The organism is Bacteroides sp. GM023 (assembly GCF_014750685.1).
Lineage (GTDB): Bacteria > Bacteroidota > Bacteroidia > Bacteroidales > Bacteroidaceae > Bacteroides.
The window spans coordinates 692,058-732,980 of the sequence record NZ_JAAXGE010000005.1; the positions used below are offsets into that span (position 1 = coordinate 692,058).

At 42.3% G+C, this 40,923-nt stretch carries 32 protein-coding genes; 17 read left to right on the forward strand and 15 right to left on the reverse strand.

Going from position 1 to position 40,923, the window contains the following annotated elements; all coding sequences use genetic code 11:
- Positions 1-76: 76 nt before the first annotated feature.
- Entirely contained in the window at positions 77-559 is a 483-nt protein-coding gene (locus tag HC965_RS13715; RefSeq protein WP_191031978.1) for an HU family DNA-binding protein, read from the reverse strand.
- Positions 560-776: 217 nt separating this feature from the next.
- On the opposite strand from HC965_RS13715, the gene HC965_RS13720 reads away from it, so the two are divergent.
- The gene (locus HC965_RS13720; RefSeq protein WP_191031979.1) at positions 777-1,040 is read left to right on the forward strand and encodes a DUF4248 domain-containing protein; all 264 of its coding nucleotides are present in this window, start codon (positions 777-779) and stop codon (positions 1,038-1,040) included.
- Between the two features lie 216 nt (positions 1,041-1,256).
- Here HC965_RS13720 and dnaB read toward each other — a convergent pair whose 3' ends face one another.
- Both dnaB and HC965_RS13730 read right to left on the reverse strand, forming a co-directional pair.
- Positions 1,257-2,636, reverse strand: a complete 1,380-nt coding sequence (dnaB, locus tag HC965_RS13725) for a replicative DNA helicase (protein ID WP_191031980.1) — start codon at positions 2,634-2,636, stop codon at positions 1,257-1,259.
- Between the two features lie 8 nt (positions 2,637-2,644).
- Positions 2,645-3,262, reverse strand: a complete 618-nt coding sequence (locus tag HC965_RS13730; protein ID WP_191031981.1) for a hypothetical protein — start codon at positions 3,260-3,262, stop codon at positions 2,645-2,647.
- 452 nt (positions 3,263-3,714) lie between these two features.
- Between HC965_RS13730 and HC965_RS13735 the strand changes: the two genes are divergently transcribed.
- The 13 genes from HC965_RS13735 (at position 3,715) to HC965_RS13795 (ending at position 19,082) form a co-directional block, all read left to right on the forward strand.
- Positions 3,715-4,137 (forward strand): hypothetical protein, encoded by a 423-nt coding sequence (locus tag HC965_RS13735; RefSeq protein WP_191032023.1) that lies wholly within the window; start codon positions 3,715-3,717, stop codon positions 4,135-4,137.
- A 96-nt stretch (positions 4,138-4,233) separates the two neighbouring features.
- On the forward strand, positions 4,234-4,641 hold the full coding sequence (locus tag HC965_RS13740; protein ID WP_191031982.1) for a hypothetical protein: 408 nt from the start codon (positions 4,234-4,236) through the stop codon (positions 4,639-4,641).
- A 3-nt stretch (positions 4,642-4,644) separates the two neighbouring features.
- Positions 4,645-5,949: a DUF3440 domain-containing protein gene (locus HC965_RS13745; RefSeq protein ID WP_191031983.1), complete on the forward strand. Its 1,305-nt coding sequence runs from the start codon at positions 4,645-4,647 to the stop codon at positions 5,947-5,949.
- A complete protein-coding gene (locus HC965_RS13750) occupies positions 5,946-6,488 on the forward strand; it encodes a ParB/RepB/Spo0J family partition protein (RefSeq protein ID WP_191031984.1) in 543 nt (180 codons plus the stop codon). The genes HC965_RS13745 and HC965_RS13750 overlap by 4 nt, the downstream gene beginning before the upstream one ends.
- Before the next feature lie 463 nt (positions 6,489-6,951).
- A complete protein-coding gene (locus HC965_RS13755) occupies positions 6,952-7,614 on the forward strand; it encodes a hypothetical protein (protein WP_191031985.1) in 663 nt (220 codons plus the stop codon).
- Positions 7,607-7,909, forward strand: a complete 303-nt coding sequence (locus HC965_RS26860; protein ID WP_366936663.1) for a hypothetical protein — start codon at positions 7,607-7,609, stop codon at positions 7,907-7,909. Before HC965_RS13755 ends, HC965_RS26860 begins: the two co-directional genes overlap by 8 nt.
- A 22-nt stretch (positions 7,910-7,931) precedes the next feature.
- Positions 7,932-8,504, forward strand: coding sequence for a DUF3575 domain-containing protein (locus tag HC965_RS13765; RefSeq protein ID WP_191031987.1), 573 nt, complete (start codon positions 7,932-7,934; stop codon positions 8,502-8,504).
- A gap of 7 nt (positions 8,505-8,511) precedes the next feature.
- Positions 8,512-10,023 carry a DUF3868 domain-containing protein gene (locus HC965_RS13770; RefSeq protein WP_191031988.1) on the forward strand — a complete coding sequence of 504 codons (1,512 nt, stop codon included), beginning with the start codon at positions 8,512-8,514 and terminating at the stop codon, positions 10,021-10,023.
- A gap of 53 nt (positions 10,024-10,076) precedes the next feature.
- Positions 10,077-11,771, forward strand: coding sequence for an Mfa1 family fimbria major subunit (locus tag HC965_RS13775; protein WP_191031989.1), 1,695 nt, complete (start codon positions 10,077-10,079; stop codon positions 11,769-11,771).
- A 276-nt stretch (positions 11,772-12,047) separates the two neighbouring features.
- Complete coding sequence (locus HC965_RS13780; RefSeq protein ID WP_191031990.1) at positions 12,048-13,046, forward strand: FimB/Mfa2 family fimbrial subunit; 999 nt, start codon at positions 12,048-12,050, stop codon at positions 13,044-13,046.
- 2 nt (positions 13,047-13,048) lie between these two features.
- The gene (locus HC965_RS13785) at positions 13,049-14,161 is read left to right on the forward strand and encodes a hypothetical protein (RefSeq protein WP_191031991.1); all 1,113 of its coding nucleotides are present in this window, start codon (positions 13,049-13,051) and stop codon (positions 14,159-14,161) included.
- Positions 14,162-14,202: 41 nt separating this feature from the next.
- The gene (locus HC965_RS13790) at positions 14,203-15,810 is read left to right on the forward strand and encodes a fimbrillin family protein (protein ID WP_191031992.1); all 1,608 of its coding nucleotides are present in this window, start codon (positions 14,203-14,205) and stop codon (positions 15,808-15,810) included.
- A gap of 44 nt (positions 15,811-15,854) precedes the next feature.
- Positions 15,855-19,082 (forward strand): hypothetical protein, encoded by a 3,228-nt coding sequence (locus tag HC965_RS13795; protein WP_191031993.1) that lies wholly within the window; start codon positions 15,855-15,857, stop codon positions 19,080-19,082.
- Between the two features lie 115 nt (positions 19,083-19,197).
- Here HC965_RS13795 and HC965_RS13800 read toward each other — a convergent pair whose 3' ends face one another.
- Both HC965_RS13800 and HC965_RS13805 read right to left on the reverse strand, forming a co-directional pair.
- Positions 19,198-20,157, reverse strand: a complete 960-nt coding sequence (locus HC965_RS13800; protein WP_191031994.1) for a hypothetical protein — start codon at positions 20,155-20,157, stop codon at positions 19,198-19,200.
- A gap of 236 nt (positions 20,158-20,393) precedes the next feature.
- Positions 20,394-21,353 carry a hypothetical protein gene (locus HC965_RS13805; RefSeq protein WP_191031995.1) on the reverse strand — a complete coding sequence of 320 codons (960 nt, stop codon included), beginning with the start codon at positions 21,351-21,353 and terminating at the stop codon, positions 20,394-20,396.
- Positions 21,354-21,554: 201 nt separating this feature from the next.
- Here HC965_RS13805 and HC965_RS13810 point away from each other — a divergent pair, with 201 nt between their 5' ends.
- Positions 21,555-22,484, forward strand: coding sequence for a UDP-glucuronic acid decarboxylase family protein (locus HC965_RS13810; protein WP_191031996.1), 930 nt, complete (start codon positions 21,555-21,557; stop codon positions 22,482-22,484).
- A gap of 30 nt (positions 22,485-22,514) precedes the next feature.
- Positions 22,515-23,648 (forward strand): hybrid sensor histidine kinase/response regulator, encoded by a 1,134-nt coding sequence (locus HC965_RS13815; RefSeq protein WP_191031997.1) that lies wholly within the window; start codon positions 22,515-22,517, stop codon positions 23,646-23,648.
- A gap of 178 nt (positions 23,649-23,826) precedes the next feature.
- On the opposite strand, the gene HC965_RS13820 is transcribed toward HC965_RS13815, so the two are convergent.
- Genes HC965_RS13820 through HC965_RS13840 form a run of 5 tightly spaced genes read right to left on the reverse strand, consistent with a single transcriptional unit; the run spans position 23,827 to position 31,978 of the window.
- Entirely contained in the window at positions 23,827-26,706 is a 2,880-nt protein-coding gene (locus HC965_RS13820) for a PD-(D/E)XK nuclease family protein (protein WP_191031998.1), read from the reverse strand.
- Positions 26,707-26,737: 31 nt separating this feature from the next.
- Complete coding sequence (locus HC965_RS13825) at positions 26,738-27,559, reverse strand: energy transducer TonB (protein WP_191031999.1); 822 nt, start codon at positions 27,557-27,559, stop codon at positions 26,738-26,740.
- A 2-nt stretch (positions 27,560-27,561) separates the two neighbouring features.
- Positions 27,562-28,182, reverse strand: a complete 621-nt coding sequence (locus HC965_RS13830) for a radical SAM protein (protein WP_191032000.1) — start codon at positions 28,180-28,182, stop codon at positions 27,562-27,564.
- Positions 28,179-31,349 (reverse strand): exodeoxyribonuclease V subunit beta, encoded by a 3,171-nt coding sequence (locus HC965_RS13835; RefSeq protein ID WP_191032001.1) that lies wholly within the window; start codon positions 31,347-31,349, stop codon positions 28,179-28,181. The genes HC965_RS13830 and HC965_RS13835 overlap by 4 nt, the downstream gene beginning before the upstream one ends.
- A 17-nt stretch (positions 31,350-31,366) precedes the next feature.
- Complete coding sequence (locus HC965_RS13840; RefSeq protein ID WP_191032002.1) at positions 31,367-31,978, reverse strand: RNA polymerase sigma-70 factor; 612 nt, start codon at positions 31,976-31,978, stop codon at positions 31,367-31,369.
- Between the two features lie 160 nt (positions 31,979-32,138).
- Here HC965_RS13840 and HC965_RS13845 point away from each other — a divergent pair, with 160 nt between their 5' ends.
- A complete protein-coding gene (locus HC965_RS13845; RefSeq protein ID WP_191032003.1) occupies positions 32,139-33,134 on the forward strand; it encodes a FecR family protein in 996 nt (331 codons plus the stop codon).
- Positions 33,135-33,211: 77 nt separating this feature from the next.
- Here the strand turns inward: HC965_RS13845 and HC965_RS13850 are convergent, their stop codons facing one another.
- The 5 genes from HC965_RS13850 to HC965_RS13870 are packed head-to-tail and all read right to left on the reverse strand — an operon-like array spanning position 33,212 to position 40,865.
- Positions 33,212-34,123, reverse strand: coding sequence for a DUF4999 domain-containing protein (locus tag HC965_RS13850; protein ID WP_191032004.1), 912 nt, complete (start codon positions 34,121-34,123; stop codon positions 33,212-33,214).
- A gap of 23 nt (positions 34,124-34,146) precedes the next feature.
- A complete protein-coding gene (locus HC965_RS13855; protein ID WP_191032005.1) occupies positions 34,147-35,346 on the reverse strand; it encodes a DUF1735 and LamG domain-containing protein in 1,200 nt (399 codons plus the stop codon).
- A gap of 9 nt (positions 35,347-35,355) precedes the next feature.
- Entirely contained in the window at positions 35,356-36,489 is a 1,134-nt protein-coding gene (locus HC965_RS13860) for a glycoside hydrolase family 18 (protein WP_191032006.1), read from the reverse strand.
- 28 nt (positions 36,490-36,517) lie between these two features.
- On the reverse strand, positions 36,518-38,068 hold the full coding sequence (locus tag HC965_RS13865; protein WP_191032007.1) for a SusD/RagB family nutrient-binding outer membrane lipoprotein: 1,551 nt from the start codon (positions 38,066-38,068) through the stop codon (positions 36,518-36,520).
- A 16-nt stretch (positions 38,069-38,084) separates the two neighbouring features.
- Entirely contained in the window at positions 38,085-40,865 is a 2,781-nt protein-coding gene (locus HC965_RS13870) for a SusC/RagA family TonB-linked outer membrane protein (RefSeq protein WP_191032024.1), read from the reverse strand.
- Positions 40,866-40,923: the final 58 nt, after the last annotated feature.

Sequence of the window (40,923 nt, forward strand, 5' to 3'; positions counted from 1 at the left end):
CTTTGTACTTTTAAATTTTAATAATTGTAATGATGAATGATAAATAAAAATAGACTTAATACCTTGTTGCAATCAATTATGCAGCCGGATCCGGTGTTTCTCCGCCGTTTCCATCATCCGGGTTCGGGTCGGGAGTATGAGTATCATCATCGCTGCCTTCCTCTTTTCCCGGTTTAATCAAGGTATACTTCATCGCCTTACACATATCCATGAGCATACTTCCCGGACGAAAACGGACACGCGATATCTTGATACAGGTGGCTGCCTTAAACTTATCTGCCGTTTCGGTCGCATTGCCGGTGGCAATCGTTACACGGAAGCTTCCCATATCACCCAAAAGAACAATATTGCCCAGCGATAACTGATTCTTCATTTCCAACAAAAACTCGGTAATACAGCCTTTCAACTCACCGATGGAATACGAAGAACGCTCTGAGATTCGACTGATTATCTCGTCCGTATCTACCCTGCGATTACTACGAGCCATCGCATAAAACTTAGCCGGTTCCTGTGGCTTCAACGGATTCTTGCGCTCCACCACTACATACTTCTGTGCCATAATTCTTTCTTTTAAAAATGAATACTTAATACTTGAAACTTAATACTTAAAACCATATTCCTGTAATCGATTACACTGCAAAGATACCACATCATAATAGGCGAATGAACGTCATTGAACGATGCTGAACGATGGTTATTATTTTTGACTATACACTTGCCTGAATACAGAAAAAAGGCTACCTTTATACCATTAATAATAGAATAATCCGGATAAAATGGAAGAAGTTAGATTTTGTGTGAGATGCTATGATAAGATAGAGTTAGCAAAGATGTATTTTCCCCAATTGAGTGACCCTGTATCCGTAGCAAAACTTCGCCGCTGGATGCGTAACTGCATGCCTTTGATGGAGGAACTGATGGAGGGAGATTTTCATCCGAAACTGAAAATGTTCAGCGCACGGGAAGTTCGATTGATTGTACGCTACTTGGGAGAGCCGGACGGCTATGTTCTTCTGCATGAACATACCTCCGTAAGATGATTGTACCATTAAATTAAAATGACCGCATCTTTAAGTTGAAACGACTGTACTTTTAAGTTGAAGCGACCGCTCCTTTGAATAGAAAAGAGCGGTCGCTTTACTGTAAAGATACGGTCGATTGTATAAAAAAGACCGCTCAACTGCTTCCAATCGAGCGGTCGATTAGAAGTAATCAAGCAGTCAATAGAAACCAATCGACCGGTCAATAGAAACCTATCAAGCCGTCGTATTCTTTTTCATCCATTCTATTCCGGGCACGTAGTCTTCCAGTTTCGTCATGCTCGGGTCATGTCTGAAATAAAGTTCGCCGGTTGAACCGTTACGATGCTTGGCAATACCTATTACTCCTAATCCTTCGGTGGGGTAGGTGCTCTTGCGGTCTGTGGCACGTCCGGACAGGGCAGGACGTGAAAGCATCAGTACCAAGTCCGCATCCTGTTCGATAGCTCCACTCTCACGCAGGTCGCTCAGGCTGGGGCGGTTGTCAGGATGCCCCTCCACGTTACGGTTCAACTGGCTGAGCAATATCACAGGAATATTCAACTCTTTAGCCAACATTTTAGCTTTGCGGCTGGCCTGAGCTACTTCCTGCTCGCGGTTGCGGTTGTTCTGGTCACTTTTCATATCACACAGTTGCAAGTAGTCGATGATGATACCGTCACATTGACCTTTGCTTCGTAGCAGTTTCGCGGAAGAACGGACGTAGTCCATGCTTACTGACGGATTATCGTCGATGTGGATGGGCAGGCGGGACAGTTCTATGGATGCAGCATGTATCTGCTGTTGTTCATCAGGAGTAAGTTGTCCGCTGCGAAGGTGGTCGGGGTTCACCCCGCTGGTGGCAGCCAGTAACCAACGGTCACCCAAACGCTCACCCTGCATTTCAAGACTGTACACAGCGATATGATACCCGGCAGAAGCGGCGGCACGAGCCAGATGCAGGGCGAATGCCGTTTTACCTACCGCGGGACGGGCGGCGATGACTATTTCGTCAGCAGGTTGCCAGCCACACGTCATGAGGTCAAGATCGGCAAATCCGGTGGGTAGCCCCGTGATACCGTTCTTGTTGGAGGCGATGCGGACTTCTATCAGTTTGACGGTATCCTCCATAAGCTGCAACATGGAACGAAGATGTTCCGAATTTCCACATTCTTTCTCCAACCGGTCGAGCAGCGTATGGGCGTCTGCCAATGTATCGTCGATGTCCGTTGTTTCGTCGGCTGCCAGTGCCAGGAGTTTGTGAAATCCCAAAATGGCTTCACGGCGGATATACTTCTGTTTAAGAATCCGGGCATGAAATTCCAAATGGGCACTGGACACTACACGGCTGCTGATGCGTACCAATGTATAAAGCCCGCCTATGAACTCAAGCTTGCCACGCCGGGCAAGTTCCTCTTTTACGGTCATGATGTCTATTGCCTGTCCGGCACGGTACATGCTTTGCAAGGCGGAATAAATCTCGTTGTTCGTTTCAGTGTAAAACGCTTCCGGTCGCAATATGTCGGCAACCAGTGTGATGGCTTTGCTTTCCAGCAGGCAGGCGCCGAGCACGATTTCCTCGAGCTCAGCATCCTGCGGGTTGATTATTTCATTCATTTCTTTTTCTAATAATCATATTCGTTCATAAACGCTTTGTCAGACAGGTACGTACTTGCTTGCATGCAGTATTTCGTATCCGGCAGGTTATCATAATACTCCTCAATATTCTTCAGGCTGAGACTTCGTTCGTGGGCGGACAGCTTCTTCCACTCCCGACGTGCCCGCCCGATATTGATTTTTGGCTTTTGGGTTACTTCATGATATTTTTCCCAAAATACCTCGAAAGTAATCCCGCCCGCTCCTTCGCGGGCGTCCTCACGGCGTTTCTGCCCTACCAACATATCGTAGTCGGGGATACGTATGTGAGTAATGTATGGATTGACCACTCTCTCGATAATACCTTCTTCGTACATCTTGTTAAAGAAATACCGGGTGCGGCTGCGTTTCCAACCGAACAATTTAGCCCAGTGATCCATAGAGATTACCGATTCACCGCGGCAACATTTGAACGTGTGATGGTTGACACAACACTCTGTCGTGCTGTAATTGACGTGTGTTAATACCAGGATAAAGGCATCGAAACTTCCCGTTGCGCCTTTAGTCGCTTTCATCTGCTCCTCGAATAATACTTTAGGGAAGAGGAGATATCCCTTTTTTAGCATTCCTGCTGCTAATTTACTCATGATTTTTTAAAATTTATAAATAGAATATGAAAGCATTCCGGCTGTTTGGCATGTACATTTTTCGAACCTCCTGCGCCGACCACTTTCGTCCTTTCTCAAACGTCCTGTTACAAGGGGGAAATGGCATTTGCCATGATGCGTTTTGGCCACCCCTTAGTCCATTAATATATATAATAAAAAAAGAATGTATTAAAATACATTATATCATTTCCTCCATTCATGGTTCACGATGTTTAATTCTCCGCAAAAATATAGCTTGTTTCACAGGCCGGAAAAACAGACTTTTTGATACTGGTAATTTAAAAGTGTTATAAGTCTGAATATTTTTAATTAAAAATCTAATTATTTAAACAATCTTCTCTATATTTGCATCCGGTAAAAGATTTCATATGGCGATTTGATCGACTGCCTGACAGGAATACCGAAGTATTTATGTATAACTAAAATTTGGAATATTGGAAGAAAAAGAGGTGTTGAAGGAACATTTACAACGTAAACGCGAACAACATATTCATCAGAAAGAGAAATTAGAACAGATGAAGTGTACAATACAAAACACAGAAGAGGAAATAGAACAATTGGAATATGCCCTTAGTGAGATGGAGCATATGGAGAATACGGAGCGTGCGCCGCGGATTGTTCCCAATGACAAGGTGAAGGAGGCTTTTGCATATTTCTGCCGGGTGTTTGATTATCTACAGCATCGTTTGAGGCTGTCTTTTCACTATAGGCTGGTATGTGAAATTCTGTTCTCCCGTTATAAGTTCCGGAGTCGGTCACATATTCCCGGACGGGAGTATCTCAGTTTTGCCACTGTGCTGACCTACTTTAAACGTGAAAGAGTAATGGTGAATGCAGGACATTTAGAATATTAAATATAAAGATAATAACATGAAAAACAAATGTTTTAGGAATAGAAATGACTGATTTGATATTTTTTCCTTATTTTTGTATGTCCATTTTTGAATGATATGATACAGATAATACAATTAAAAGGAAAAGACAAACACTTGTATCGGCTTTTGGCACCGATGGTTATGGATCCTGAAGTAATACGCGCCAACAATAATTACCCTTTCAAGACAAGCGAGGAGTATGTGTGGTTCATTGCGATAAAAGATAAGGAAGTGATGGGCTTCGTTCCGGTAGAACAAAAAAGCCGGAAGAAAGCTGTAATCAATAATTATTATGTAAAGTCGGAAGGAACTGAACGGGAGGAAATTCTCTCACAGCTATTGCCGGCTATCATTGCGGAATTTGATTCCGGGAGCTGGTTACTAAATTCGGTCACACTGATACAAGACAAAGAAACGTTTGAGAAGTTTGAATTTATATCCATGGATAAGAAGTGGACGCGGTATGTTAAAATGTATAAATGATTTATGGGGAAAAAGAAAATAGCAGGAACGAAGAATGTATATGAACTGGCACAAGAGCGACTGAAAGTTATATTTAACGAGTTTGATAATATCTATGTATCTTTTTCCGGTGGTAAGGATAGCGGGGTACTGTTGAGTATGTGTATCGACTATATCCGGAAGAACAATTTAAAGATACGTCTCGGCGTCTTTCATATGGACTACGAGATTCAGTATAAGATGACCATTGATTATGTAGACCGGATACTGGAAGCCAATAAGGATATTCTGGATGTATACCGGGTGTGTATCCCGTTTCGCGTAGCTACATGTACGTCTATGTACCAATCATTCTGGCGTCCCTGGGAAGATAGTAAGAAGAATATATGGGTGCGCTCCATGCCCAAAAAGGCAATGACCAAAGACGACTTTCCTTTTTATAACACAACGATGTGGGATTATGAATTTCAGATGCGTTTTGCGCAATGGATACATAATAAGAATGACGCAGTGCGCACTTGCTGTCTGATCGGAATCCGTACACAGGAAAGTTTCAACCGGTGGCGGTGTATCTATATGAGCCGCAAATTCCAGATGTATCATAAGTACAAGTGGACGTCGAAGGTAGGAAATGACATTTATAATGCCTATCCCATCTACGACTGGAAGACGACGGACGTATGGACTGCCAACGGGAAATTCCAATGGGATTATAATACGTTGTATGATCTTTACTATCGCGCCGGAGTGAATCTGGAACGGCAGCGTGTGGCAAGTCCTTTTATCAATGAGGCACAGGAGAGTCTCCAGCTCTACCGGGTGCTCGACCCCAATACATGGGGCAAGATGATAGGACGGGTGAATGGTGTCAATTTTACCGGAATGTACGGCGGTACTCATGCCATGGGGTGGCAATCGGTGAAACTTCCCGAAGGATATACGTGGCGTGAGTTTATGTACTTCCTGCTGTCCAGCCTACCGGAACGGGCACGGAAGAATTATCTCCGCAAACTGTCGGTAAGCGTAAACTTCTGGCGGACGAAAGGTGGCTGCCTGAGTGACTCTACTATCAAAAAACTGATTGATGCCAAGGTGCCGATTATCGTGATGGATAACAGCAATTATAAAACGCTGAAGAAGCCGGTGCGCATGGAATATCAGGATGATATTGATATACCGGAGTTCAGGGAGATACCTACCTATAAGCGGATGTGTATCTGTATCATCAAGAACGATCATGCCTGCAAGTATATGGGATTCTCGCCGACAAAGGAAGAGATGAGTAAAAGAAGTCAAATTATGGAACAATATAGAATCATAGTGTCATGAGTGTAGATAAAAGCCCTGTTTACGAGGTAAAGGCGGTACCTATAGAGAAAGTATTTGCAAACGACTATAATCCGAATGTCGTTGCGCCGCCCGAAATGAAATTGCTTGAACTGTCTATCTGGGAAGATGGCTTTACGATGCCATGTGTGTGTTATTATGATAAGGATGCCGACCGCTATATTCTGGTGGATGGTTATCACCGATATACGGTGCTGAAAACGTCGAAGCGCATCTATAACCGTGAAAACGGACTGCTTCCGATTGTGGTGATAGACAAGGATTTGTCCAATCGTATGAGTTCAACGATACGGCACAATCGCGCCCGTGGGATGCACAACATCGAATTGATGTGCAATATTGTTGCGGAACTCGACAAAGCAGGTATGTCCGACCAGTGGATTATGAAAAATATTGGTATGGATCGCGATGAACTGCTGCGCCTGAAACAGATTTCAGGGCTGGCGGATCTCTTTGCTAACCGGGAATTCAGTATTCCTGATGAAGTGGCGCCCACAGAAACAGAGCGCAAAGTGTTATAAACTGATAGCTATATATATACAGTATTCAGACATTTAACCATTTAGGCACAGAATATACAAGTTTTTGATGTATTTCTTGTAGAAATTAATCTTTTATCTTGTCATTTCTGTGCCTAAATTGTGTCTAAATGACACGAAAATCTATTAGTATATTCATTATCTGAAGTTTCGGTGCACGAAACTGGAAAAAAATAATTTGTGCGAATATCGCAAATATATTTCTATTTCACCATTCTTGTTGTGTATTTCACAACCTTCCCATCCGTAAATCGCATTAATAGTCCTTTTTAAAGAATCTGATTATCAGTATCAGAAATGAATACAATTCTGTATCTCCTTTAATATTCCGAAATTTGCAATATGAGATTTGGACAAAAATAATGTCCCCAGAGAGAAAAGAGAAAAAGAGAAAAGAAATAAGGAGAAAAGTACGAAAAGTACAAGAGTGGTGTTTAGAAAGGTAATGAGAGAAATTAAGAGAAATATAACCAATTTTTTCTATTTGATTCTTCTGCTGATTGTGACCGGTTGCGAGCACGATGTAAGTGTTACAGCCCAACAAAATGAGGAAGAGCCATCTAACGAAAAAGAAAAGGTAAAAATCGAAATTTTTACCCGGGCTAACTCTTACTCTCTACCATCGACAAGAGCTGCGGAAGATGAGGTCGGTAGAACTCCATGGGTACTAGTCTTTAAAGGACAGGGAGCCGGAGCTACATTTATAGAAGCAGCACAGGCTTTCGAGATGGTAAGTAAAAGATATGTGTTGTTGACAGAGCAGACCGATGGCAGCAAGTACCAGTTGCTGATTCTTGCCAATCCGACAGATAAATTCTATTACGGAGATAATTCTACAGAGTGTGATTTTAATGAGTCCGGCTTTCTGTCCAAATTAACTCCTGGAGTGACAACTTACGGGGATGCCTGTGCCAGATTGTTCACCCAACCTTTAAGCAGCCTTCCGCTCAATATTCTACCTTATAGTGGTGCCCAAGAGACTATTCCGATGAGTTACTTAAAAGAATGCGTATATAACATTAAAACTTGGAAATTTGGAGAAAAAAGTTCATATCAGACAACGAAGTGCCATTCCCACAGGAGGGAGTACACTAAAATTTATGCCTGATGCTAATACAGATCCGTCAGGAAACGAAGTAAGCTATTTCTGTCTTACGGGACAGGTGGAAGAAGGCGATGACAGTCCAAAAGACTGGATTCGATTATATTCCTCAGCAATGCCCGATACGCATACAGGAGAAGAGCGGGTAATCGTTGAAGACGGAAAAATATATATAAAGGTGTTGCCTAATGCGACATCGAAAAAAAGAAATGGTATTGTGCATCTGACTACTGTTGCTTCGCCTAACGGTGTTAGCGTGAACGCAGTGCAGCGCATAAAATTAGATATTACTCAAGAGTAGTAAAACAGTAAATGTGATATAAATGAAGAAAGTTACTATACTCATATTATTCATGCTTGGATGTATCATCTCCGAGAGTAAGGCTCAGAAAGTTGCGCTTAAAAGCAATCTGCTGTATGATGCTACTACTACCATGAATCTGGGGTTGGAATTTGGATTAGCGCGTAAGTGGACACTGGATGTTCCGGTCAACTATAATCCTTGGAAACCTTCTGACGGAAAGAGATTGCGTCATTGGGGGATACAGCCCGAAGTTCGCTATTGGTTTTGTGAGCGTTTCCGCCGTACGTTTATCGGACTGCACGGACATTATGCGGATTTCAATGTAGGCGGATGGCCCGACTGGTCTTTTATCAGTGATAATATGCAGAACACGCGTTATCAGGGACACTTGTACGGCGGCGGTTTTTCCGTGGGACATTCATGGATCTTGAAAAAGCGTTGGAGTATAGAAGCTTCGGTCGGAGTGGGATATGCACACATTGTATATGAAAAATATCCTTGTGCCACCTGTGGTACGAAACTAAAGGATACTAGTAAAAACTACTTCGGGCCTACCAAGGCAAGTGTGTCACTTATTTATGTAATTAAATAAAATGAGTATGATAAAAAGAAATATAGGTTTCATCGTATGTATATGGGTGGCTTGCGTCCTGAATATAAGTAGTGCTGTGGCTCAGTCACGCTCTTATGAAGGCAGCATAACCGTGAAGCCGGTACAACTGGAGCAGAAAGGAAATTTTCTTCATATCGATATAGACTTTTATTTGAATAATGTGAAAGTTAAGTCGGCTCGTGGAGTGGACTTTATTCCCCGCCTGGCAGCTCCCGGACGTAATCAGAATCTTCCGAAGGTATCTATCAAAGGACGTGATGAATATCTGGCTTATGAGCGTGAAGTTGCGGTGATGAGCGCCAAAGAGAAGAGGTCTTATGAAAAGCCTTATGTGGTAGAAAAAGGAAATAAACTGAGAAATGATACGATTCATTATAGATATGTACTGCGTTATGAGTCTTGGATGGCAGATGCACGTCTGGATGTTCAGCGTGACGAGTGCGGCTGTGGCGAAACGGCATTGATGGAGGTAGAAGAGTTTGATAAGGTGACGTTGGAGCGTATTCTGGTACCGTATGTGGTGATGCCACAAATGGCTTATCTACAACCGAAGGCTGAAGAAATCAAACAACGGGATATACAGGCGGAATGTTTCCTTGATTTCGTAGTGAATAAGGTGGATATACGTCCCGATTACATGAATAATCCCCAGGAATTGGCTAAGATTCGTAAGATGATTGATGAATTGAAGTCTGATCCAAGCGTAAAGGTGAATCGACTGGATATCATCGGTTATGCTTCACCAGAGGGAACATTAGCAACGAATAAGCGCCTGTCAGAAGGTCGTGCTATGGCACTTCGGGAATATCTGGCATCCAAATATGATTTCTCGAGAAACCAATACTCTATCATCTTTGGTGGTGAAAATTGGGAAGGTTTGGAGAAAGCGCTCGAAACAATCGAGATGGAGTATAAGAACGAGGTGCTGGACATCATCAGGAATATACCTATTGAAAAAGGAAGAGAAACTAAGTTGATGCAACTACGTGGGGGAGAACCTTACCGATACTTGCTGAAATATATTTTCCCAAGTCTCCGTGTGGCTATCTGCAAAGTGAATTATGAGATTAAGAATTTTAATGTAGATGAAGCAAAGGAGATAATAAAGAGTCGTCCGCAGAATCTGAGTTTGAATGAAATGTTCCTGGTAGCTAATACCTACCAAGCAGGTTCACAAGAGTTCATTGATATTTTCGAAACGGCTGTACGAATGTATCCTCAGGATGAGGTTGCGAATATAAATGCTGCCACTGCTGCCTTATCACGTAAGGATTTGACTTCAGCAGAGCGCTATCTGGGCATGGTACACTCGAAAAAAGATGTACCGGAATATAATAATGCTATGGGAATATTAATGTTAATGAAAGGAGATTATGAATTGTCGAAGAAGTATTTGAAGATTGCAGAGCAGTCAGGTCTGGATGCGGCTAGGAGCAATCTGGAAGAATTAGCCAGGAAGAAGGCTAATGCTGCTGAAATGAGAAAGGATGGTAAGTAAGGCTTACTGATTAAGTGGGAAATTATATATATTAATTCTAATTTTTTTGTATTATGCTAAAGATTAAATCAATTTTAGTATCGCTGTTGGCCATTGTGGCATTGGCAAGTTGTTCAAATGAGAATGATGAAAACCCCGGGGTTGATGGGGGGGTAGGTTATGATGTAGCCTACATATCAATCAGTGTGACTAATCCAAAAGTACCAGGTTCACGTGCTTCTGGCGAACAGGAGGCTTTGCCGGCGGAAAGTGCGGTTAAAGAGCTTTATGTGATTACGTTCAATGCGGGTAAGGTGGTGACTAAGGATGCAGATGCAACTAAGTATGCTACGGTATTGGGAACAGGTTCTTTCGGGACAAATAGTGGAATTACGACTCCGAATACTCCGATTAAGGTGGGTACGGATACTAAGTATCTGCTTGTTGTTGCTAATCCGGGTGCTCAATTAAAGGGACGTCTGGATGCTATTGCAGCAGGTGCAACATATGCCACCATCAATGCAATGATTACAGTTCCTACAGATAACGCGAAGCTCAACAATGCTTATCTGGTAGATGAGGTTGTGCACTCCAATGGTTGTGCAATGATTAATGTCGGATTCTACGATGAATCCAATTTAGAATGGGAAGATGAATGTCTGCTCGATGTAGCGGACAAGATTATTTTGGCCAAAGACTATAAAACAGACGCGCAAGCTCAGAATGCGGCGAAAAGTAATCCGGCTACTCTTGAGATAGAACGCCTTGCTGCAAAGTTGGAGGTTATGATTGACGGTTCATTGGCAGTCGGACCCTTTGAAGATGGAACAAACGCAAGCCTTGGACAGTTTGATTTTGGAAATTGGGCAATAGACTATTACAACTCTCTGTTGTTTCCTTTTGCAAAAAAGACTACCACAGCGTCGTCTCATACTACCGGATTCTATAAAAGTAACTTCTATACAGTCGACCCGAACTTTACGACTGCGGGTGGAACCGAATATCTTGCAGGCATTGTTAAGAATAAACTTAATACTGATCGCGAACCTCTAGTAGAATGGGCTGCTAAAAGTACGACTGCGGGTGAGAATTACAAATATTGTATCGAGAATACGATGGCCGAAGGATATCAGAAGTTCGGTGCGGCTACACGTCTGGTGCTTAAGGGCAAGTATGCACCTTGGAAGGATGATGCTGATTTTACTTTAGGAGATGACTGGTATCGTCTTCCTAACGGAACTAGCTCTGTAAACTTTAAGAATTTTGACCAGTTACTAGCTGCTTATACAACTTCTAAAGCTAAAGAAACAAACTCAGAAGCTATGACCGCTCAGGAGAAACTCTTGGTTTCGGCATGCGAACTGTTCTATAACCAGATAAAATCTGAGCTTACCACCAATGACCCGGGTGATTTTGCTTCTCTTACGCAGGCTATTATTGACGCCAACAATATTAAGAATGGCGGTGAACTGTGCAAAGAAGAAGGTTGCATCTATTGGTATCCAAAGAGTCTCAACTATTACTACTATGAGATTCGTCATGACAATGCAGCCGACTCTCACATGGAGTATGGAAAATATGGTGTAGTACGTAATAACTATTACACGCTTAATCTGACAAAGGTGAATGGTAACGGTACACCGTGGTATCCTGGTGGTGGTCCCGAAGACCCGGATGAAGAAGAAGATATCGATAAGTTGGGTGCTTATCTCCACTTTGAGATTAAAGTTGCTCCGTGGATATACTGGACTACAAATTTCGAAATTTAAATAAACTCTTTATTTTCAAAGAAAGCAGGGCAGTGCGGACTGCCTGCCCTGTACCTTTTTTAATAGATATTCCGTGCGGAACAGACCGCCGAAAAAAGTAAAAACAAGCCGGTGACAGGCTTTCCAAAAACAGCACTGAAATATACAGGCGCATCCGAGATACAATGAAATGCAATGCGCACCCCAAAAAGAGGAAATAACCGGAGGTCACTAAATCGAGATCTCTGACAATATAAAACGGCAAACCGATATGGTTGCCCCATAAAAGAAAAAGATATGTTCGGAAAAACTAAATCGCTGTTCCTTATCGTTGCTTCGATGCTGTGTATGGTTTCGTGTGACAGTATACGTGAAGACCTGCCACGGTGCGAGCTTTGGTTGGAATTTGTATTCGACTATAATATGGAATATGCGGATGCATTTAATCCTCAGGTTAAATCGGTGGATGTACTTGTGTTCGACAGCGATGATAAATTGCTCTTCATCAAAAGTGCCGAGGTTGCTGCACTGGTTGGTGGAAACCGGATGTCGTTGACCGACGAGCTCGATTTCGGAAATTATAAAGTACTGACCGTCGGAAGTCTGTCTGACAGATTCCGGCTCTCGGATAATGCTGGTAATGAACTGGCGCCGGGAACAACAACCCTCCAACAGGTCATTGTATCCCTGAAGCGGGAGACGGATGTTGTTAATTTCGAATTTCAGCATCTTTACTTCGGAGAAGTTGTGGAAGTGGATCACTTGTCGTTCAATACCAACCATAAAATTTATCCGGTGAACCTGATACGCGACACCAATCGGTTTAATCTTGCGTTAATGGGATATGAGGGAAATAAAGTGGATGATACACAATATACATTTGAAATTCAGGCGCCGGAAAATGCGGTTTATTCTTGGGAAAACGAACCCGCAGGACAAGGTCCTGTTACTTATATGCCTTACTATACAGGTCCGGGTGAAGTATCCGACGTAGTTATGTCCGCACGTCTGAACACGATGCGTTTGCTCAACAGGAACGGATGGGATTATAAGTTTATAATAAGGGATGCGAATACTGAAGATGAAGTCTGGAGCTACAATCTGATGACACTATTGAGTATTGCCCGACCGGTTGCCCGTTACGACGGAACAGAGCTTCCCTTTCAAGAGTATCTTGACAGGCAGAGTGAATGGAACCTGATATTTACAGTTGTTGAAAAACCCGGAGGAGGATTCCTTCAGATTGGTATTGTCGTGGGGACCTGGATTTATTGGCTCCACGGGATGGAAGTTTAAGAATGAGAAAGAAGCTATTATATATCATTTGTCTGGCATCCGCCATCCTTTTGTTCTCATGTAGTAGAGAAGCTGATGTGGCTTATGAGTTGCCTGCCCATACTACCCGGGCACAACTTAGCATCGACTTGGTGAACAACGGGGATGTGGAACAACAGGAGGAGATAAACTCCATGAGGTTTATCGTATTCGGTAGCACGCCCGGTGGCGTGAGACTGGATGTGAATGAACACATCCTGTTGAGTACTCCGGAGACAGCTACTGATATAGATGCGCAACTTCTCAAAGTGACTTCCAGCAATGATATCCTGGTCGTAGTAATTGCCAACGAACCGCAGAGTCTCACAAGCAAACTTGACGGTATAGCCAATCTTTTGACGTTGCAAGAGATGATTTACGATATTTCCGACATACTGAATAGTGACGGGCAGATCATCTCGACGACCGGAATGCCAATGACCGGAGTGATTCGGGATATATCCATAGCACCTGATGAAACCAAGAAAGTGCAAATGGTTATCGAACGTGCCGTAGCCCGGGTAGATATCTTTCTTGAAGCTATAGATGGTGGGGCGGTGACCGGATATACAGCCGGAAGCACCAGTGTCACCTTGCACAATTTCTCCCACGATAGCTATTTCGTGATGGGAAACGTGGGCAACGGCACACGTGATAATACTGACTCTTCAAAAAACTACGGAAAAGTGAAGGAAGACGTATCAGACAGCGATTTGTTAACGTGTAAATGGGAGGCTACGACTACAGAAACCTGGGTGTATTCATCGGCTTCCGGAGCTGAAAACCGGAAGTTGCTTTGCTCGTTCTACACTGCCGAACGCATATTCAAGTCGGATTATTCCGATCGACTGTCTATCAGTATGGCTAATGTCCCGAAAGGTCCTTCAGACGTCACCGGAATAACCGGGAAAGTAATTGAAACCGTAACGAAGGTTGATGGTACAGGCAGTTCGACGGCGCAACCTTTTACGGAGATCCGGCGGAACAACGTGTATCAGATAACGGCACGCGTAGGAAAAATAGGTATTCAGATACTGACGATAAGCGTGGAAGATTGGGGTGAAAGGCAAGACATTGATCTGGATATGGACTTGTAATATCTTTCGCTGATTGTTTTTAATTTCGGAAAAGAAGTAAGATGATAAAGACTATAAATAATATCAAGATGATTATGACAATGGCTGTCCTTTCGGCTGTCCTCTTTTCGTGTGTAAGAGAAGAGATGACTTGCGATAAGGAATTAATTGTTGTGCAACGTATCGGAGAAGGCGGTTATGTCTACACTCGTGGTGCAGTAATCTCTTCGAATACCGATTTGAAAGAAGAGACTTTCGGTCTTTACAGCTCATTGACTCCCAATGCTTCCGTTCCCCAACCATACTTCAATGCAAGCGCCACGGTTAACGCCGATCTGACAGCCACAATCTCACCGTTGCAATATTGGCCCGGATTGCTGAATGCGAGCATGAAGTTTTTCTCTTGGTATCCATATAGCGATGCGAATGCGCCTACTGCGAGTTTCACTGATCCCGGAGAAATGGTGCTGAATTATACGGCGAATGCATCCGCCGCCAATCATGTCGATGTACTGGCGGCTATATCGGGTCCTGTATGGGTCGAAGATGTGAATGTACACTTCTACCACACATTGACCAAGGTTACCTTTACATTCAAGAAAGTAGCTCCTGTACCGGATGAGGTGACTATCGAGAAAATAGAATTCCAGAATGTGGGAAAAAGCGGTAAACTTGCCATGGCTGAAATTCCAACCGCCACGACGAAAAACGGTAAACCGAAGTTTGTCTGGAGCGATGTCGCCACCGGAAAGGTCGCTTCTACTCCCACCGGTAACAAAACGGTGACCGAAGATGCCACTTTGATGGGTGATACATTCCTCATGCTGCCGACCGATGCTTTCTCCGCAACTGCCAAAATCGTTGTTACCACCAATTTTGGCGACCGGGAATTCCTGTTCAGTGATATTATCGCCAAGAACCCGCACTCTTGGGAGTCGGGCGAATACATCAACTACAATCTTACGATATCCAACGAAACCTATCAGCTTTCAGCCACCCCGCTTGAATGGACGGAAAGCCCGGTGAATGTGATTTTCGACAAACAGTATTATCTCAAATTATCGCAGACCAAGGTACAGACGGCTGGTGATGGTGTCACTGTCAATATAGAAGCGAAAACGAATTATGATGCCAATCCGGATACGGGTTATCTGCCGGGTGCGTCATTAAACAAAAGTACTATGGATACGTGGCCAACGGTTAATATGACCCAGACATCCCTTTCGGGAGGTGTATATACGTATAATATCCAGGTTGTGATGCCTGAATTTAATTCAGGAAATGGAACTAAGCGGGAAACAGGCTTTTATATCAATGCCGGTAATCTGCGACATCATGTATTATTGAGTCAGTGGGGGGAAAACGGCGAGTGGTTGACCTCGAACGTAGAATTGGACAGCAACGATAATGGAACAGGGAATATGCGACGTCGCAAGATTGTCTTTACTTCGGGCAATCCGGGAACGTGGGAGTGGAAGATAACCCAGATACAGGATCCGGATAGAATTCTGCTTAACTGTGAGACAATGGTCGAAACAAGTGGCGTGAGCGGTGATGCGGTTTATTTCTACTTCAGAGCCGATGCCGTGTCAGGTGATACGGCTACACTCACACTAACCAATACGAATGGGGATAATCTGCCAATAACGGTGACATTGACCGCACCATAATGGCGAATATGCAATATCAAAGTTTAAGGAAAGGAAATAGAAATATGCAATATAGGATTTCAATAATAAGAAAGTGCTATCTTTTGTCTGTTCTGTTGGTGACGGTATGGCTTACCGGATGCGTACAGGAAGAATTGGTGCCGACACCTTCTCCGGCAGGAAACGGTATCCGGTTTACATTAACGGTTCCCGATGTAAATCTTCCGTCCGTATCTTCGCGTACGATGACCGGAACGGGAACAGCAAAGAAAGAAGACGAAATAGAAACGGTGGATATTCTTGTTTTTGATGCGTCAAAAACACCGGCGGTATTTCTGGAATGGGCCAGTGCTACAGGAGTCACGCAGGATTTGGCTGACAATTCCACTGTGAACTTCTCTGCTGTGCTTGCTCCCACTACCGCATCTACCTGCATCATGATCGTGGCGAATAAGGAACTTGATGATATTGTGTCGGGCTTCACGAAGGGAGTGACCACCAAGGTTCAGGCAATGGAAGCGATGCTCCACACCCAGACTAGTAAATGGTTGGCAGACGGCTCGACGACTGGTGGGTATATGAGGATTCCGATGTATGGGGAGAAGGTAATAACCAAAATCGCTCCTTCGATGAATCCGATAACTGGCATAAATATGAAACGTATGCTGGCGCGTATCGATATTCATAATAACAGTGTCACTTCGAACTTCACGGTCGAAGAGGTTTACCTGGCCAATTACAATACCACCGGATACATTGCTCCGTCATGGGGCACGAACGGACAGGTTACTGAACCGGCTCCGGATAATCCGGTTCTCCCCGCAGGTAGCGGTAAAATGACGGAGGAAGGGGATGCAATCCTTTATTCCGTAAATGGCAACACACCCTACGATGGGGAGATTTATACATTTGAATCCTTGGCGGCAGAGGATGCCGGTGGTGTGGGACAAGACGGAGAAGCGAGCCGTAAGAATGCTACTTGCCTGATTGTGAAAGGAAAGATCGGTACTGGTGAATCGACATTTTACCGGGTGGATTTTACCAAAACCGGAAATATAGGAGAACAGGTGGAATATTTGCCTTTGAAGCGAAACCATAAATACATCATTACCATTACTAAGGCGTTGGGAAGCGGCTATGCAAGTTTTAGTGAGGCATTGGCATCTTATACAGTCATGTCCAACCTGAAATTCCGGCTGATACACTATGACCGTGATAAGGTCAAAGATGTAGTTTACAATGGTCAATATATGCTCGGAGTGGGTGAATCGGAGGTCGCTGTTACTCAATACCAAAATAATAGTTATGCCATAGACGTTTTTACAGACAATCCCGGAGGATGGAAGGCTACCGTTACTGCAGGGAGCGACTGGCTCAAGTTTGAAGGTGGATCCGATGAGGTATCAGGCGTTGCGAACGAGGATACCCAACTCAAACTGAAGATTCCTTATTTTAATAATGGAAATATAGGTGTTGAACGTAAGGCTACTGTTACGTTGACGGCAGGGCGCTTGACTCACAATATTGAAGTGACACAGTACACGATAGATCCGGGAATTATCAAATTTGTCGATGCATACGGAAATGTGTTGGAGAGAGGTCTTTTTTTCCCGATTAGAAATCCTGATGGAGACGAACTCCCTCTCGAGCCGCAGACGGTGTATGTCATGTTTTCCGTAGATAAGATAGAAGGTAAGCTTTATGGCACTGACGGTCTCAATATCATCCAATATAATGCCGGCGGTTTGATTCCACAATTAGATAGGACGAATGCGATACCGTTCAGTGAAAGGGTGCAGGCGTTTACCATACAGCCTAATCCGCGAAGAGTGGGCGATGGTACTGTTGAAGATGGTACAGGCTGGTGGTGGCGTTGGGACTTCCTGTTGTTCAACTTATACGATCAGGAGGGATACCTCACTCAAGTACAATTCCCCATCAACCAAGGGGAGCTGGAGTTTTCATTCCGATATATTCCCACTACAGTCAATAGTCGTACTTATAAAGTCAATCTGGGTGCGGAACAATACTTGCAATTGTTTGTCAATAACAATTGGGAAATTATGAATGTTGAGGAATTGAATATAACGAACGATGATGGCACCGGGCTGATTCGGACAGATTCGGATAATGATGTAATTATAGGCAGAAAGAATGCGGACGACAAGATGTATCTTGAGTCTGTCATAGGTTATGATGACGGCAAGGGAAATGATGTGGTTGGGCACGGATACGATTTCAGACTAAAACTTCACCCCGGCAAGTGGAAAGAGGGAAAAAGCGGAACGATAAGAATCACGTTCAGAAATGTAATGCATACCGTGGAGGATGCCGAATTCCCATTTTATCGTACGATTGACCTTCAGATGGTGTCCGAAACCAAATCTTACACAACTGTCGGGGAACCTCTTTTCTATCTTTATCCGCTTCGGTTTGATAATAGGATATATTATGTCGACCAAGGCGAATACAAGCAAAGTGTGGGACGGTTGGAGAATGTAGCCGATGCGGAGAATATCTGTAGGAATATAGGCGATGGCTGGCGTCTGCCTACTGCAAGTGAACTATTGATGTCATTTGTCTATGAAAAAGCTTTGGGTGGCAATGCGGAGGATTATAATAATCATGACAGTCAGAATATATATGGATGGTATCAAAACTGGAGCGGTAACTACTGGTCTTCATCATACTATGCGGCTAAAGGTTCTGCTACACGTTTTGAGATGGAAATGTCGGTAGGTTATCTGGCTTCCAAATCTGTTAGCGATAAGAATTATTTCCGTTGCGTAAGGAATAATGCAAATAACGGAAAGAAGTACCCTTATCTGACGGTAGAATCCTCGGGGGTCACTATTGTCTCTCGCGATGCCAGTGGAGGAACGGATCCTTCGGTATTATTTGCTTCAGGTGAAACACCGGATACAAGTAACGCAATGAATAAGGTTGCTCCTAAGTTTCAGATTGAAAATTCCAGTAGTACTGGTAAAACTTGGGGGGAAGCAAAAGCGGCATGCGAAAGCAAAGGGAATGGCTGGCGTCTGCCTACCCAGCGTGAGATGTTTTTGGTACTTAGTATGGGAGGGGCAGTTACCAACATCGAAAACCAAGGTTTCGGTAGTTCAACTACTTGGACAGGGAGCGGATTCGAGAAGATTAGCACTGTGCATTGGACATTGACTTCAGACGATAGCAACTATTGGCTGGTCGGACATAATAATGGTGAATTCGGCGCATGGCTTCAGGGAGAATCCACAACTTGGGCTTGGTACCGTTGTGTGCGCACAATAGAATAAAAGCTAAAAATAGCTGTATCAGAATGTTGTTTGTCTTCATTCTGATACAGCTTGTCTTTTACACCTCCCTTCTTTTATATCCTAAGATCTACAAAGTTTAGTATGTTTTCCTTTTTTATAGAGTATCAATAATCTCCTGTTGCTTCTGCAAGAAAGCGATGCGCTGTGCTTCTCCACTTTCCGAAATCAGGATAGAGTGCCGTTTCAATGACTGAATCCAGTTGCGTTGCATCTGACAGATATGGGGACTTTGCGAATCCATTGAATTAATAGAATATACCCGCAGCAAACTGACCTGGTAATTCTGCTTCTCAATATAACTGTAAGTAGCTTCAAAACTGATATTGGACAAGTAGAAAGAAACTTTTTTATTCTCGCTAAATTCCCCCTTAATGGATAAATGCTCTATCACAGCAAGCAGCTGAAGAAGCTCTTCCTTCAAGTGCACCACATCATCCTCGGTTATCAGTCTCAGACTCGCAAAATACTTGATCTCTTTTACAAGAGAATAAAAGATATTGGTGTCCCATATAAAAAATGTCTTTCCGCATTGCTTCATGTTTTCGCTCAATTTCTTGTGCGCATTGACTATCCGCTCATCCACATGCATTTCGGCCAGGGAGTGCGGCGTCTTTATTTCTCCGTTCTGATAAATCCATCGGCAAAGACGGAATTTCGACAGATATTCGTATGAAGAATATAGCGTGAAAGGCAGCAGGTTGGAAGCAGTATATACTTCGGTAGTACTGTCGTTTTTCACAAAATCGAATATGTTCAGATATCGTTTGATTATTTCGTAATAACTCTCTAACGCACTGGGAGCATGTAGCAAGTTCAGGTCGAAAGTGACTTTATTAGATATATGACTGCCGACAATCTGATCGATCGAGATACCCAATTTCTGAGAAAGCAGCGCTACCTCATCTATTGTAAAAGATACCTCACCCCTCAGTCTGCGATAAACAGCTTCCTTTCCCATGCACAAAATGTCAGCCAAAGTATTGGCCAGATTCATATCCTGAGGAATTCGCTCCCTCATAGTAGATATTAATTCGTTTAGAATACCATTTTTCATTGTCTGTTCCTTTAATTTTAATGTTAATAATCTCTGTGATACATTCTATGCAAAATTACGTCTTGTGCTTGAAAGATTTGTGTGGTAAAACAGAGATGAGTGTAGAGCCGTTTTTCTGATTGGGAATCAAGGTGGTGAGATGGGAACAAGGAATGAAAAAAAGTAGATAAGAATCTTATCTACTTTCATTTATTGTAACTGCGATTTTTTTTCAGTTCTGTAATACGAAAATAAAATTAAAGAGTATCTATAATTTCTCGCTGTTGCTTGAAGAATTGGATACGCTGCATTTCGCCACTTTCCGAGATTAAAGTAGAAAACTTTTTTAGCGACTGAATCCACTCTTTCAGACTGTGGAAAATCTCATTATCCATCGTCGTAAGCGAGTTTATGGAATAGACACGTATCAGGCTAAGTCGCAGATTATTGGTTTCTACATAACTGTATGTAGCCTCAAAGTTAATGTGGGACACATAGATGCGTACCTGGTTCCCTTCTTTCGTCTTACCACTAATAGCCAGTTCTTCCAACTCATCCGCCAATAAGAATAACTCTTTTCTGATTTCTTCTTTCGTTTCATCCGAAATAAGATGGATGCTGGAGAAATATTGGATATCATTGATGAGATGCTGGAAAATCATACTGTCCCAAATATAGTCTATGGAGTGGATATGACGTGTCATTCCTACATAGTCTTTTTGGATGTTGACCAGTTTGGCGGGCATCTCCAGTTCTTCAAAACTCTTGCAGTCGATGTTCTTATTCTGGTACATCCATTTGAATAAGCGGAATTTAGCCAGAAGTTCATGCTTCATATAAAGTGTCTGGGGAATAATGTTAGAGGAAGTTCCCATGGCTGAATTCGGATCGTCCTGCATGGAGTTGACTAACGTAACATATTTATCCAGGATTTCATAGTAACTCTCGAACGGATCATCATAATCTACAATGTTTATATTGAACATCGCGTTGGATTTAAAACTGATTCCTACAATTTGGTCGAGTGATATGCCCAGTTTTCTTGATACAAGGGCTGATTCCTGCAAGGTGAAGGGTACCTCGCCGCGCAATCTTCTATATACGGCTTCTTTTCCTATGTATAGTGTATCCATTAACATATCTGCCAGTTGTCCTTTGAGTGGAAGCTTTTCCTTCATCGCTTCTATAAGGTTTGCATTTGGATTATTTGTTATCATAATAGTTCGAATAAATAATACTTTTCTATTATAAACATTTGTCAGAGGCAAGTTGTTTCAGAATATGAAACTATTTAATTCTTCTTTTTTGGAAAATATCCTTTCTGAAAATTGTATATATAAAGCAAATCGGTTACATTTGTGACCATAAACAAAACAGGGAGATAGGGTCTCTCTAGTAAACAATAGAAAAAACGCATAATGAAAAGAATATTGGTAAGTGGGGGAGCCGGATTTATTGGCTCACATCTCTGTACACGGCTTATAGACGACGGTCATGAAGTAATATGCCTTGATAATTTTTTTACGGGCTCGAAAGATAATATTGCTCATTTAATGAATAATCATCATTTTGAGGTGGTGCGGCACGATGTCACTTATCCTTATTCTGCTGAAGTAGATGAAATATATAATCTGGCTTGTCCTGCATCTCCTATACATTATCAGCATGACCCGATTCAGACAGCCAAAACATCCGTAATGGGGGCTATCAATATGTTGGGATTGGCTATGAGGCTGAATGCCAAGATATTACAGGCTTCTACGAGTGAAGTGTATGGTGATCCTATTGTACACCCGCAACCGGAAAGTTATTGGGGAAATGTAAATCCGGTAGGCTATCGCTCTTGTTATGACGAAGGAAAGCGCTGCGCAGAAACTTTGTTTATGGATTATCACCGTCAGAACGATGTTCGCGTGAAGATAATCCGTATTTTTAATACGTATGGACCGCGTATGTTGCCGAATGACGGACGAGTGGTTTCCAATTTTATTCTGCAAGCATTGAATGATGAAGATATAACCATATATGGGGATGGAAAACAAACACGTAGTTTCCAGTATATTGATGATTTAATTGAAGGGATGATACGAATGATGGATACGGAAGATGATTTCACAGGGCCTGTGAATCTCGGTAATCCGAATGAGTTCCCGGTTCTTGATTTGGCGCAAAGGATAATCAGCATGACCGGTTCGTCTTCGAAAATTGTATTTAAGTCTTTGCCGGATGACGATCCGAAACAACGCCAGCCGGATATAACACTGGCAAAAGAAAAACTTGATTGGGAGCCTACCATCGAACTGGAGGATGGATTGAAGCGAATGATCGAGTTTTTCAAGAAAGTTTAATGTGTAAACAATTATTATAACGCGATTATTATGAATATGGAAATTAATCCTTCTGAATATAAAGTACTCATTGTGGACGATGTGATCTCAAACGTGCTTTTGCTGAAGGTACTTTTGACCAATGAGAAATTCAATATTGTGACTGCCGGCAATGGCACACAAGCATTGGAACAGGTAAAGAAGGAAAAACCGGATCTCGTATTACTGGACGTCATGATGCCCGATATCAGTGGCTTCGAAGTGGCACAGCAAATGAAGGCTGATTCGGAAATGGCTGAAATTCCTATTATTTTCCTTACTGCACTTAATAGCACCGCGGATATCGTGAAAGGATTTCAGGTGGGTGGAAATGACTTTATATCAAAGCCATTCAATAAAGAAGAACTGATTATTCGTGTGACGCACCAGATTTCATTGGTTGCGGCGAAGCGGATTATCGTGGCACAAACGGAAGAGCTGCGTAAGACGATCATGGGACGTGACAAACTATATTCTGTGATTGCGCATGACTTACGTTCGCCGATGGGTTCTATCAAGATGGTACTGAATATGCTGATTCTGAATCTTCCGAGCGAAACAATAGGCGAAGAGATGTATGAACTGCTGACGATGGCTAACCAAACGACTGAAGATGTATTCTCATTGCTTGATAACTTGCTGAAATGGACGAAGAGCCAGATTGGTAAGCTGAAGGTGGTTTATCAGGATATTAATATGGTAGAGGTCGTAGAAGGAGTGAGTGAAATCTTCACAATGGTAGCCAGCCTGAAAAACATAAAGATCGTACAGGATGTGCCAGTGACGGACGTAGCTGTACGTGCTGATATTGACATGATTAAGACGGTGATCCGTAACTTGATCAGTAATGCTATCAAGTTCAGCAACGAAGGTGCGGAAGTTGTGGTATCACTGACTGAGGAAGACGGTATGGCTATCGTAAGCGTGAAAGACAGCGGTTGCGGTATCGACGAAGAAAATCAGAAGAAGTTGCTGCATACGGATACTCATTTCAGTACTTTCGGTACGAACAACGAGGAAGGTTCGGGACTCGGACTGTTGCTGTGTCAGGACTTTGTTGTTAAGAATGGCGGTAAACTCTGGTTTACTTCGAAGAAGGGAGAGGGTTCTACATTCAGCTTCTCAGTTCCATTGCTGGAAAGATAAGTTTACCACAGATTATACTGATAAAAAAAAGAATAAGGCACGGTTTGCATGGATATGCAAATCGTGCTTTTTTATTATCATCCTGATAGAAGAATAGTTGCTGCAAAAACTCAAATTGTGAGTTTTAATCAGTTCGTGAATTTTAATCGGTGTGAATCCGTGTAATCTGTGGTGGCAATCATCGTTTACAAATAGCTTTGAAGTCACAGTACGAACACTTCTTTAGATCTTCTGTCTGCGTAAATGCTTCTTTCTCATCGAAAATTTCCTCTAATAGTGCTTGCAAGCGTTCGCGGAACTCATCTTCAAAGAAGGCGAAGTTATTCACAGGCATTTTGGGCTTGCGGGGTTCTCCCATTTCAACGACAGGCGAATAGCTCTCGGATGCTGCGCGGTGAATATAAAGCAGGGCGGGAGCTACCATTAGCGACTGTTTCCGGCTCATGATGGCTGCATATAGAAATGTCTGGAAGATGTAATTCGGACGTGTCTCCGACGGGGTAAACAGTTGCTCTATGTTGGCGGGCGTTTTAGGGCTTCCACCGGTTTTGTAGTCAACGATTCGCAGGGTGCCTTCCTTGGCATCCATGCGGTCTATCGTTCCTCCTAAACGAAGAGTAAACGGACCTTGTCCGGTTTGGATAGTTATTTCTTCCGATACTTCTTCTTCCATGGCGACCATTTCGAAAGGGGTATATTGAAGGTCATTACGCAATAACTGTTTCAGATAGGAAACAATAACTTTGGAGTTAATGAGTTGTACGCCATTGTATTCGGGCTTTTCTTCGGGAGCCACTTTGAATAACTCTTGCTTGAATGCCCGGTCAACATAGCTTTGCAGTTTCACTTCATCACGCAATAAACGTTCCAAGTCTTCCTTCTGTATCATTTTCCTGTTGGCTGTCAGATCAGTATATGCCAGTTGGGCAGAGAGGTGGAAGATTGTTCCAAACAAGGCGGAGTCTATTTCCGCACTTACTTCATCCGGTGCCTTCAGTCCCGCTACATATCGGTAGTAAAATCTCAATCGACAATCGAGGTAGGCGTTAAGGGCGGAAGGAGATAGAATTACGGGTTTAGGATTGCTATTGCCGTAAGCACGGTATAGGCGTCTTAATACTTCCGGCGTCTTTTCTATTTGTATCTCTTGAGTGCTTTGGGGAGATTGCCCGGCTTCCAGATATTCACGAGTGATTTCATGGGGGCCCTCTACTAATAATTGTAGCATAAAGCGGGATTCTTCTCCACGGTTCAGCCCATCCGAAGAGGTGTTGTAGAGCAAAGTGATATTTTCTGCCCGTTGTATCAGTCGGTAGAAGTAATAGGCGTACACCGCGTTCTTGTGCTCAATAGTTGTCATTCCGAAGGCTTTCCGGAGATTGTATGGAATGAATGAGGATTCCCCGCCGGATTTAGGCAGTTGTCCTTCGTTGAGAGATAACATTACCAAGTTGCGGAAGTCGAGGTTACGTGTTTCCAGTACTCCCATTACTTGCATTCCGATGGCGGGTTCGCCATGGAAGGGAATATTGGAAGAAGTCAGCACTTTGCTAATCAGCCTTTTCAATGTATCGGTGCGCACGCTTAACTCTCCACTTTCAATCAGGCTATAAAGACGGTTGATTTTAAGATGGCTTTGGAATAGGGATTCTCTATAAAGTTGGTTGAAAATATCATTGTATTCTCCTTCTTTACGGTATATGGTTGAGATGTCTTTAATTAGCCCGACAAGGTAATCGCACAAATCTTTAATACCGCTGCGGGGAGTAAAGAGGTTGGCTAAGAAATCATCCTGCTTTAGTTCCGATGGGAGCGGATAGAAACGGTTTGTCTTTGTCAGTTCATCTTCCAGCGAATCGGCATGAATTGATAGCTGTTGGGTATAGGGATGCTTCAATATGGCTGATACAGCTTCGTAGGTGAATCGGCCTGTATCAGTGCGATAGCCATTGGTTTGCAACTCCATCGCTGCGTTGATAAAGCTGTAGACGGGAGTCTGTGCCAATGGGAATCCCATAGTGATGTTGACATTCTTCACTTCTTGCGGAATGGAATGGAGTACGGGTAGTAATAGTGCTTCATTACAGAGCACTACGGCATTTTCCTTTTCTTTTTCTTCTGCGATTTGTGATTGGTCATTTGCAATGCCTTTCACCCATTCGGGGAGAAAACGTGCTTGTGCATTCTCGGTGGAAGCGGAGATATAGCGTATTTTTTTAGGTGCTTTGAAAGAATCAAAATAGATTTCAGGAAGTTCGTTCGGGAAGTCTCTAAGGTTACGTTTGAGAAATTCTCCGGCTTCGTGCTTCCTGATTTGCCGGGTATAGAATAGGTCATAATCCCAATAGAACATGGCTTTATTTGCTTCTTGCAGTTTCTCGAAGAATTCTTTTTCGACTTTGTTCAGCACATTGAAACCGACAAATATATATTTGTCGTATTTAAGCTGGTTGGTATCCAGTGCTTCAATGACATTCCGGTAGAGCATACCTTCGTAGGCGATACCTAGTTCTGCCAGGTTTTCCCGGTAACGATGATAAATTGTACCTAATTTATCCCAAAGGGAGATGAATTTCTCTTTGAGCTCGGTACGCCGTTCAATGGAGAAGTTCTGAAAGAATTGCTGAATGGCTTCTTCCTGTTCACTGTCAAGGAAATCATAGTCATCCATCAGGTTTTTCAAGTCTTGCAGATTACTGAATAATTTGTCTGCATCCACCATGTTTTTGTCTACATCGTCAAAGTCGCTGATTAACAACTCTCCCCAAAAGTAGAAATCATCCAGTGTCTCCTGGCTTTCCGTCTCTTCCTTGAATACTTTGTAAAGCTCGCAAACCAAGCGAATCGGGTCACCGCTTTTTTGTGCAGACAGTTTCTGAAACAGGTCACTGATACTCATAGCAGCAGGAGACCAAATGGGTTGGTCGGATTCTCCTGCCAAGTATTCATTAAAGAATAGATTGGCACGTTTGTTTGGGAAAACGAGTACTGTACGAGAGAGATCGTTTCCTATCTTGGAATATAAATCGTGAGCGACTAGTTGGAGAAATGTTTGCATATGGATTAAAACGTTTTTCTAATTCAAATATTTATTGGAGTCGAAATGAGACGGGGATAGTATAATAGACGGCGACTTTTGTCCCGTCTTCCAGCTCTCCCGGTTTCCATTTGGGCATCTGATGAATGATACGTAATGCTTCTTTATCTAAATGAGGGTCTACACTACGTACAACTTTTGGGTTGACAACATTGCCTTCTTTATCAACGACAAATTGGATAATGACGCGTCCCTGTGGTCCCATTTCTCCTTGAGATACTACAGGATATTTTATTTCTTTTTGGAGATATTGTATTAATGCTTGTTGTCCTCCGGGAAATTCGGGCATAACGTCGACTATTTGCAATGTATCGTTCTCAGATGGGGGATTGGATATATCGGGTTGAATATATCCTGGAGTAGAGTAGACTGAATCGGGAATAGCAATGTCACCAGCAATTTCTCCTACTTCGTAAATTTCAGGTTTCATTTTTGTTTCCGGGGGAGATGGTACGTCTTCAATGGATGCCACTATTGTATCTTCTTCTGAGATAGGTATAATATCCCCCAATAAAACCTGCTCACTTTGTTCTTTATCATTCGCTCCTTTATTGGCAAAACTGGAACAGGAAGTCATAGAAGTCATGGTAGCTAATCCTGCAGATATGCCTAATATTGTGATAGCTTTCCCTGCCATTCTTTTTCGTTCCAGTTGTTGTTCCAAATAACGAACCTCTGATTCACACTTAGGGCAAGTACCCAGACAATCTCCCTGATATTGGCACTCGGAAGTAATGAACTCAATATCATTTGCTTCGGCTATTTGCCGACGAATATCTTTTAGTATTCTACAGGTCTGTTTTCCTCGTTTCATGGCTAATCGTTTTTAGGAGTTTTATAAGTAAACCGATCGAATTGGTTGATTCCCATTTCTTTCAGAAGTTCTATGCTATGGTCAATATCTTCATCCGTATTGTAAGAGGGGATAAGCGGCGTGCGTACAATGATTTGCCCTGCTTTATCCTTCTCAATTAAATAATGTAGATTACGAAGGACGTTCTCATTGTTCTTTCCGGTATATTGTTGATAGGTAGTAGTATTCATGTCTTTGATGTCAACTATATAATTATCTACAACAGTAATCAGTTCTTCTATATTTTGTAGTGGAACATTAAGGGACGTCTCTACGGTTATTCTCCATTCCGAACCGCAAAGTTGGCGGAATTGCCGGATAAAATCTGTCTGTAACAATGGTTCACCACCGCCGAAAGTAACTCCTCCGCAACTGGCCAAAAAGTATAGCTCATCTTGACGAACTTCTTCATAGAGTTCGGAGCAATCATAGCTTTTCCAAACTCCATCCGGGCTTAATGAAGTAGGATTGAGGCAATATTTACAGCGCAACGGACAGCCATGAAAGGCCACTAAGGTAGTGACTCCTTCACCGTCGATAGTCAGTCTATGGCGGGCTATTCCGATGAGTGGTGCTGTTTTCATACTTTCTCTATTCTTTCTTCATCCACATACCACAGATAACCGGTTATATTCTTATATCCCATTTTTGTGAGCAATTGCATATATCCTTTCACCTGCTTGTTGTATTTCGGATTTGCTTTACCAAACTTAAAATCGACTACAACGACTTGCCCGTCTTTCATCATTACACGATCCGGACGACGAGTTTGTAGTTTCCCTTTCTCCTTATAGATAATGGCACACTCATTAAATAAAGTCCACTTCCCCGAATACCAGTCTTGTATTTCGGGAGAAGAGAAGGCTTTTTGTGCTACTTCGCGTGCCACTTTTTCTTTTTCCTCATTCCTGATAACTCCTTCAAAGATAAGTCGTTCGATAGCCGGGTCTATATCTTCTGCCGTTTCGATGGCGGAGAATACGGTGTGCAACATACGCCCGCGATTGATAAAGCGGTCTTCGGATTCTTCTTCTTCGATTCCCTGTATAAAATCAGCCGAACGATTGGACTGACGGAACTCTATATCGTGACGCATGGATTCCATCTGAACAGGCAACTTCTCTGGCTTTTGAGTGAGTTTGTTGGTGGAAGTCTTTGCTTTTTCTTCTTCCGAAGGACAAAGTTCCCCTTGCTCATAGCAGTCTTCTTCCCAAGCTATTCCTTCTTTAAGGGCTACAACAGGGAGAGTGTTTGCCAATAGTTCGGACATTGTTCCTTTTTGAGCTTTTCGGCTCCATATGATAAGGTTCTTTCCTGCACGGGTAAAAGCTACGTATAGCAAATTCAAATTGTCTACCCAAAGTTGCAGTCGTTCATGCAGATAGTCGTTCCCGTATATAGATTCCGCCATCTGCGTGGAGTAGTTGATAGGAAGAATGTCCAAAGCATTGAACGGTGCTGCCTGCGGGGCACACCATACCAGTTGGTTATTCGTTTCGTTCTCTAGTTTCCAATCACAGAAAGGAAGGAGTACGGTATGGAATTCCAATCCTTTGGATTTGTGTATGGAGAAGATTCGGATACCTTCTACTTCTCCGCTTGGGATCGTTTTGCTGCATAATGTTTCGTCCCAATAACGGATAAATCCGTCAAGTTCGGATGAGTTCTTTTGCAGGTAATCTGTGACTGCATCGAAAAAGGCGAATAAATAAGCATCCTGTTCTTTGATGCGTTTCATTTCGAAGATGCTGAAAAGTTCCTCCAGTAATTCATAGAGTGGCATTAGTTTCAGTTCTTTTATCCTTTCAAGGAATGCGGCAGGAAGATAGTCTTCGGCGGGAAGGAGTAGGAGAGTATTCCAATCCAGACCTTTCTGTAAGACTTCATTCTGATAGGCTACTGCCAGTTGGGCACGGGCTATCTTGTTGTTTTCGTCTGAGAGATAGCGCAAGGCGTCCAGCATCATACAGATAGCCAGGGAAGCATCAAGACGGAAAGCTTCGTCCGATACTATTTTGCAATGTACTTCTTTGTCGAAGTAATCGGCGATGCGGGGAATGCTTTTGTTTTTTCGCACCAGAATGGCTATATCATTCGGTCGTACACCGTTGGAAAGCAGATGCTGTACTTCTGCTCCTAAACTGATTAGTGTCTGCTCGATATAGTCATGCTCTTCGTCAGGTTCGAGAAAAGAAACTTTTACATATCCTTTTTCCACGTTTCGGGGGGATTCCTGTGCTACGTCCGCATAGGCTTTTTGCAAGTCTTCGCAATCTTTGTCGAGTTGAGCTTTATAGACTCCGTTCAGATAGTCGGCAGCAGCCGTAAAGATATGATTGTTGAATCGGATGATATTGGTTTCACTTCTTCGGTTGGTTGCCAATGTTTTGACACGAATCGGGAAATGCTCGATATGGTCGTTCAGGCCATTAAGAATTCCCCAGTCGCCATTTCTCCAACGGTAGATGGATTGCTTAACGTCTCCGACAATCAGGCTGTTTGCCCCCTGGGAGAGCCCTTCCAATAAAAGTAGCTTGAAGTTTCCCCATTGCATCCGGCTGGTATCCTGAAACTCGTCTATCATGACATTGCGGATATTCGTTCCTATCTTTTCGAATACAAAAGAGGAATCGCCGTCTTTCACTAATTGGTGGAGTAGGGCATTGGTATCTGACAACAAGAAACGGTTATTATCGTGGTTCAACTGGCGTACTTCTTCGTCGATATTGGCGAGAAGCTGCACCTTATTGAGATGTTGCAGGGATAGTCGGCAACTATTAAGCAACAGATTATTTTTGGAGCGTAGCTTTTCGGCATCTTCCAGGATTTGTATGAGAGTGGAAGATGCTAAGTTAATGATGTCCGCATAACGGGAGGAAGTCTTTGCTGCCCAATTCTTGGCATCTTCCAGGCATTTTTCTACTGTGGCATTACGTATGTCGTTACCTAAAACTCCATTGTTGAGTTTGCGAAAGTAACTGCCGATTCCGCGTGAACCGCCTTTCAGGTCGTCGGCAGTTAATGCGTGCCCGTCCAGTTCGCCTTCGAATTGGTCGTAGAAACCTTTCATCTGTTCCAGAATCTCTGTTTCCAGGGCTTTCAGGTGCTTACGGTATTCCTTGATGGTGTCCAGATTGCGCAACCGTTCCCGAAGTCTTTCTCCTTTCTCTATATAACCTTCATCGAAGATATTGCGTCCGAAACTCTTGACTTCATCCGAAACGTTCCAACGCTTATCGTCAGCAATCCGTTCGTTGATATAGTCTAATAACCATGCAAGAACCGGAGAAGTAGGACCAAGCTTTTCGATCATACTGTCTACTGCGTCGCTAAGCACTTCGGTATTATTCAATTCTATATTCAGGTTCGGACTAAGCTCTAGTTCACGTGCCAGATTACGCATGACGGATTGGAAGAATGAGTCGATTGTTTCTACCCGGAAACGGCTATAGTCATGCAGCATATAGCCGAGAGCAATACCGGCTGCTTCACGTATCTCTTGTTCCGTCTTGTCTGTCTCTTCCTTGATGCGGTTGAGGTAGGCTTCAGAATCTTTGTCACCTGTCTGAATACCATAAAGCTGGCTGAGAATGCGTTCTTTCATCTCTGCCGTAGCCTTGTTCGTGAAGGTCACAGCAAGAATTTGCCGATAGGCATACGGATTAAGAATGAGTAACTTAATATATTCTACAGCCAGGGTAAATGTTTTTCCCGAACCTGCAGAGGCTTTATAAACAAGGAGTTCGCTCATACTGTGTTATATCAGGATTAATAGAACCTTTTCATAAAATCAGTTCCGAAATAAAGTAAGAATAAGGGTAGATAGTCTTTTAACGCTACTCGCAGTAGCTTCAAAGCCTGTCCGATCCGGTAATTGATGGTTTGTGGAGAAACTTTGAGCCTTTCGGCTATCTCCTTGTGAGTTAACCGTTGATTGCGGTTCATTTCATACGCTTCGCGGTATTCTTTAGGGAGTTGATTCAGTGCTTCTTCATATAATCGTAGAAGTTCATTTTCCAAATAAAAATCAGGATTATTAAATTCACCTTCGTATTTCTCCACGATTTCCTGATGTACTTTCCGTTTGATTTCGAAATGGGAAAGACGATTGAGCGCCTTGTTTTTGACTATCGTAAAGAGAAGGGTTTTCAGCGTTAGCTCCGGCATGAGGCTGGAACGGTTCTCCCATAACCACATCATCGTTTCCTGTACAATCTCTTCAATTTCCTCCTGTTCACCAACATACTGTGAGCAGAATGCACACAATCGACGAAAGTAATGACGGTAGACTGCGTCAAAAACTTTTTCTTCGCCTGCTTTCAGAGCGTTGATGACAGATTTATTATTGTTAATATCTAGAAATATTGGAGATTGTGACATTCTCTTTTTAATTTGTAAGACAAAAATAATGAAAGAAGTAGAGAAAAGAAATAAAAAGGGGAGAAAAATGTTTTTTTCTTTTTGAGTTTAGTATATTTGTACTGCCAACTGTATTACTACAAAGGTATTATATTTTTTATTGTAAAAAGATTGAATAGACATGGATGAAATAATCTTGTTGAGTTATCTACGAGGTGAATGTAAGGATGAGGAAGCTGGACAGGTGGAAGCCTGGTGCAAGGAGACACCGGAGAACCGGAAAATTCTGGAACAGCTTTACTACACTCTTTTCGTAGGTGACCGGGTAGCGATGATGAATGCTGTAGATACAGAGGCGTCATTAGATAAATTTAAGTCGGCTATCCGGGAGAAAGAAAAGAAGGCCAAACGGAAGAATATGTCAATCCGTTGGGGACGTTATAGTACTGTGGCCGCTGCTTTCCTTGCCGGACTTGTTTTTGCGGGCGGAGTTACCTGGGGATTACTATCCAATAAACTTTCGGATTATGAAGTGCTGACTGTGGCAGGACAAAGGGCACAGACGGTGCTCCCGGATGGTAGTAAGGTATGGCTGAATGCGTCTTCAAAATTGGTTTATCATAACTCTTTCTGGAGCTCAGACCGTCAGGTTGACTTGTCGGGTGAAGCCTATTTCGAAGTGGCTCATAACAAGCGCGCTCCATTTATAGTAAACAGCAAGCAAATCAAGACATGTGTGCTGGGTACTAAATTTAATGTACGTGCACGTGAAGAAGAGAATAGGGTAGTGACTACATTGCTTCAAGGTTTGGTTCGGGTGGATTCTCCACGGACAGAGGATAATGGTTATTTGCTGAAACCGGGACAAACGTTAAATGTGAATACGGATACTTATCAGGCTGAATTGATTGAATATAACCAACCTACGGATGTTCTTTTGTGGATTAATGGTAAACTGGTATTCAAACAACATTCTTTATTGGAGATCACGAATGTCATGGAAAAGTTGTATGATATTAAATTTGTCTATGAGGATGATGCTTTGAAGACGGAACGTTTTACTGGTGAGTTCTCTACAGATAGTACTCCGAACGAAATTCTGAACGTTTTGATGCATACCAATCATTTCAATTATAAGAAAGATGGACGGATGGTTCGGTTGATGAAGAAGAAATAAGAGAGAATAAATATGAGTTTTAAAAAAGGCTGGCTAAAATTCTTTAGCCAGCCTTTTTTAATGTTGCCAATTCATTTTTATTCCCAAGAATAAACATTGAATTTAGTTATATCTACACGAGGGGGAATAGTTATCATCTGATATTTCAGATAACGTGTTTTAATGCGCTCTTCAAATTTGATGGTCTGTGTTTGACCAGAAGTTGTAAACTCTCCTATTGAAGTCCACTTAGTATTATCTTCTGAAGTAAATAACTCTATTTTTGTAGGGGCATAACTGGAAGCCCAATGTCTGGTTTGGATACCGGTAAGTGTTTTCTTCTCAATAAAGTCAACCGTAAGCCAAAGAGGGGTATTATTGATTGCCACATCTGCACTTCCTGTTCCTGCTACACTATTAGAACTTGCGTTTTCAACTCCTTCCATAAAAGTGAACATCCATTTCTTAGGATCAGTTAATAGTACTTCCTGCTTTTTCCTTTCTGCACCTTTAGATATTTTAATGGAGATCTCCTGACGGAAATCCGAAGGAATTACCTCCGGCGATGCTTCTATACCATTAATCTTAATGTTCAGTGTATAATCGGCAGCTTCTTTTACAGATGATAAATCATCCCAATTATTGATGCTTACAGTAATCATTTCTGAATTCGTAGAACCGGCTTTTATCACTGCTGTTTTTGTGGTCAGATCAATGTTTTCTTCCGAAATGCCATCGCATATGGCCGCAAGATTTACTTTTATATCCTGATTGGATGCTTTGTGGACAGTAACCATGAACTGATACTCGACAGAACCTTCAATACCTTCTTCTTCAACGTGTTTCAAGGAAAACGATGGGGTTGGTTTTAAATAATCAGCTGGTAATAAGGAAACATAACTCATGTTCCATTCGCTAATTGGATCTTCGTCATCCGTACATGATGAGAAAGAGGGTATAAGCAGGCCTATAAGACCTGCTATTGTTAGTAATCGAAATGCTTTTTTCATATAAGTGTATAATTAAATTTTTACTATTTCCATTCAGTGGCTTTATCCGTAGATAAAATTCCGTCAATCCAGGTAGGGGTGGCTGAAGTAGTTAAGGTGTGTCCTTTGCCGGTCGCATCCTCGAATACATTACCTTGTCCTTCATTGAACCGCCAATAAGCTTCCAGTCCTACAGATTTCGGGCTAACTTGAGTCATGTTATTCTGAATTTGGGAAGCACTGCGGCTTACAGACCAAATACGTGCTTCGCTCATCAAAATTTTGCAATTTCCCCATCTGCTGTAAGAATCATCTCCCAGGCAGAACCAATTCACATTAGAGAATGTTGTCGCACCTGTCGGAATACTCAATACACCTGAATCAACACCATTTATATAAAGGCGGTAGCTAGAACCATCGCAAACTAATGCTAAATGTTGCCACTCATTTGGTTTGAAAGAATTACTTGGATTCAAATAAAGACGGTTGCGTCCTACAATCTGAACTAATGAATGTGCTTTATAATCTGCATTATCGCTTTGAGGGTCTTCAAAACGTAAGAGGATAAAGTTTGCATCATCTCCTCCATTCTTAAATACGGCACGGTCACGATTGGCTGTATTGCTCACCTGGAAGCGAACCTCTACTGTATATTGCGCATAAGTTTCGGGTGATTCTGTGAATTTATCAGCTTTAAGATTAGCGGCGCCGACAAACATAGGAGCTGAAAATTCGATGATACTTTCTGCCAGAATAACAAAAGTTCCTGTATTCTCCATAGCCGGGATACTTCCATCCTGTAATACCAGCTTTACAGGAAGGGCATATGACTCTCCTGATTTCATCATTTCCTGACTGAAAGCCTTCAAAGCGATAGAGAGTGCATCAGTGGCGTATTGCCCTGCTTTCACTGTAATATTTTCCGGCAATGTATAATAACCCTCGGGTAACATAATATATCCGGTTCCGTTTATATGGTTATAAGCATCGAGTACAGCCTGGTCTGTGACTAATTTATAATGATTATCGGTGGAAGACAGGTTACTAAGATGCACATTCAGAGAAGTAAAACTTTCTCCGGTAGCCTGCACTGTCACTTTTTGACTTGTACTCGACAGTGCTTCTTCTATATAGGCATGTGTATCTAATGTATCGTATTTCGCTTCTCCGCAACCTATTATGCTTCCTAACCCCGCAATAACCGCAGATAAGCATAAAGTTCTTATATAATTTATACGTTTCATAAGTTTATATTATTTTTTGAGTAGTGGATGTGATGACGGATTCATGATTTGAATAGCACGGCGCATATTCTTATATTCTGGTGAGGTACCGAATTCTGCTTCCATGTGATAAGTTCCCACACCACCTTTGCGAAAGCCGTTTCTCGGTTGCCAGCGCGCCATACCTTCCAATGATTTCATACTGTTATTATAACGGTCGGTATAGGGATAACCACCATCCATAGCGGCATCTGTCGCTTCAAAATTCTCGGTCATTATTGTTCTTCTTGTGATTTCTTCTTCACTCATCACTCCACCGAAAGTTTCTACCAATCCCGGTCCCCAAACCTTACCATCAATAAGTCGTTTGTCCAGGTTTGAATCGCTACCGGGTTTATAAGCTTGAATAATGAAATAATTAAAGTAAGTTCCAATTTCAGGCTTGGTGGTGATTCTTTGAGGTTCACCATCAATTACTAATAATCTTCCTGTACCGGATTTTGGTCCCAAATACTTACCCAATTCGTCAATAAAGAAAAATAGATTTTCATCTGTATCTACTATATTTCCTTTATACGGACCGGCTACCGGTTCATAGTCAATATCAAATCCATCATAACCATATAGATTTAAAGTATCCATAATGGCCCCAGCATATTTACGGATTGAAGCTTCTACTGCTTGTTTGTCACTTTCGTCTGACGGATATCCCCAAAACGCATTAATGGCTTCTTTCTTACTATCATATCCCATTTCTTTCCAATTATCAAGTATATTCTGTGGAGTCAGTTTATCTCCTACAGAACCAATAATTGAACAGTATATAATTTTGGTTCCTTTTTTTTGTTGACAGAAAGACATATCTTTGCGTTGAGCTTCAGAAAGGTTGGTTCCATTATCCCAAATAGAAATAATATCTACACTATCAGGTATACTGGCCAGGGAGCTTTTCATAAAAGCCCCTTCGCCGCTCCAACCGCCAAACCAACCGAAAGCTACTTGATGATCTGTCTGCTTATAAGCACGTAGAGCCGCATAATATTCATCCGAGACGATCGATTCCGGAAAAACTTTGGCTTCAGCATCTGTCCAATCACTACAACCAATCAAAGATGTGGTGGCAAGTGATACGAGTGCAATGTATAGTAAATAAATTTTCTTCATAAAAGTCCTTTTTTATGCATTATATAAATTAGTTCTTTTTCGCCCATTTTAAATCAGTGGCTTCATTATCTGTCCCTTCAAGCTCTATGACTCCCTGGTCATAATTGGCTTTATTGTTCTGAGCTTCTGTATAAGGAAAACTCAAACGACGCATGCCCCGTTGGCTGCTCACACCACAATCAGACAGATTGTCAATGCAAGGGTAAAGTTCCGGATATCCTGTACGACGATATTCAGCCCATGCTTCCATACCTAACGGATAATTGGCAATCCATTTTTGAGTGATGATACGTTGGAAATTCTTTCCATCTATATTGTCCGATTCGCTATCATTCCATTTGACACCAACTGTGTTACTGATGGTGGCTGCAGCCTTCTGTACAGCGTCACTTGGATGTGTTACGGTAGGAGCATCAACTATTTTCATGAATTCATCACCTGAGACTTGATATTGTTCCATAGAAAGACTAATACCTTCTTCATAGTATGCCTTGGCTGTTTTATCCCCCATCTTCCAATTGCGTAATTTACCTTCAGCACGTAAGAATGCAGTTTCTGCTGCACAAAAGACCATTAACTTGGAAGTTGCAGTATATGCAGGTATAGAATAGCCTGCCGCATCCGCTTTTTTAAAATCTGCATCTCCGGTACGCATACCAACATATTTGTCTGTCATTCCGGTTAGAGTTGATTTGTTGAAGTATTTCACCATACGCGGGTCGTTATATGCAGTCATATAGTCTACAATGTTTGCATTTACACGTAAATCTCCCCAGCTTACGGCAGCCAATTGGTATGGGTTGCTTTGTGAACCACAGGAAAGCATGGCATTATCCGAGTTGCTTTCAATTAATCCGGCTTTATGTGTAACTGCGGCTTCCGCTGCCGGCTGTGCTATTTCAGGCCATACTCCACTAATTCGCATCGCAACGCGTAGACGCATGGAGTTTGCCAATTTAGCCCAACTTGCATAATTTCCATCGAAAACAGGATCGTTGTTTCCCAATGGTGTGTTTCCATTTGTTTCTACATTATAATTATATAGAATGTCAGCTGCATTGGCCAAGTCGCTTAATATGTTGGTATAAACTTGTTTCTGACTATCATAGGAAACATAGAAATTACCTTTTTTTACTTGGCTGTATGGCATCGGCCCGTAACAGTCAGTAATACGCAGCATCGTTATGGCACGTATCATGCAGACAAAAGCATAATAGTGTCCCGTGGAATTCGTCGCTTCCTGTATCTGGAAGAAGTTTCCATATATCTTCTCGAACGGCGTATTCCATGGATTGGCATTCCAGGCATCACTCTGATTGAATGTTCCGAAGTTAGTACCACTCCATGTATTGGATACACAAAGGTAGCCTCCCAACTGTCCCACCATCTGATCTTGCATCTGGGAGTCATTTTGCTGAATATTGACGATTGTTTCAATCATAGATTTCATAAGAGTGGCAGGATCTGCGTCATGAATCTGATATTGATTCGTATTATATTCTTCAAATTTATCGGTACAACTTCCTGCCAGCAACAACAGTGTAGCACCGATTGTGATATTTCTTAGATATTTTCTCATAACATTAGTTTTTCTTTTAGAATTGAATTTTCACATTAAAACCGAAGTTACGCAAACTGGGTTGCATGAAGTAGTCTACGTTCATATAATAGTTACTGGAAGTAGAAGCTGACAGTTCCGGATCAAATGGAGCTTTGCAGTAAATCATCCATAGGTTGCGTCCTACAACACCTAGTGTGACATTTGCCACATTATTGAACCATCTTTTAGGAAGGGTATAGTTTAAACTTAATTCCTGCAAGCGGACATTGGTTGCACTATATAAGTAATAGCGACCGTATCCACCTTCTCCTGTACCGATAGCCTGATAATATTTCTGCGCGTCCACCTTGCCATTATTGATAGGTACACCACCATTATCACGAACATTGGCAGATATTTCAGATACTCCGTAATAATCTAAAATACCTTGAGTGGCTGAATAAGCTAATCCGCCTACGCGTGCAGATAGTACAACTCCCAAATCAAGACCTTTATAAGTAAAATGGTTAATCCAACCTAAGTTGAAATCTGCATCCAGGTCACCGACTTTCACTGGGGTATTTGATGAAGTAATGCCTAAATTGCCGTTCTGGTCAACTTTGATATTACCATTGTTATCTTTGGTCAATGCGTTGTATACATAGATATCGGTCATTGAGCCGCCTTCTGTCAGAATAACACGGGGCGCTACATTTTCTTTTCCTAACCAACCTACATTCATCTCATTCATCTGGATAGCTTCGCCGGTAACCGGGTTGACGCTTCCACTTGCCAGTCTTTTTACTTTGTTGCGGTTTAAAGTGAATGTCGCATTAGAAGACCATCCGAATCCTGCCCATTTATCACTAAATCCTAAAGCCAGTTCAATACCTTGATTTTGTACATTACCTGCTTGTACAATGGCTTGTTTGTAACCGGAAGAGGAGGGGATATCTACCTTGAATGTTTGGTTCAGGGTATTGGAACGATAGTAGGTTGCGTCCAGACTGAAGCGGTTATCCCAGAATTTCAAGTTCAAACCGATTTCCCATGATTTCGTTTTTTCAGGTTTCATATTGTCCATCGGATAAACAGTCGGGTTTGCCCAGTTGTGTGTCTGACTGTTATATTCATATCCCGGATTAGTCAGGAAGCGATCGAAGGAAGACGCCACTACTGTATATGATCCACGTACTTTAGCATAAGTAATCAATTCCGGTAGCATAACCATTTCCGATAGCAGAGCAGATAAACCTACTGATGGGTAGAAGAAAGATTTTTGTTTTGAGAATGCAAGTTTAGAATCCCAGTCGTTACGTCCTGTTACGGTTAAATATAACTGACTTTTCCAACTTAGTTCCGCACTGGCAAAGATACTTTGAATCTCATCTTTATATCCGGTAGGATCCGGTTTATAGTTGGCTGCAAAATTAATATTATTTATTTGGAAGAAATTAGGAATGACCAGGTCACCTGCAATATACAACTGATCCATAGAGGTGTGATAAATAGAACCTCCCAGATTGGCTGTCAGATGAAAATCACCGAATGTTTTATCTATATTAGCGAGGAAGTCGGCATATAAAGAACGCTCCTGACGCATCGCATCTTCAAAACCACCACTTACACCGCAAAACGTAGTCAATGTAGAAGCTGATTTTTCATTTTTATTCCGGTAGTCTGAATTGTCCAGATTTACACGGCCGACAACATTAAGCCAATCTGTAGCCTGCCATTTTAAAGAGGCATTCAGCATGTAACGCTTTTTGTTTGAGGTGCGGTTAATTCGTTTTTGTATCCAATATGGATTTTGTAATGACAAACTGGCGTCTCCATAGGGCCAGTATTGCTCCATATAGCCATAGTTGGTATTATAACGCTCATACAAACGGACTTCGTCAAAATTGTCTCCACGAGGGAATAGATACAATGCAGGAAGCGGATTGTAATATTGTCCTTGAGAAACCATATTTTTATTGTTTTGAACGATATACTGTGCGCCAATATCCAGAGTCAGCTTATCATTCAAAAAATTGGTTGTATTGCGTGCTGTGAAGTTATACCTGTTATATGAATTATTAGGAAGAATTCCTCCTGAATTGGTCGTGGAAGCGGAGAGGTAGGTTTGGTTTTTAGAGTTTCCTGTAGACAAAGCTACTGAATTGATAACATTTGAACCAGTTTCGAAAAAGTTGGATGGATCATATCGGCGATTAGTCGATTCTCCCCAACTGAATAAACCGGAACTTGTGCCGTAACGGTTTTGCATTTCAGGCATAATATATGCTTTAGAGAAGGTGGTGCTATTAGATACAGTTACTGTTGTCTTCTCTGTCTGTCCTTTTTTAGTAGTGATCAAAACTACACCATTGGCAGCGGCAGAACCATACAATGCAGCAGCAGAGGGGCCAGTCATCATACTGATACTGGCAATATCGTCCGGATTTAAGTCTGCTACGGCATCTGAACCTCCCATATCTCCATACAATCCTTCACCACCACTTTTTCCTGTATTAAAAATGGGCACGCCATCAATAACATATAGGGCATTGTTATCTTTAGTCAGAGATTTCATACCACGCATTACCACACGTGCAGCACCACCGGCTCCAGTTGCACCGCTACTAATTTGTACACCGGCTACTTTTCCCGCCAATGAATTCATGAAATTGGCATCCTTGACAGTAGTGATTTCATCACCTTTTACCTCCTGAACATTATAACTTAATGCTTTGGTGGCACGTTTGATACCCAATGCTGTTACAACAACTTCATCCAATGCTTGGGCATCTTCTCCCATACTAATTTTTAAAGGTTGTGTATTGGCTAGCGTGATTGCTTGGGAGAAATGTACATTATGAGTAAATACCTATAAGAGTAGGGCTAAGTATACA

What these genes read in the sequence shown, in the direction of transcription:
- HC965_RS13715 (WP_191031978.1), bottom strand. Translation starts at nt 559, where the DNA reads ATGGCACAGAAGTATGTAGTGGTGGAGCGCAAGAATCCGTTGAAGCCA.
- HC965_RS13720 (WP_191031979.1), top strand. Translation starts at nt 777, where the DNA reads ATGGAAGAAGTTAGATTTTGTGTGAGATGCTATGATAAGATAGAGTTA.
- dnaB (WP_191031980.1), bottom strand. Translation starts at nt 2,636, where the DNA reads ATGAATGAAATAATCAACCCGCAGGATGCTGAGCTCGAGGAAATCGTG.
- HC965_RS13730 (WP_191031981.1), bottom strand. Translation starts at nt 3,262, where the DNA reads ATGAGTAAATTAGCAGCAGGAATGCTAAAAAAGGGATATCTCCTCTTC.
- HC965_RS13740 (WP_191031982.1), top strand. Translation starts at nt 4,234, where the DNA reads ATGATACAGATAATACAATTAAAAGGAAAAGACAAACACTTGTATCGG.
- HC965_RS13745 (WP_191031983.1), top strand. Translation starts at nt 4,645, where the DNA reads ATGGGGAAAAAGAAAATAGCAGGAACGAAGAATGTATATGAACTGGCA.
- HC965_RS13750 (WP_191031984.1), top strand. Translation starts at nt 5,946, where the DNA reads ATGAGTGTAGATAAAAGCCCTGTTTACGAGGTAAAGGCGGTACCTATA.
- HC965_RS13755 (WP_191031985.1), top strand. Translation starts at nt 6,952, where the DNA reads ATGAGAGAAATTAAGAGAAATATAACCAATTTTTTCTATTTGATTCTT.
- HC965_RS26860 (WP_366936663.1), top strand. Translation starts at nt 7,607, where the DNA reads ATGCCTGATGCTAATACAGATCCGTCAGGAAACGAAGTAAGCTATTTC.
- HC965_RS13765 (WP_191031987.1), top strand. Translation starts at nt 7,932, where the DNA reads ATGAAGAAAGTTACTATACTCATATTATTCATGCTTGGATGTATCATC.
- HC965_RS13770 (WP_191031988.1), top strand. Translation starts at nt 8,512, where the DNA reads ATGATAAAAAGAAATATAGGTTTCATCGTATGTATATGGGTGGCTTGC.
- HC965_RS13775 (WP_191031989.1), top strand. Translation starts at nt 10,077, where the DNA reads ATGCTAAAGATTAAATCAATTTTAGTATCGCTGTTGGCCATTGTGGCA.
- HC965_RS13780 (WP_191031990.1), top strand. Translation starts at nt 12,048, where the DNA reads ATGTTCGGAAAAACTAAATCGCTGTTCCTTATCGTTGCTTCGATGCTG.
- HC965_RS13785 (WP_191031991.1), top strand. Translation starts at nt 13,049, where the DNA reads ATGAGAAAGAAGCTATTATATATCATTTGTCTGGCATCCGCCATCCTT.
- HC965_RS13790 (WP_191031992.1), top strand. Translation starts at nt 14,203, where the DNA reads ATGATAAAGACTATAAATAATATCAAGATGATTATGACAATGGCTGTC.
- HC965_RS13795 (WP_191031993.1), top strand. Translation starts at nt 15,855, where the DNA reads ATGCAATATAGGATTTCAATAATAAGAAAGTGCTATCTTTTGTCTGTT.
- HC965_RS13800 (WP_191031994.1), bottom strand. Translation starts at nt 20,157, where the DNA reads ATGAAAAATGGTATTCTAAACGAATTAATATCTACTATGAGGGAGCGA.
- HC965_RS13805 (WP_191031995.1), bottom strand. Translation starts at nt 21,353, where the DNA reads ATGATAACAAATAATCCAAATGCAAACCTTATAGAAGCGATGAAGGAA.
- HC965_RS13810 (WP_191031996.1), top strand. Translation starts at nt 21,555, where the DNA reads ATGAAAAGAATATTGGTAAGTGGGGGAGCCGGATTTATTGGCTCACAT.
- HC965_RS13815 (WP_191031997.1), top strand. Translation starts at nt 22,515, where the DNA reads ATGAATATGGAAATTAATCCTTCTGAATATAAAGTACTCATTGTGGAC.
- HC965_RS13820 (WP_191031998.1), bottom strand. Translation starts at nt 26,706, where the DNA reads ATGCAAACATTTCTCCAACTAGTCGCTCACGATTTATATTCCAAGATA.
- HC965_RS13825 (WP_191031999.1), bottom strand. Translation starts at nt 27,559, where the DNA reads ATGAAACGAGGAAAACAGACCTGTAGAATACTAAAAGATATTCGTCGG.
- HC965_RS13830 (WP_191032000.1), bottom strand. Translation starts at nt 28,182, where the DNA reads ATGAAAACAGCACCACTCATCGGAATAGCCCGCCATAGACTGACTATC.
- HC965_RS13835 (WP_191032001.1), bottom strand. Translation starts at nt 31,349, where the DNA reads ATGAGCGAACTCCTTGTTTATAAAGCCTCTGCAGGTTCGGGAAAAACA.
- HC965_RS13840 (WP_191032002.1), bottom strand. Translation starts at nt 31,978, where the DNA reads ATGTCACAATCTCCAATATTTCTAGATATTAACAATAATAAATCTGTC.
- HC965_RS13845 (WP_191032003.1), top strand. Translation starts at nt 32,139, where the DNA reads ATGGATGAAATAATCTTGTTGAGTTATCTACGAGGTGAATGTAAGGAT.
- HC965_RS13850 (WP_191032004.1), bottom strand. Translation starts at nt 34,123, where the DNA reads ATGAAAAAAGCATTTCGATTACTAACAATAGCAGGTCTTATAGGCCTG.
- HC965_RS13855 (WP_191032005.1), bottom strand. Translation starts at nt 35,346, where the DNA reads ATGAAACGTATAAATTATATAAGAACTTTATGCTTATCTGCGGTTATT.
- HC965_RS13860 (WP_191032006.1), bottom strand. Translation starts at nt 36,489, where the DNA reads ATGAAGAAAATTTATTTACTATACATTGCACTCGTATCACTTGCCACC.
- HC965_RS13865 (WP_191032007.1), bottom strand. Translation starts at nt 38,068, where the DNA reads ATGAGAAAATATCTAAGAAATATCACAATCGGTGCTACACTGTTGTTG.